General features: G+C 74.1%; 51 protein-coding genes and 2 tRNA genes (2 of these 53 cut by a window edge). 30 read left to right on the forward strand and 23 right to left on the reverse strand.

Going from position 1 to position 55,880, the window contains the following annotated elements; genetic code table 11:
- Positions 1-1,522 carry the final stretch of a S8 family serine peptidase gene (locus ABZ807_RS16315; protein WP_357157693.1) on the forward strand. Its footprint begins 1,850 nt before the window's first position, so the window shows 1,522 of its 3,372 coding nt (coding positions 1,851-3,372); its start codon lies beyond the left edge, outside the window; it ends in the stop codon at positions 1,520-1,522.
- Positions 1,523-1,610: 88 nt separating this feature from the next.
- Here the strand turns inward: ABZ807_RS16315 and dapD are convergent, their stop codons facing one another.
- On the reverse strand, positions 1,611-2,570 hold the full coding sequence (dapD, locus tag ABZ807_RS16320) for a 2,3,4,5-tetrahydropyridine-2,6-dicarboxylate N-succinyltransferase (RefSeq protein ID WP_357157696.1): 960 nt from the start codon (positions 2,568-2,570) through the stop codon (positions 1,611-1,613).
- A gap of 81 nt (positions 2,571-2,651) precedes the next feature.
- On the opposite strand from dapD, the gene dapE reads away from it, so the two are divergent.
- Entirely contained in the window at positions 2,652-3,725 is a 1,074-nt protein-coding gene (gene dapE / locus ABZ807_RS16325; RefSeq protein ID WP_357157699.1) for a succinyl-diaminopimelate desuccinylase, read from the forward strand.
- Between the two features lie 154 nt (positions 3,726-3,879).
- Here dapE and ABZ807_RS16330 read toward each other — a convergent pair whose 3' ends face one another.
- Positions 3,880-4,041 (reverse strand): hypothetical protein, encoded by a 162-nt coding sequence (locus tag ABZ807_RS16330; RefSeq protein WP_357157702.1) that lies wholly within the window; start codon positions 4,039-4,041, stop codon positions 3,880-3,882.
- Between the two features lie 155 nt (positions 4,042-4,196).
- Here ABZ807_RS16330 and ABZ807_RS16335 point away from each other — a divergent pair, with 155 nt between their 5' ends.
- From ABZ807_RS16335 to ABZ807_RS16365, 7 genes are all read left to right on the forward strand, one after another.
- Positions 4,197-5,096, forward strand: coding sequence for a TIGR00730 family Rossman fold protein (locus ABZ807_RS16335; protein WP_357157705.1), 900 nt, complete (start codon positions 4,197-4,199; stop codon positions 5,094-5,096).
- A gap of 3 nt (positions 5,097-5,099) precedes the next feature.
- Positions 5,100-5,645: a TIGR00730 family Rossman fold protein gene (locus tag ABZ807_RS16340; RefSeq protein ID WP_357157708.1), complete on the forward strand. Its 546-nt coding sequence runs from the start codon at positions 5,100-5,102 to the stop codon at positions 5,643-5,645.
- Between the two features lie 184 nt (positions 5,646-5,829).
- The gene (locus ABZ807_RS16345) at positions 5,830-9,165 is read left to right on the forward strand and encodes an ATP-dependent DNA helicase (protein WP_357157889.1); all 3,336 of its coding nucleotides are present in this window, start codon (positions 5,830-5,832) and stop codon (positions 9,163-9,165) included.
- Complete coding sequence (locus tag ABZ807_RS16350; RefSeq protein WP_357157711.1) at positions 9,162-12,626, forward strand: ATP-dependent DNA helicase; 3,465 nt, start codon at positions 9,162-9,164, stop codon at positions 12,624-12,626. The genes ABZ807_RS16345 and ABZ807_RS16350 overlap by 4 nt, the downstream gene beginning before the upstream one ends.
- A gap of 201 nt (positions 12,627-12,827) precedes the next feature.
- Complete coding sequence (locus ABZ807_RS16355; RefSeq protein WP_007464836.1) at positions 12,828-13,031, forward strand: cold-shock protein; 204 nt, start codon at positions 12,828-12,830, stop codon at positions 13,029-13,031.
- 221 nt (positions 13,032-13,252) lie between these two features.
- Positions 13,253-14,557: a DEAD/DEAH box helicase gene (locus tag ABZ807_RS16360; protein WP_357157714.1), complete on the forward strand. Its 1,305-nt coding sequence runs from the start codon at positions 13,253-13,255 to the stop codon at positions 14,555-14,557.
- Between the two features lie 383 nt (positions 14,558-14,940).
- A complete protein-coding gene (locus ABZ807_RS16365) occupies positions 14,941-15,132 on the forward strand; it encodes a hypothetical protein (RefSeq protein ID WP_357157717.1) in 192 nt (63 codons plus the stop codon).
- A gap of 64 nt (positions 15,133-15,196) precedes the next feature.
- On the opposite strand, the gene ABZ807_RS16370 is transcribed toward ABZ807_RS16365, so the two are convergent.
- The 3 genes from ABZ807_RS16370 to ABZ807_RS16380 are packed head-to-tail and all read right to left on the reverse strand — an operon-like array spanning position 15,197 to position 17,905.
- A complete protein-coding gene (locus ABZ807_RS16370; protein ID WP_357157720.1) occupies positions 15,197-16,081 on the reverse strand; it encodes an ABC transporter permease in 885 nt (294 codons plus the stop codon).
- Positions 16,071-16,850, reverse strand: coding sequence for an ABC transporter ATP-binding protein (locus ABZ807_RS16375; protein ID WP_357157723.1), 780 nt, complete (start codon positions 16,848-16,850; stop codon positions 16,071-16,073). The genes ABZ807_RS16370 and ABZ807_RS16375 overlap by 11 nt, the downstream gene beginning before the upstream one ends.
- The gene (locus ABZ807_RS16380) at positions 16,847-17,905 is read right to left on the reverse strand and encodes an ABC transporter substrate-binding protein (RefSeq protein ID WP_357157726.1); all 1,059 of its coding nucleotides are present in this window, start codon (positions 17,903-17,905) and stop codon (positions 16,847-16,849) included. Before ABZ807_RS16380 ends, ABZ807_RS16375 begins: the two co-directional genes overlap by 4 nt.
- Before the next feature lie 287 nt (positions 17,906-18,192).
- Between ABZ807_RS16380 and ABZ807_RS16385 the strand changes: the two genes are divergently transcribed.
- From ABZ807_RS16385 to nudC, 3 genes are read left to right on the forward strand one after another with little or no spacing between them, the layout of a single operon-like run.
- Positions 18,193-19,503 (forward strand): pitrilysin family protein, encoded by a 1,311-nt coding sequence (locus ABZ807_RS16385; protein ID WP_357157729.1) that lies wholly within the window; start codon positions 18,193-18,195, stop codon positions 19,501-19,503.
- Positions 19,504-19,558: 55 nt separating this feature from the next.
- The gene (locus tag ABZ807_RS16390) at positions 19,559-20,896 is read left to right on the forward strand and encodes a pitrilysin family protein (RefSeq protein WP_357157732.1); all 1,338 of its coding nucleotides are present in this window, start codon (positions 19,559-19,561) and stop codon (positions 20,894-20,896) included.
- Positions 20,893-21,840: an NAD(+) diphosphatase gene (gene nudC / locus ABZ807_RS16395; RefSeq protein WP_357157735.1), complete on the forward strand. Its 948-nt coding sequence runs from the start codon at positions 20,893-20,895 to the stop codon at positions 21,838-21,840. The genes ABZ807_RS16390 and nudC overlap by 4 nt, the downstream gene beginning before the upstream one ends.
- 155 nt (positions 21,841-21,995) lie before the next feature.
- Here nudC and ABZ807_RS16400 read toward each other — a convergent pair whose 3' ends face one another.
- The 4 genes from ABZ807_RS16400 to ABZ807_RS16415 all read right to left on the reverse strand — a co-directional run bounded on the left by ABZ807_RS16400 (position 21,996) and on the right by ABZ807_RS16415 (position 24,386).
- A complete protein-coding gene (locus ABZ807_RS16400) occupies positions 21,996-22,271 on the reverse strand; it encodes a hypothetical protein (protein WP_357157738.1) in 276 nt (91 codons plus the stop codon).
- Positions 22,272-22,484: 213 nt separating this feature from the next.
- Positions 22,485-22,718, reverse strand: a complete 234-nt coding sequence (locus ABZ807_RS16405) for a DUF397 domain-containing protein (RefSeq protein WP_357157741.1) — start codon at positions 22,716-22,718, stop codon at positions 22,485-22,487.
- 74 nt (positions 22,719-22,792) lie between these two features.
- Positions 22,793-23,770, reverse strand: coding sequence for a helix-turn-helix transcriptional regulator (locus ABZ807_RS16410; protein ID WP_357157744.1), 978 nt, complete (start codon positions 23,768-23,770; stop codon positions 22,793-22,795).
- Positions 23,771-24,143: 373 nt separating this feature from the next.
- Positions 24,144-24,386, reverse strand: a complete 243-nt coding sequence (locus tag ABZ807_RS16415; RefSeq protein ID WP_357157747.1) for a mycoredoxin — start codon at positions 24,384-24,386, stop codon at positions 24,144-24,146.
- Between the two features lie 93 nt (positions 24,387-24,479).
- Between ABZ807_RS16415 and ABZ807_RS16420 the strand changes: the two genes are divergently transcribed.
- The 3 genes from ABZ807_RS16420 to ABZ807_RS16430 all read left to right on the forward strand — a co-directional run bounded on the left by ABZ807_RS16420 (position 24,480) and on the right by ABZ807_RS16430 (position 27,519).
- Positions 24,480-26,645 (forward strand): ATP-dependent DNA helicase UvrD2, encoded by a 2,166-nt coding sequence (locus tag ABZ807_RS16420; protein ID WP_357157750.1) that lies wholly within the window; start codon positions 24,480-24,482, stop codon positions 26,643-26,645.
- Between the two features lie 123 nt (positions 26,646-26,768).
- Positions 26,769-27,023, forward strand: coding sequence for a hypothetical protein (locus tag ABZ807_RS16425; RefSeq protein ID WP_357157752.1), 255 nt, complete (start codon positions 26,769-26,771; stop codon positions 27,021-27,023).
- 130 nt (positions 27,024-27,153) lie between these two features.
- Positions 27,154-27,519 (forward strand): WhiB family transcriptional regulator, encoded by a 366-nt coding sequence (locus ABZ807_RS16430; RefSeq protein ID WP_357157755.1) that lies wholly within the window; start codon positions 27,154-27,156, stop codon positions 27,517-27,519.
- Between the two features lie 303 nt (positions 27,520-27,822).
- Here ABZ807_RS16430 and ABZ807_RS16435 read toward each other — a convergent pair whose 3' ends face one another.
- From ABZ807_RS16435 to ABZ807_RS16445, 3 genes are all read right to left on the reverse strand, one after another.
- Positions 27,823-29,154, reverse strand: coding sequence for an AarF/ABC1/UbiB kinase family protein (locus tag ABZ807_RS16435; protein ID WP_357157758.1), 1,332 nt, complete (start codon positions 29,152-29,154; stop codon positions 27,823-27,825).
- 150 nt (positions 29,155-29,304) lie between these two features.
- Entirely contained in the window at positions 29,305-30,366 is a 1,062-nt protein-coding gene (locus ABZ807_RS16440) for a hypothetical protein (protein WP_357157761.1), read from the reverse strand.
- Between the two features lie 204 nt (positions 30,367-30,570).
- Positions 30,571-30,738, reverse strand: a complete 168-nt coding sequence (locus tag ABZ807_RS16445; RefSeq protein WP_007464795.1) for a DUF5679 domain-containing protein — start codon at positions 30,736-30,738, stop codon at positions 30,571-30,573.
- A gap of 514 nt (positions 30,739-31,252) precedes the next feature.
- Between ABZ807_RS16445 and ABZ807_RS16450 the strand changes: the two genes are divergently transcribed.
- Both ABZ807_RS16450 and ABZ807_RS16455 read left to right on the forward strand, forming a co-directional pair.
- The gene (locus ABZ807_RS16450; protein WP_357157764.1) at positions 31,253-31,783 is read left to right on the forward strand and encodes a M48 family metallopeptidase; all 531 of its coding nucleotides are present in this window, start codon (positions 31,253-31,255) and stop codon (positions 31,781-31,783) included.
- A gap of 129 nt (positions 31,784-31,912) precedes the next feature.
- Positions 31,913-32,521, forward strand: coding sequence for a hypothetical protein (locus ABZ807_RS16455; protein ID WP_357157766.1), 609 nt, complete (start codon positions 31,913-31,915; stop codon positions 32,519-32,521).
- 199 nt (positions 32,522-32,720) lie between these two features.
- On the opposite strand, the gene ABZ807_RS16460 is transcribed toward ABZ807_RS16455, so the two are convergent.
- Positions 32,721-33,956 carry a zinc-dependent metalloprotease gene (locus tag ABZ807_RS16460; RefSeq protein ID WP_357157892.1) on the reverse strand — a complete coding sequence of 412 codons (1,236 nt, stop codon included), beginning with the start codon at positions 33,954-33,956 and terminating at the stop codon, positions 32,721-32,723.
- A 182-nt stretch (positions 33,957-34,138) separates the two neighbouring features.
- On the opposite strand from ABZ807_RS16460, the gene ABZ807_RS16465 reads away from it, so the two are divergent.
- From ABZ807_RS16465 to ABZ807_RS16495, 7 genes are all read left to right on the forward strand, one after another.
- Positions 34,139-35,152, forward strand: coding sequence for a PDZ domain-containing protein (locus tag ABZ807_RS16465; protein WP_357157769.1), 1,014 nt, complete (start codon positions 34,139-34,141; stop codon positions 35,150-35,152).
- A gap of 116 nt (positions 35,153-35,268) precedes the next feature.
- Entirely contained in the window at positions 35,269-38,250 is a 2,982-nt protein-coding gene (locus ABZ807_RS16470; protein ID WP_357157771.1) for a UPF0182 family protein, read from the forward strand.
- A 156-nt stretch (positions 38,251-38,406) separates the two neighbouring features.
- Positions 38,407-38,916 (forward strand): SigE family RNA polymerase sigma factor, encoded by a 510-nt coding sequence (locus ABZ807_RS16475; protein ID WP_357157774.1) that lies wholly within the window; start codon positions 38,407-38,409, stop codon positions 38,914-38,916.
- On the forward strand, positions 38,906-39,835 hold the full coding sequence (locus ABZ807_RS16480; RefSeq protein WP_357157777.1) for a hypothetical protein: 930 nt from the start codon (positions 38,906-38,908) through the stop codon (positions 39,833-39,835). The genes ABZ807_RS16475 and ABZ807_RS16480 overlap by 11 nt, the downstream gene beginning before the upstream one ends.
- Before the next feature lie 60 nt (positions 39,836-39,895).
- Positions 39,896-39,972, forward strand: a tRNA-Met gene (locus ABZ807_RS16485).
- Between the two features lie 131 nt (positions 39,973-40,103).
- Positions 40,104-40,177: transfer RNA gene (locus ABZ807_RS16490), tRNA-Met, on the forward strand.
- Between the two features lie 125 nt (positions 40,178-40,302).
- A complete protein-coding gene (locus ABZ807_RS16495; protein ID WP_357157779.1) occupies positions 40,303-40,548 on the forward strand; it encodes a hypothetical protein in 246 nt (81 codons plus the stop codon).
- A 42-nt stretch (positions 40,549-40,590) separates the two neighbouring features.
- On the opposite strand, the gene ABZ807_RS16500 is transcribed toward ABZ807_RS16495, so the two are convergent.
- Positions 40,591-41,922, reverse strand: a complete 1,332-nt coding sequence (locus ABZ807_RS16500) for an extracellular solute-binding protein (RefSeq protein WP_357157782.1) — start codon at positions 41,920-41,922, stop codon at positions 40,591-40,593.
- 196 nt (positions 41,923-42,118) lie between these two features.
- Here ABZ807_RS16500 and ABZ807_RS16505 point away from each other — a divergent pair, with 196 nt between their 5' ends.
- A complete protein-coding gene (locus ABZ807_RS16505; protein WP_357157784.1) occupies positions 42,119-42,952 on the forward strand; it encodes a phosphoribosylaminoimidazolesuccinocarboxamide synthase in 834 nt (277 codons plus the stop codon).
- Here ABZ807_RS16505 and glpK read toward each other — a convergent pair whose 3' ends face one another.
- Positions 42,953-44,437: a glycerol kinase GlpK gene (gene glpK, locus ABZ807_RS16510; RefSeq protein ID WP_357157787.1), complete on the reverse strand. Its 1,485-nt coding sequence runs from the start codon at positions 44,435-44,437 to the stop codon at positions 42,953-42,955. It lies immediately after the preceding gene.
- Between the two features lie 78 nt (positions 44,438-44,515).
- Here glpK and ABZ807_RS16515 point away from each other — a divergent pair, with 78 nt between their 5' ends.
- Entirely contained in the window at positions 44,516-45,454 is a 939-nt protein-coding gene (locus ABZ807_RS16515; protein WP_357157790.1) for a ribose-phosphate pyrophosphokinase, read from the forward strand.
- A gap of 11 nt (positions 45,455-45,465) precedes the next feature.
- On the opposite strand, the gene ABZ807_RS16520 is transcribed toward ABZ807_RS16515, so the two are convergent.
- On the reverse strand, positions 45,466-45,933 hold the full coding sequence (locus tag ABZ807_RS16520; protein WP_357157793.1) for an ATP-binding protein: 468 nt from the start codon (positions 45,931-45,933) through the stop codon (positions 45,466-45,468).
- Positions 45,934-46,051: 118 nt separating this feature from the next.
- On the opposite strand from ABZ807_RS16520, the gene ABZ807_RS16525 reads away from it, so the two are divergent.
- Complete coding sequence (locus tag ABZ807_RS16525) at positions 46,052-47,182, forward strand: DUF5931 domain-containing protein (RefSeq protein ID WP_357157795.1); 1,131 nt, start codon at positions 46,052-46,054, stop codon at positions 47,180-47,182.
- Positions 47,183-47,196: 14 nt separating this feature from the next.
- Positions 47,197-47,844 carry a response regulator transcription factor gene (locus ABZ807_RS16530; RefSeq protein ID WP_357157895.1) on the forward strand — a complete coding sequence of 216 codons (648 nt, stop codon included), beginning with the start codon at positions 47,197-47,199 and terminating at the stop codon, positions 47,842-47,844.
- A gap of 1 nt (position 47,845) precedes the next feature.
- Here the strand turns inward: ABZ807_RS16530 and ABZ807_RS16535 are convergent, their stop codons facing one another.
- From ABZ807_RS16535 to ABZ807_RS16545, 3 genes are read right to left on the reverse strand one after another with little or no spacing between them, the layout of a single operon-like run.
- Positions 47,846-48,418 carry a DUF5709 domain-containing protein gene (locus tag ABZ807_RS16535; RefSeq protein WP_357157798.1) on the reverse strand — a complete coding sequence of 191 codons (573 nt, stop codon included), beginning with the start codon at positions 48,416-48,418 and terminating at the stop codon, positions 47,846-47,848.
- A gap of 9 nt (positions 48,419-48,427) precedes the next feature.
- Positions 48,428-48,631, reverse strand: coding sequence for a hypothetical protein (locus tag ABZ807_RS16540; RefSeq protein ID WP_357157801.1), 204 nt, complete (start codon positions 48,629-48,631; stop codon positions 48,428-48,430).
- Positions 48,628-49,623 (reverse strand): SDR family oxidoreductase, encoded by a 996-nt coding sequence (locus ABZ807_RS16545; protein ID WP_357157804.1) that lies wholly within the window; start codon positions 49,621-49,623, stop codon positions 48,628-48,630. Before ABZ807_RS16545 ends, ABZ807_RS16540 begins: the two co-directional genes overlap by 4 nt.
- Positions 49,624-49,813: 190 nt before the next feature.
- Between ABZ807_RS16545 and ABZ807_RS16550 the strand changes: the two genes are divergently transcribed.
- The gene (locus tag ABZ807_RS16550) at positions 49,814-51,013 is read left to right on the forward strand and encodes a glycosyltransferase (RefSeq protein ID WP_357157807.1); all 1,200 of its coding nucleotides are present in this window, start codon (positions 49,814-49,816) and stop codon (positions 51,011-51,013) included.
- A gap of 9 nt (positions 51,014-51,022) precedes the next feature.
- On the opposite strand, the gene ABZ807_RS16555 is transcribed toward ABZ807_RS16550, so the two are convergent.
- The 4 genes from ABZ807_RS16555 to aroA are packed head-to-tail and all read right to left on the reverse strand — an operon-like array spanning position 51,023 to position 55,198.
- Positions 51,023-51,886, reverse strand: a complete 864-nt coding sequence (locus ABZ807_RS16555) for a hypothetical protein (protein ID WP_357157898.1) — start codon at positions 51,884-51,886, stop codon at positions 51,023-51,025.
- Positions 51,887-51,945: 59 nt separating this feature from the next.
- Positions 51,946-52,764: a histidinol-phosphatase gene (hisN, locus tag ABZ807_RS16560; RefSeq protein ID WP_357157810.1), complete on the reverse strand. Its 819-nt coding sequence runs from the start codon at positions 52,762-52,764 to the stop codon at positions 51,946-51,948.
- 25 nt (positions 52,765-52,789) lie between these two features.
- Positions 52,790-53,878 carry a ribosome small subunit-dependent GTPase A gene (rsgA, locus tag ABZ807_RS16565; RefSeq protein ID WP_357157901.1) on the reverse strand — a complete coding sequence of 363 codons (1,089 nt, stop codon included), beginning with the start codon at positions 53,876-53,878 and terminating at the stop codon, positions 52,790-52,792.
- An 18-nt stretch (positions 53,879-53,896) separates the two neighbouring features.
- A complete protein-coding gene (gene aroA, locus ABZ807_RS16570; protein ID WP_357157813.1) occupies positions 53,897-55,198 on the reverse strand; it encodes a 3-phosphoshikimate 1-carboxyvinyltransferase in 1,302 nt (433 codons plus the stop codon).
- A gap of 102 nt (positions 55,199-55,300) precedes the next feature.
- Between aroA and ABZ807_RS16575 the strand changes: the two genes are divergently transcribed.
- Positions 55,301-55,880, forward strand: the 5' portion of a protein-coding gene (locus ABZ807_RS16575; RefSeq protein ID WP_357157816.1) for an SOS response-associated peptidase. It continues 119 nt past the right edge of the window; 580 of the gene's 699 nt are visible here — the first part of the coding sequence; its start codon is at positions 55,301-55,303; the stop codon falls past the right edge of the window.

Genomic DNA, 55,880 nt, shown 5'->3' on the forward strand with positions numbered 1-55,880 from the left:
GGTGGAGAGCTACACGCTGACGCTCACCCACCTGGACCGGGCCGGCGCGAAGACGGGGGACTACTACACCAGCCTGGCCGGGCTGGACCGCTTCGACGTCCGGGACGCCTACGACGCCGACGGGGTGGCCGAGCTGCGGGTGCCCAAGGGGCGGTACGGCCTCAGCACGCTGATCTTCGAACCCGCGCCGGAGGGCGGGCCCGCGGGGCTCACCATGCTGGCCCAGCCCGAGCTGACGGTCGACCGCGACCTCACGCTCACCCTGGACAGCCGCCAGGGCAGGCCGGTGCTGACCACCGTCCCGAAGCGGGGCGCCGCCCCGCTGCTGATCGACATCAGCGCGGTCTTCTTCGCCGACGGGGGCGACATCTACGTCTTCAGTCTCTTGGCCGACAGCTTCGCCGGCCTCACCACCGCCCAGCTCGGCAGCCCGGTCTCCGCGGACCGGTTCGTGTCGACGGTCAGCAGCCAGTGGGCCGACCCGAAGGCCGCCAGCAGCCCCTACCTGTACGCGCTGAGCGAGGCGATCCCCGGCCGGATGCCCACCGGCTTCGTCCGGCACTACCGCGCCGGTGACCTGGCCACGGTGGTGCACCGGTTCCGGGGCGGCTTCCCCGACCTGATCGCCGAACGGTTGGTCGTCCCCGAGCTGGAATACAACACGGGCGCCTCGGCGATCGTCCTCCCCACCGCCGTGCCCGGCGAGCGGGTGGAGCACTACAACACCCGGGGTGTGACGTGGAGCTCCGAGATCGATTTCGGGGTGGTCAGTGAGGAGGGCTGGCTGGAGCCGAAGGCGGCGCTCTTCTCCACGGTGACGGCGTACCGGGCGGGCCGGACCGTCCACGAGACCTGGAACCAGGCCCCGTACGGGCCGTCGTTCCCGGCCCCGCGCTGGCCCGAGGAGAGCGTCAGCCGCACCGGCGACCTCATCTTCGTCGGCCTTCCGGTGCACAGCGACGCCGCCGGGCACCCCGGCGGGTCGGTCACCGACACCGCCCGGACCGCCCTGTGGCGCAACGGGAAGCTGGTCGGCGAGAGCGAGTACGCCGGTTACGGGGAGTTCACCGTGCCGCCCGCGGCAGCGGACTACAAGCTGACGGTGTCGGCGACCCGGAGCTTCACCGACCTGAGCACCGCGGTGGAGTCGACGTGGACCTTCCGGTCCGGTCACGTCGCCGGGGACACCCCGGCCCGGCTGCCGCTGATGGCGGTGCAGTTCGCCCCGCCGCTGCGGGTCGACAACAGCGCGCCGGCCGGCCGCCCCTTCGCGGTGCCGGTGCAGGTGCAGCGGCAGCCCGGGGCGCCGGCCGTCGCGGTGGAGAAGTTGATCGTCGACGTCTCGTACGACGGCGGGAAGACCTGGCGCGAGGCCGGCGTGAAGCGGGTGCCCGGCAAGGGCTGGGTCGCGCTCCTGCGGCACCCGGCCGGCCCCGGCCACGTGTCCCTGCGGGCCACCGCCCGGGACACCGCCGGCAACACGGTGACCGAGCGGATCATCCAGGCGTACCGCCTGCGGTGATCGGCGGCGTCCGGGCCCGCGGTCTTCCCGCCGTGGGCCCGGACGCCGGTCGGGGCCGGGGCGCCCGCGCCCGGGCCCCGACCGGTCGTCAGTCGTTGGCGTGCAGGGCGGCGTTCAGCTCGATGCCCCGACCCGTCCGCGGCTTCGCCTCCAGTGCGCCGGTGACCGAGTTGCGCCAGAAGAGCAACCCGTCCACGCCGGAGAGCTCGCGGGCCTTCACCACCCGCCCGTCCGGCAGTGTGATCTTCGACGCGGCGGTGATGTAGCAGCCCGCCTCGACCACGCAGTCGTCGCCGAGCGAGATGCCGACGCCGGCGTTCGCGCCGATCAGGCTCCGCTCGCCGATGCTGACCCGCTCGGTGCCACCGCCGGAGAGGGTGCCCATGATCGAGGCCCCGCCGCCGATGTCGGAGCCGTCGCCGACCAGCACGCCCTGCACGATCCGCCCCTCGACCATCGAGCTGCCCAGCGTGCCGGCGTTGTAGTTGACGAAGCCCTCGTGCATCACGGTGGTGCCGGCGGCCAGGTGCGCGCCGAGCCGGACCCGGTCCGCGTCGGCGATCCGGACCCCGCCGGGAACCACGTAGTCGGTCATCCGGGGGAACTTGTCCACTCCGTAGACCGCGAGGTGGCGGCCGGCGGCCCGCTCGATCACCCGCAGCTCGTCGACCCGCTCCGGCGGGCACGGCCCGGCGGACGTCCAGGCCACGTTCGCCAGCTTCCCGAAGATGCCGTCGAGGTTGAGCTCGTTGGGCCGCACCAGGCGGTGGGAGAGCAGGTGCAACCGGAGGTACGCGTCGGCGGCGTCCTTGATCGGGTCGTCCAGCGAGCCGATCACGGTGGTCACCTCGACGGTACGCAGACCGGGCAGTGCCCGCTCGCCGATCGCGCCGGGCGGCAGGTCGAGCACGTCGGCCTGGTCCTCGCCGGGGACCAGCGGCAGCTCGCCGAGTCCCAGCTTGCCGGTCGGGTACCAGGTGTCGAGCACCTGATCGTCAGCGGTGACGGTGGCCAGGCCGATGCCCCAGGCGGGTACTGCGGACGTCACTGTTCTACCTTTCGTTGGCGACTGCGCCGGCTCGCAAGCTCACTCCTCGCGCTCACCGAATCTGACGGTACCGTGCCCAGCATGGAGAACCCGCTGACCCCTGAGGTCCTGGCTGATCCGGTGGCGCTGACCCGCGCCCTGGTCGACATAGAGTCCGTCTCCCTCAACGAAAAGGCCATCGCCGACTGCGTCGAGGAGGTGCTGCGGGGCGTGCCTCACCTGGCCACGTCCCGGCACGGCAACACGGTGATGGCCCGTACCGACCTGGGGCGGGCTTCGCGGGTGGTGCTCGCCGGCCACCTGGACACGGTGCCGCTGAACGACAACTTCCCGTCGACCATGCGCGGCGACCTGCTGTACGGCTGCGGCACCTCGGACATGAAGTCGGGCGTGGCGTTCGCGCTGCACCTGGCGGTGACCCTGCCCGACCCGCGCTACGACGTGACGTACTTCTTCTACGAGGCCGAGGAGATCGAGTCGAGGTACAACGGTCTCACCCTGGTGTCCGAGGCGCACCCGGAGTGGCTCCAGGCGGACTTCGCGGTGCTGCTGGAGCCGACGTACGGGATCGTCGAGGCCGGCTGCCAGGGCACCATGCGGGCGATCGTCATCACGCACGGTGAGCGCGCCCACGCCGCCCGGTCCTGGCACGGGGTGAACGCCATCCACGGCGCGGGCGAGGTGCTGCGCCGGCTGGGGGCGTACGAGGCCCGGCGGGTCACCATCGACGGCTGCGACTATCGCGAGGGGCTGAACGCGGTGCGGATCACCGGCGGGGTGGCCGGTAACGTCATCCCGGACCACTGCGAGATCGAGGTCAACTACCGGTACGCCCCGGACCGTGACCCGGCGGCGGCCGAAGCGCACCTGCGGGAGGTCTTCGCCGGCTTCGACCTGGCGGTGACGGATGCGGCGGCGGGCGCGGCCCCCGGGCTGGACTCGCCGGCGGCGCAGGAGTTCCTCGCCGCCGTCGGGGCTGAGCCGATCGGCAAGCTGGGCTGGACGGACGTGGCCCGGTTCGCCGCGATGGGCATCCCGGCGCTGAACTTCGGCCCCGGCGACCCCAACCTGGCCCACCACAAGGACGAGCACGTCGAGATCACCAAGATCCGCGATGGCGCCGCCACCCTGCACCGCTGGCTCGCCTCCGCCTGACCCCATCCCGATCGGGTCAGGGCCCGCTCGCGCCCCGGCCCTCGGCCCGCCCGGCCCCGGCCCCGGCTCCGGCCTCGATCACCACCCACCGGCTGGGCCGGGCCGGCGGGTGACCCCGGGGCGGGGCCCGGGGGTCGCGGGTGCGGGTGATGGGTCAGGCGGTGGTCAGGGCGGGGGTGTCGGTGGTCTCGGTGGTCTCGGCGGTGGGTGCCGCCGGGGACTCCAGTTGCCGGGCGCGGCGGCGCTCGGCCACCACGTCACGGATCCGCCGCTGCATCTGCCGGCGGATCCGCATCCGCTCGTTGTTGCTGATCACGCTTGCTCCTCCCCCGAAAGCCCGCGCCGGGACATACCCGGTATGTGAATAGTAGGACGTACGGGCGACAGAATTAGTTGCCCAAGATCGCGAACTATTTCTCCGGCCCGCCAGGCGCTGCACCCGGCGGGTACCGCTCCACTACGGTTGCTCCCATGAGCCAGAGCAACGGGCGGCAGCCGGGCCGCGATCCGGAGCGGCACCGGGGCGCGGTCACGCTGCGCCGCGGCGCGATCCCGACCAGCACCGCCGACCAGCGGCTGCTGGACTCCCGGGGCAGGGGCGACTGGAAGACCAAGGACGCCTGGCGCGCGCTGCGGATCCTCTCCGAGTTCGTGGAGGGCTTCGACACCCTGGCCGACCTGCCGCCCGCCGTCAGCGTCTTCGGCTCCGCCCGCAGCGCCCCGGACAGCCCCGAGTGCCGGATGGCCGGGGAGCTGGGGGCCGCCCTGGCCCGGGCGGGCTACGCCGTGATCACCGGCGGCGGACCGGGCGTGATGGAGGCGGCCAACCGGGGAGCCAGCGAGGCGGGCGGGCTCTCCGTCGGCCTCGGCATCGAACTCCCCTTCGAGCAGGGGCTCAACGACTGGGTCGACCTGGCCATCGACTTCCGGTACTTCTTCGCCCGCAAGACCATGTTCGTCAAGTACGCCCAGGCGTTCGTCGTCCTGCCCGGCGGCTTCGGCACCATGGACGAACTCTTCGAGGCGCTCACCCTGGTGCAGACCGGCAAGGTCACCCGGTTCCCGGTGGTGCTGATGGGCAGCGCGTACTGGCGGGGGCTGCTCGACTGGCTGCGGGACACCATGGCCGCCGAAGGCAAGATCGGGCCGGTCGACCTGGAGCTGATCTGCCTCACCGACGACGTGGACGCCGCCGTCCGGCACATCGTCGAGGCCGAGGCCGCCCTCTCCGCCGAGCAGGAGTCCGTACGCGAGGAGGCCGTCGCCCGGGCCGCCGCCGACCAGCAGGCCGCCGCGGACAGTGCGGCGACCGGAGCGGGGGGCAGCGGGCCGGCCGGCCCGGCCGGGCCGGGCGCGGGCCGGAAGGGCTGAGCGGTGGCCGCGATCTGCGTCTTCTGCGCCTCTTCCCGTACCCTCGACCGGCGCTGGCTGGAGTTGGCGGCCGAGACGGGCGCGGAGCTCGCCCGGCGCGGACACACCGTGGTCAGCGGCGGTGGCTGCGTCGGGATGATGGGCGCCCTGGCCGACGGCGCGCGGGCGGCCGGCGGGCGCACGGTCGGGGTGATCCCGCAGGCGCTGGTCGACCTGGAGGTCGCCGACCTTGCCTCCGACGAGCTGCTGGTCACCGACGGCATGGCCAGCCGCAAGACGCTGATGGTCGAGAAGTCGGACGCCTTCCTCACCCTGCCTGGCGGGCTGGGCACCCTGGACGAGCTCTTCGAGGTCTGGACCACCGCCACGCTGGCCCTGCACGCCAAGCCGATGGTGCTGGTCGACACCGGCGGCTTCTACCGCCCGCTGCTCGACTGGCTCGCCACCCTCGCCGACCAGACCTTCCTCAAACCCGCCGGCCTCTCCCTGCTCATGGTCGCCGACACCGTCCCCGCCGCCCTGAACGCCCTGGAGTCCCGCCTCGCCTGACCCGCCCCCGCGGGGGGTGGGGGATGGTGTCGCAGGGGCGTGGTGGGATGTGGGAGTGCAGGGGTACCGGCTTGTGCGTCGGCCTGCCGGACCGGGCCCGGGTCAGGGGCGGTCCGCCGCAACGGTTCGGGGGGACCGTCGAGCCGGCGGGCCGATCCAGGGGCACGACCGGGCGGGCGCGGGCATCGAGGGGGAGCCGCGGTCCGGGGGATCGGCGGGCGATGCCGCGCATCCCGGTGCCCGGCTGACCGACCCCCGGCAGGCGGAGATCGTCGGCCACACCGACGGGCCGATGCTGGTCGTCGGCGGCCCGGGCACCGGCAAGACCAGCACCCTGGTCGAGGCGGTCACCGCGCGGGTGGCCGAGGGCGCCGACCCGGAACGGATCCTGGTGCTCACCTTCGGCCGGCGGCAGGCCACCGACCTGCGCCACCGGATCGAGGCGCGGATCGCCGGGGCCGGCCACCGGGTGGTCCGCGAGCCCTTGGTGCGGACCTTCCCCGCGTACGCCTTCGGGCTGCTCCGCCGCGCCGCCGCCGAGCGGGGCGAACCGTCCCCCCGGCTGCTCACCGGTCCCGAACAGGATCTGATCATCCGCGAGCTGCTCGACGTGGTGGGCGAGGAGCCCGGCGACGACCCGGTCGGCTGGCCGGAGGACCTGCGCCCCGCGCTGCGTACCCGGGCCTTCGCCGGGCAGCTGCGCGACCTGCTGATGCGGGCCGCCGAGCGCGGGGTGGGGCCGGTCGAGCTGGCCCAGCTCGGCGAGAAGCTGGGCCGCGCCGACTGGCCGGCCGCCGCCCGCTTCCTCCGCGAGTACGTCGCCGTCCTCGCCCTGCGCGACGTCAGCAACCGCGGCTCGATCGCGTACGACCCGGCGGAGCTGGTCCGGGCTGCCACCGGAATGCTGCTGGACGACCCGGAGCTGCTGGCGGCCGAGCGCCGCCGGCTGGCCCACGTCTACGTCGACGAGCTGGCCGACACCGACCCCGCCCAGCAGGATCTGCTCTCGGTCATCGCCGGCGGTGGCAAGCCCATGGTCGCCTTCGCCGACCCGGACTCCTCCACGTACGCCTTCCGGGGCGCCGACCCGGCCGTGGTGCACACCTTCCCGCACCGGTTCCGAACTGCCTCCGGCGCGCCGGCCGCCCAGGTCGTGCTGACCACGTCGTACCGGTCCGGCGCGGGGCTGCTGGCGGCCACCGGACGGCTGGCCCGGCGGCTGCGCGGCCCGGCCGCACACCGGGCGCTGCACCCGCTGCCCGACGCGCCCCCCGGCACGGTGGAGTTGCGCACGTTCCGCTCCGGCACCAGCGAGGCGGCCTGGCTCGCCCACGCGCTGCGGTCCGCGCACCTGCTCGACTCGGTGCCCTGGTCGCGGATGGCGGTGCTGGTCCGGTCGACCAACCTGCACCTGCCCTCGCTGCGCCGCGCCCTGCACACCGCCGGGGTGCCGACCGTGGTGCACGGCGAGGACCTGCCCCTGCACCTGCAACCCGCGGTGGCGCCGCTGCTGCTCCTGCTGCGCTGCGCGCTGGAGCCGGACCGGCTGGACGAGGAGACCGCCGTCGCCCTGCTCCACTCGCCGTTGGGCGGCGCCGACCCGCTCGCCGAGCGGCGGCTGCGCCAGGGACTGCGCGCGCTCGCGCTGGCCGCCGGCGACCGCCGCCCCTCCGGCGAGCTGATCGTCGAGGCGCTGCGCGACCCGGCGGAGCTGGCCGCGATCGACCGGCGCTGGGTCGAGCCGGCCCGGACGGTGGCCGAGCTGCTCGCCGCCGCGCGGGCGGCGGCGGGCACCTCCGGCGCCACCGCCGAGGACGTGCTCTGGGCGGTGTGGCGGGCCAGCGGGCTCGCCGAACGCTGGGCCGGAGCGATCAACCGGGGCCGGGCCGCCACCGGCGAGCACGAGACCGCGCAGCGCTGGCGGGCCGAGGCCGCCGACCGGGACCTCGATGCGGTGATGGTGCTCTTCGACGCCGCCGCCCGCTTCACCGACCGGCTGCCCGGCGCGCGCACCGAGGTCTTCCTCGACCACGTCCTCGGCCAGGACCTGCCGGCCGACACCCTGGCCGCCGGCGCCGACCGGGGCGAGGCGGTCCGGCTGCTCACCGCGCACGCGGCCAAGGGCCTGGAATGGGACCTGGTCGCCGTCGCCGGAGCCCAGGAGGGCGTCTGGCCCGACCTGCGGCTGCGCGGCAGCCTGCTCGGCTCCGAGCGGCTGGTCGACGTGCTCGCCGGCCGGGCCGACGGCGCCGGCGCCCGGGCCAGCCTGGTCGGCCAGACCTCGGCCCTGCTGGACGAGGAGCGCCGGCTCTTCCACGTCGCGGTGACCCGGGCCCGGCGCCGGCTGCTGGTGACCGCGGTCGCCTCGGCGGCGGTCGGCGGCGACGACCACGAGGAGCAGCCGAGCCGCTTCCTGCACGAGCTGGGCGTCACCGAGCCACCCGCGTCCGGGGCGGGCGTCCCACCCGCCGGGCCGGACGACGGCGAGCCCTACCGGCCGGGAGAGCTGCCGGTCGGGCGCCCGCCCCGGGCGCTCACCCTGTCCGCGCTGGTCGCGGAGCTGCGTACCGCGGTCACCGACCCGGCGGCGCCGCCCGCCCGGCGACGCGCGGCGGCGGCCGAGCTGGCCCGCCTCGCCGCCGCCGGCATCCCCGGCGCTTACCCGGACGACTGGTGGGGCCTGCGCGGCCTCTCCGACGACCGGCCGCTGGTCGACGAGGGCGAGCCGGTCCGGGTGACCCCGTCGGCGATGGAGAGCGCGCTGCGGTGCAGCCTGCGCTGGCTGCTGGAACGGCACGGCGGCAGCGGCCCGGCCAGCGCCGCGCAGGGCGTCGGCAACCTGGTGCACGCCGCCGCGATGCTCGCCGAGGACGCCAGCGCCGACCGCACCGCCCTGCTGGAGTACGTGGCCGCCCGGTTCGACGCGATCGAGCTGGCCGCCCGGTGGATGGTCGGCCCGGAACGGTCCCGCGCCGAGGCCATGGTGGACAAGCTGCTGCGCTGGCTCGCCGGCAACCCGCGCCGGCTGCTCGCCATCGAGCACGAGTTCGCGGTCCGCTTGGACGACCCGACGCACCCGGTCGAGCTGACCGGCCGGGTGGACCGGCTGGAGGTCGACGCCGACGGCCGGCTGGTGGTGATCGACCTGAAGACCGGCAAGTCGACGGCGGTCACCGAGCGGGAGGTGGCCGAGCACCCGCAGCTCGGGGCGTACCAGGCGGCGGTGGAGGCGGGGGCGTTCGCCGAGTTCGGCGAGGAGTCCGGCGGTGCCGCGCTGGTGCAGCTCGGCACCGGGACGCGGGAGGCCAAGGAACAGGCCCAGGCCGCCGCCGGGGAGGGACCGGAGGCCGGCTGGGCCACCGCCCTGGTCCGGCGCACCGCCGATGCGATGGCCGCCGCCACCTTCGCCGCGGTCGCCAACTCGAAGTGCCGGGTCTGCCCGGTGCGTACCAGCTGCCCGGTCTCCGGGCAGGGCCGCCAGGTCGTCGAGCCGCCGGCCACCCGCCCGGAGCAGCCGTGACCCAGCCGACCCTGTTCAGCACCGCCGCCCCGGCGCCCCGGGCCGCCGACGCCGGGCCCCGCTACACCCCGGTCGAGCTGTCGAAGCTGCTGAAGCTGCCGGCCCCGACCCGGGAGCAGGCGGCGATCATCGCCGCGCCGGTGGACCCGGTGCTGGTGGTGGCGGGTGCCGGGTCGGGCAAGACCGAGACGATGGCCGCCCGGGTGGTCTGGCTGGTCGCCAACTCGTACGTGCGACCGGAGCAGATCCTCGGCCTCACCTTCACCCGCAAGGCCGCCGGCGAGCTGGCGCACCGGGTGCGTACCCGGCTCGACCAGCTGGTCCGGCGGCTGGGCCGGCGCGGGCGCGACCCGCTGGACGATCCGCTCGCCGGCGAGCCCACCGTCTCCACCTACCACTCGTACGCCGGCCGGATCGTCACCGAGCACGGGCTGCGCGCCGGGTACGAGCCGACCACCCGGCTGCTCACCGAGGCGTCCCGCTGGCAGCTGGTCGACCTGCTGGTGCGCAACTACGACGGCGACATGTCCGAGGTCGACCGGATGCCCAGCACCATCACCGACGCCGTGCTGGCGCTGGCCGGGGAGCTGGACGAGCACCTGGTCGATCCGGACGAGCTGGCCGCCTGGACCGGTCGGTTCTTCGCCGACGTGCAGTCCCGCCCCGGCCGGGTCTACGCCGACGTGCGGAAGGCGTTGCAGTTCCAGCAGGTCCGGCTGAAGCTGCTCCCGCTGGTGCGGGCGTACGCCCGGCGCAAGGACGACTTCGAGGCGATGGACTTCGCCGACCAGCTCGCCCGGGCCGCCCGGGTGGCCCGCGACCACCCGGCGGTGGGCGTGATCGAGCGGGACCGCTTCCGGGTGGTGCTGCTCGACGAGTACCAGGACACCAGCCACGCCCAGGTGGTGCTGCTCAACGCGCTCTTCGGCGGCGGCCACCCGGTCACCGCGGTCGGCGACCCCTGCCAGTCCATCTACGGCTGGCGCGGGGCCAGCGCCGGCACCCTGGAGCGCTTCCCGACGGAGTTCGCCCGCGCCGACGGCGCCCCGGCCGAGGTGCTGAGCCTGACCACCAGCTGGCGCAACCGACCGGAGATCCTCGGCGTGGCCAACGTGCTCTCCGTGCCGCTGCGCGCCGCCGGCGCCCGGGTGCCGGAGCTGCGCGCGGCGCTGAGCGTCAAGGACCCGATCCCGCACCGCAGCCCCCGCGGCCAGGCCGCCGGCACCGTGCACTGCGCGCTGCTGGAGACGTACGCCGACGAGGCGGACTGGATCGCCGACAGCGTGCTCGCCGCCTGGCGGGGCGCCGCCCGGATGCCCGGGGCGCTGCCCGAGCACATCCCGGTGCCGCAGCGCCCCACCACCGCCGTGCTGGTCCGGCTGCGCAGCCAGATCCCGGCGATCGAGGCGGCGCTGCGCGCCCGCGGCCTGCCGGTCGAGGTGGTCGGGCTGGGCGGCCTGCTGGACACTCCCGAGGTCCGCGACGTGGTCTGCACGCTGCGGGTGCTCGCCGACCCGACCGACGGGGCGGCGCTGCTGCGGCTGCTCACCGGCGCGCGCTGGCGGATCGGGCCGCGCGATCTGGTGGCGCTGCACCGGCGCGCCCGGGCGATCGCGCGGGCCCGCCGCCGGCTCATCGGTGACGACGGGCCGGAGATCGCGGTGGACGTGCTGGACGAGGCGACGCTGGTCGAGGCGCTGGCCGACCTCGGGCCGGCACAGGCGTACTCGGCCGAGGGGTACGCGCGGCTGCGCGCGTACGGGATGGAGCTGGCATTGCTGCGCTACCGGCTGGACCAGACCCTGCCGGAGCTGATCGCGGACATCGAGCGGACCATCGGCCTGGACGTGGAGGTGGCGGTCCGGGCCGGTCGGGACGGCGCCGGCGACGCCGGGCTGGCCCGCGGCCATCTGGACGCCCTGGGCGACGTCGCCGCCCGGTTCAGCGGGGAGACCCCGGGGGCCACCCTCGCCGGGTTCCTGGCCTTCCTCACCGCCGCCGAGGACGAGGAGCGCGGCCTGACCCCCGGTGAGGTGGAGGTGGTGGAGGGCGCCGTGCAGGTGCTCACCGCGCACGCCGCCAAGGGTCTGGAGTGGGACGTGGTGGCGGTCGCCGGGCTGACCCGGGGGGTGTGGCCGGGGCCGGTCCGCAACTCCGACCACTGGCTGGGTGGGCTGGGCGTGCTGCCGTTCCCGCTGCGCGGTGACGCCGACGGGCTGCCCGAGCTGGGCCTGGCCGGGGCGGAGGACCAGCGCGGGGTGGCCCGGGCCCTGGCGGACTTCACCGACGCCTGGCGGGCGCACGACGAGCGGGAGGAGCGCCGGCTGACGTACGTGGCGGTGACCCGGCCGCGCCGGCTGCTGCTCTGCTCCGGCTACTGGTGGGGGGAGGGGACCAAGCGCTTCCGTGGCCCGTCGGTCTTCCTCCGCGAGGTGCACGACGCCTGCCTCGACGGCGTGGCCGGGCACCTGGTCGACGCCTGGGCGCCCGAGCCGCCCGGGGACGCGGTCAACCCGACCACCGAGATGGTGCTGCGGGCCGAGTGGCCGGCGGACCCGCTGGGTGCCCGCCGCCCGGCGCTGGCCGAGGCCGCCGCGCTGGTCCGCCGGTTCCTCGCCGACCCCGACGCGGCCCGCCGCGACCCCGCCGGTGCCGGGGCCGGGCCGACCGGCGGTGGGTCCGGCGGGGACGCCTCGGCGGCCGGAGCGGGGCCGGCCGGCGTGGACGCGGGGGCGGTCGACCCGGAGGTGGCGCGCTGGCGGCGGGAGGCCGACCTGCTCCTGGCCGAGCGGGCCGAGCTGCTCCGGCAGGCCGAGGCGGTGGAGGTGGCCCTGCCCGGGCACCTGTCGGTGACCCAGCTGGTGGCGCTGCGTCGCGACCCGGAGGCGCTGGCCCGGACGCTGCGCCGGCCGATGCCCACCGAGCCCAACCCGTACGCGCGGCGGGGCACTGCCTTCCACACCTGGCTGGAGCAGCGCTTCGGCGCGGACCGGCTGCTCGATGTGGACGAGCTGCCGGGCGCGGCCGACGCGGACGCCGCGCCGGACGAGGCGCTGGCGGAGTTGCAGGAGCGCTTCCTGGCCAGCGAGTGGGCCGAGCGGGTGCCGGTGGAGGTGGAGGTGCCGTTCGCCACAGTGATCGCTCAGGTGGTGGTCCGGGGCCGGATGGACGCCGCCTTCGCCCGCCCCGGCGGCCGGTACGACGTGGTCGACTGGAAGACCGGCCGTCAGCCCACCGGCCGGGAGGCCGAGGTGGCGGCGGTGCAGTTGGCTGTCTACCGGCTGGCCTGGGCGGAGCTGGCCGGGGTGCCGGTCGACCGGGTGGGCGCGGCCTTCCACTACGTCCGGGAGGCCGTGACGGTGCGGCCGGCAGACCTGCTCGACGCCGACGGGCTCACCGCGCTCATCACCGGCGTGCCGGAAATTCCGGAAGGGGATGGCGCGCCGGGCGATCCGTGGTAGATTAGCTCCGTTGCAGTTTTGGTTTCCAGAGACTCTGTGTGCGCCTGGCGGATTGTGGCCCCAGGCGCTCTTTGTTGTGTCCGGAGTTCTCCGGGCGGGGCGACCAGAAGCGACAGGCGATTCGGGCATTCCCGCGCGGATCGCTCCTCTTCGAGTCCGCAACAGGTGCGGGTTCGACGTTCCGTCAAGGAGACAGAACACATGGCTATTGGCACCGTCAAGTGGTTCAACGCTGACAAGGGCTTCGGCTTCATCACCCCGGACGGCGGCGGCGCCGACGTCTTCGCCCACTTCTCGGCGATCCAGTCCTCCGGCTACCGGAGCCTGGACGAGAACCAGCGGGTCGAGTTCGAGGTGACCCAGGGCCAGAAGGGCCCGCAGGCGGAGAACATCCGCCCGCTCTGATCTTCGGATCGACCAGTACCACCCTCCGCGCCCTCCGGGCGTGGTGACGGGACCGGTCCGCCGCGCCGCCCCCCCGCTCCGGCGGGCGCGGCGCGTCGCGGCGGACCGGCCCGTACCCCTTCGGTTCGTGCTTGTGAGTCGCGGCGGTTCTTTCCGCCGGCGACAGCGCCGCTTCCCGGCGCCCTCCCTCGACACGTGCCGCGTCGAGGAAGGCATTCCGTATGACCATGACCATTCCCACCTTCGCCGCGACCGGTTTGGCGCCGGCACTGCTCACCGAGCTGTCGGCGCAGGGCATCACGGAGCCGTTCCCGATCCAGTCGGCCACCCTGCCGGACTCGCTCGCCGGCCGGGACGTGCTCGGCCGGGGCCGTACCGGTTCCGGCAAGACCCTCGCCTTCGGGCTCCCGCTGCTGTCGCGTACCGCCGGCCGCCGGGCCCGCCCCGGCCGCCCGCTGGCGCTGGTGCTGGTGCCGACCCGTGAGCTGGCCCAGCAGGTCACCACCGCGCTCGCTCCGTACGCCGGCGCCGTCGGGCTGCGCTGCGCCACCGTGGTCGGCGGCCTGTCGTTGCAGCGGCAGGCGGACGCGCTGCGCGCCGGCGCCGAGGTGCTGGTGGCCACCCCCGGCCGGCTGCACGACCTGATCAACCGGGGCGACGCCCGCCTCGACCAGGTCGCCATCACCGTGCTGGACGAGGCCGACCAGATGGCCGACATGGGCTTCCTGCCGCAGGTCACCAAGCTGCTGGAGCAGGTCGCCCCTGCCGGCCAGCGGATGCTCTTCTCCGCCACCCTCGACGGCGGCGTGGACAAGCTCGTCCGTCGCTTCCTGAGCAACCCCGTCTCGCACTCGGTGGACCCGGGCACCGCCACGGTGACCGCGATGACCCACCACGTGCTGCACGTCGACGCGGCCGACAAGCCCGCCGCGCTCACCCAGATCGCCGCCCGTGAGGGCCGCACCATCCTGTTCATGGCCACCAAGCACCGCGCCGACCGGGTCGCCCGCCAACTGCTGGCCAAGGGCGTGCGTGCCGCCGCGCTGCACGGCGGCAAGTCCCAGCCGCAGCGCACCCGGATCCTTGAGCAGTTCCGCACCGGGCAGGTGACCGCGCTGGTCGCCACCGACGTGGCGGCCCGGGGCATCCACGTGGACGGGCTCGACCTGGTGGTGAACGCCGACCCGCCGACCGAGGCGAAGGACTACCTGCACCGCGGTGGCCGTACCGCCCGGGCGGGGGAGTCCGGCACGGTGGTCACGCTGGTCCTGCCCGAGCAGCGCCGGGACGTCTCCCGGCTGATGAGCGTCGCCGGCATCAAGCCGCACTCCACCCAGGTGCGCCCCGGCGACGAGGCGCTGGCCCGGGTCACCGGCGCCCGGGAGCCGTCCGGCGTGCCGGTGACCATCGCCGCTGCGCAGCCGACGCCGGCCGCGCGTACCGGCAGCGGCGGTGCGGAGGGCGCGCGGTCCGCGCACCGCACGTCGGGTCGCTCCCGCCGCCCGCGCCGCCCCCGTACCGCCTGACCGTTCCCGTGCCGGCTGACCGTTCCCGTGCCGGCTGACCGTTCCCGTGCCGGCTGACCGTTCCCGGCCCGCAGCGGCCGCGCACCGCCCGACGGCGGTCGCGGGGCCGCTGCGGCGTTCTGCCGCCCGAGTGCGGGCGGGGGCAGCGCGCGCACCGCGCCGGCGGCGGTGTCCGCGTTCGCCCTCGGGCCCGGACCGCCGCCTCGCTGGAGCTGGCTGACGCGGCGGGGCCGGATGGGGACGCTGCGTGAGCGTTTTGTCGGCTGAGTCGGCAAACAGGCGAGATTGGGTCCGATAGGTGACTGTCCCGAGGCCCCTGTCTGGTCAAAGCTTGTCCTGGGGGAAGACCCGGCCGGGGACGGCCGGGCACGGGAGGGGTGACCATGGCGGGCGACGCCGACTCGGGGGCGGTGCGCGAACTGCTGGTGGTGCTGGTGGTCGCGGGCGCGGGGCTGTTGCTCGCCATGGTCGCGGCGTTCGCGCCCTGGCACCCGAGGCCGGGCCGGCCCGCCCCGGCCGGGCTGGTGGAACTGCACAGCCCGGCTGGCTCGGCTGTGGAGTGGACCGCCAGCTAGGCGGTGCGGTCCCGGGACCGCAGCCGGCGAGGGCGCGCAGTCGCTGCGCGCGGAGCCGTACACGTCACTGACCGGCCTGGTCCAGCACGCCCCGGCGGCGGCGGATCGCCTTGTCCGCAGCGCCGAAGGCCGCGTCGACCACCAGGCCGATGACCAGGATCACGATCATGGTGGAGAGCAGCCAGGGCGAGTCCGCCAGCTCCCGGGCGTAGGTGAGCTGCGCGCCGAGCGAGGTCTGCGAGATGCCGACCACGAGCAGCTCACCGGCCATCAGGCTGCGCCAGGAGAAGGCCCAGCCCTGCTTCAGGCCGGCGACGATCGCCGGCAGCGCGGCGGGCGCGATGACGTACCGGTAGAGGCCGAGGCCCCGGGCACCGAGGTTGCGGCCGGCGCGCAGCAGCAGCGGTGGCACGTAGTCGACGCCGGCGATCACCCCGTTGGCGATGGACGGCGCGGCCCCGAGCACCACCACGAAGAAGATCGCCTTCTCGCTCAGCTCGAAGAGCAGGATGGCCAGCGGGAACCAGGCGATGGACGGCATGGTCTGCAGGGCGGTGATCATCGAGCCGATCGCGGCCCGGAGCACCCTGGACCGGGCCACCGCGAGGCCGACCAGCAGGCCCACCGCGACGGAGAAGACGTACCCGACGGCCGCCCGGCGCAGCGTGATCGCGATGCCCTCCCACAGTTGGGCGTCGCTGGCCTGCCGGATCAGCTCCTCGCCCACGACCACCGGCCCGGGCAGGGACCACGGTGGCTTCCAGCCGCTCCAGACCACCACCTGCCAGACGCCGATGGCCAGGGCCAGCGCGGCGAGCTTCGGCCAGGTCGCCGCCCAGAGCCGGGCGCCGGGCGAGATCTCCTGCTCCCGGCCGGCGATCTCCAGCGCGTCCAGCCCGGAGATCTCCGCGCCGGTACGCGGCGCCCCGGTGAGGGTGTCACCGGCCATGGCGGCCCACCTCCGTACGGAGTCGGTCGGTGACCTCGGCGGCGATCGACGCGACCTCGGGGGAGTCGATGCGCCGGGGTCGGGGCACGGCCACCTCGGTCGACCAGATGATCCGGCCGGGTCGGCTGCTGAGCAGGATGATCCGGTCGGCGAGCCGGGCCGCCTCGCGGACGTTGTGGGTCACGAAGAGCACGGAGAGCTTCCGCTCGGACCAGATCCGTTCCAGCTCGTCGTGCAGGATGTCCCGGGTCATCGCGTCGAGGGCGCCGAACGGCTCGTCCATCAGCAGGACCGGGGTGTCCAGGGCGAGCGTGCGGGCCAGCGCGACCCGTTGCCGCATCCCGCCGGAGAGCTCGTGCGGACGCTTGCGGCCGAACTCGGCCAGGTGGACGGTGCGCAGCAGCTCCGCCACCCGCTCCCGCCGCTCGGCCCGGGGCAGCCCGCGCAGCTTCAGCGGCACCTCGACGTTGGCCTCGACGGTCAGCCACGGGAAGAGTGCCGGCTCCTGGAACATCAGCCCCGGGCTGGCGTCGCCGGCCAGCGCGATCCGCCCGCCGCTGGCCCGGTCCAGCCCGGCCACCAGGTTGAGCAGGGTGCTCTTGCCGCAGCCGGAGGCGCCGACCAGGCAGACGAACTCGCCGGGCGCGACGTCGAGGCTCACCCCGTCCAGGGCGAGGACGGCGTTCGCCCCGCGCCCGTACACCTTGGTCACGCCGGAGAGCGCGACCGAGCTGGTCGCGCTCTGCGGCGCCGTCGTGGTCGACGTCATGGCTGGGTGACCTCGGTCTTGCCCTGCGTCTTGAGCACCTCGTTGAGGTACGTGAGGTCGTAGAGCCCGTCGAGGCTGACCGGCTGGGTGAGCTCCACCGCGACCGCGTGGTCGAGCCCGGTCTTCAGCGAGGAGGCGATGGGGTCGTCGGTGAATTCCAGGGTCGGCCAGGCCTGCTTGATCAGCTTGACGTCCAGCGGCTTGCCGGTGATCTTGCCGATGTGGTCGGAGATGGCCTGCTGGGACTCGTCCGGCTTGGTGTTGACGAACTCGTTCGCGGCGACCTGTCCCTCGACCAGCTTCTTCACCACGTCGGGGTGGGCCTTGAGGAACTTCGTGCTGACGATCAGGTTGGTGATGACGAACTTCCGGTCCGGCCAGAGGTCGCGCTCGTCGACGAGCACCGTGCCGCCGGCGTTGACCAGCCGGGAGACGAACGGCTCGGGCACCCAGGCACCGTCGATCGCGCCGCTGCCGAAGGTCTCCACCGTCTGGGCGTTCTCCTGGGGGACGACCGTGACGTCGCCGCCGCCCTCCTTGGTGGTCTTCAGGCCCTTCTCCTGGAGCCAGTAGCGCAGCGCCACGTCCTGGGTGTTGCCCAACTGCGGGGTGGCGATCTTCCTGCCGCGCAGCTGCTCCATCGAGGTGATCTCGGGCTTGACCACCAGGGCCACGCCGCCGGAGGCGGCGCCGGAGATCACCCGGACCGCCTCCCCTTTGGACTTGGAGAAGGCGTTCACGGTCGGGTTCGGACCGATGTACGTCGCGTCGAGCGCGCCGGAGAAGACGGCCTCGATGGCGGCCGGGCCGGCGTTGAAGGTCTTGGTCTCCAGCTTGACGTCGGTGCCGAGCTTCTCGGTGAAGATGCCCTTCTCGACGCCGACGACGGCCGGCGCGTGGGTGATGTTGGGGAAGTAGCCCAGCCGCAGGGTGACCGGGCCGGAGTCGCCGGCCGCACTGTCGTCGCCGCACGCCGTCGTGGTCCCCGCCGTCGCCACGCCGATGACGGCGAGGGTGGCGAGGGTGACCAACCGACGGAAGGGGAGCCGTCTCATCGTCCATCCAATCCGCAGTATTCCTACTTAGTTGGTAGGAAGAGTGGGTCAGTGGTCCACCGGCGTCAAGACCGATCCAGGATCCGGGACGGGCGGCCCAGGAAATCCCGGCAATTCCCACCTGTTCGGTGCGGTTGGCGGAGTTCGGTCAGTCCATCGGCGGGCGACCCGTCCGCCGTGACCACCACCGCGCGCCACGGCCGCCACCGGCCGTCGCTTCGCACCGGCGGTCGCCGCTGCGCGGAGGTCGTCGGTGCCGGGGGTGTCGACACGTTAGGGTCGATCACGTGCTGACGCGCAGAGCCAGAATTCCCGCGACGAAGTATCCGGTCGAGCGGTACACCCTCGACAACGGCCTGCGGGTGGTCCTCACCCCCGATCGCAGCGCCCCGGTGATCGGGGTCGCGGTCGTCTACGACGTCGGCATCCGGTCCGAGCCCGAGGGGCGTACCGGCTTCGCCCACCTCTTCGAGCATCTGATGTTCCAGGGCTCGGAGAACCTGGAGAAGCTCGCCCACTTCCGGCACGTGCAGGGCGCCGGCGGCACCTTCAACGGCTCCACCCACCTGGACTACACCGACTACTTCGAGACGTTGCCGAGCAACGCCCTGGAGCGGGCGCTCTTCCTGGAGGCCGACCGGATGCGCGGCCCCCGGCTGACCGAGGAGAACCTGCGCAACCAGGTCGACGTGGTCAAGGAGGAGATCCGGGTCAACGTGCTGAACCGGCCGTACGGCGGGTTCCCCTGGCTGACCCTGCCGCCGGTCATGTTCGACACGTTCCCCAACGCGCACGACGGCTACGGCTCCTTCGTCGACCTGGAGTCCGCCACCGTCGCCGACGCCGCCGACTTCTTCCGCCGCTACTACGCCAGCGGCAACGCCGTACTGGCGGTCAGCGGGGACATCGACGTCGCCGAGGCGACGGCGCTGATCGAGCGGCACTTCGGGGACGTGCCGGCCCGGCCCGCGCCGCAGCGGCCCGACTTCACCGAGCCGGACCTGACCGCCGAGCGGCGCGCGTCGTACACCGACCAGCTGGCGCCGCTGCCGGCGGTCGCCGGGGCCTGGCGGGTGCCCGACCCGGTCGACGACTTCGCCGGCTACCTGCCGTACGTGGTGCTGGCCGAGGTGCTCACCGACGGCGACGCCTCCCGGCTGGTCGAGCGGCTGGTCCAGCGGGACCGGACGGTCACCGGCCTCGGCGGCTACCTGGGCTTCATGGGCGACCCGTTCGACATGCGCGATCCGACCGCGCTGCTGCTCCAGGCGCACCTGCCGCCCGGCGGGGACGTGGACAAGGTGCTGCGCACCATCGACGAGGAAGTCGACCGGCTGGCCACCGACGGGCTGACCGAGGGCGAGCTGGCGCGTACCCAGGCCCGGATGGCCACCCACCTGCTGCGGGACACCGACGCCGTGCTCGGCCGGGCACTGCGGATGGCGGTGCTGGAACAGCAGCGCGGCGAGCCGGGCCTGCTCAACGAGCTGCCCCGGCTGGTGGGCGAGGTCACCGAGGAGCAGGTCCGCGCCGCCGCCGCCACCCTGCGGCCGGAGCGCCGCGCCGCGATCGAGGTCATCGCCGGAGGTGCCCGGTGAGCGTGAGGAGTGAGCCGGGGTTGCGAGCCCCGCAGTCGCGAACGAAGGTGACCAGGTGACGACGACCACCCCCGCCACGCCCCGCGCGCTCCCGCCGCTCGGCCCCACCCGCAAGCTCAAGGTGCCGAAGCAGGCCGAGCGGCGGCTGGCCAACGGGCTCACCGTGCTCGCGGTACGCCGCCCCGCCGTCCCCCTCGTCGAGCTGCGGCTGTGGATGCCGTTCGGCCGTGCCCACCTGGCCCGCGGCGCGCTGCTCTCGCAGACCATGCTCTCCGGCACGCAGACCCACACCGCGACCCAGATCGCCGCCGAGCTGCAGAAGGTCGGCGGCGGGCTGTCGGCCGGCGTCGACCCGGACCGGCTGATGCTCTCCGGGGCCGGCCTGGTCACCGGCCTCGGCCGGATGCTGGAGATCACGGCCGACGTGCTCACCGGCGCGACGTATCCGGCCGAGTGGGTCGGCACCGAGCGGGACCGGCTGGTCGACCGGATCCAGGTGGCGCAGAGCCAGCCCGCGCACCTGGCCCGTACGGCCCTGCTCAAGCGGATCTACGGCAGGCATCCGTACGCGGTGCAGACCCCGGATCCCGACCAGATCCGCGCGGTGCGCCCACCTGCGCTGCGCAAGTTGCACGCCGAGCGGGTGCACCCGGCCGAGGCGGTGCTGGTGCTGGTCGGCGACATGCAGCCGGAGCGGGCGCTGGACGCCGCCGAGCAGGCGCTGGCGGGGTGGCGCGGCGACAGCCGCAGCGTGGACCTGCCGCCCATCCCGCCGCTGGAGCCCGGCCCGCTGCTGCTGGTCGACCGGCCCGGCTCGGTGCAGTCCTCGCTGCGCATCGCGCTGCCCGCGGTGCCGCGCACCCATCCGGACCATGCCCCGCTGCAACTGGCCAACCTGGTCTTCGGCGGCTACTTCTCCTCCCGCTGGGTGGAGAACATCCGCGAGGACAAGGGCTACACGTACGGGCCGTACTCGGCGGTCGAGCATTCGGTCGCCGGCTCGGTGCTGGTCGCCGCCGCCGAGGTGGCCACCGAGGTGACCGGCCCGGCGCTGCTGGAGACGATGTACGAGCTGGGCCGGATCGCCTCGTTGCCGCCCGAGCCCGACGAGCTGGAGCAGGCCCGCCAGTACGCCCTCGGCACCCTTCAGCTCGGCATGTCCACGCAGGCCGGCCTCGCCTCGCTGGCCAGCGCGTACGCCGGCAGCGGACTGCGGCTGGACTTCCTGGCCGAGTACGCCGCCCGGCTGGCGAAGGTGACCGCGGAGGACGTCGCGGAGGTGGCGGCCCGGCACCTCGCGCCGGCGAAGGCGGTCACCGTGGTGCTGGGCGACGCCGACCGGATCGAGGGGCCGCTGGCCGCGCTGACCCCGGTGCGGCGGGAGTCGGCGTGAGCGGTGAGACCACTCCGCCGCTGGCCCGTGCCACGCTGGGCCGGGCGGCGCACCGGCGTACCGACCCGGACTGGCTGGCGCAGGCCTGGCGGCGGGCCCGGGTGCTGGTGCTCGACTCGTCCCGGGAGGGGATGGCCTTGGTCCGCACCGACGCCAAGCCGCCGGCGCTGGTGCTGCGCGACGCGGCCGAGCTGGGCGCGACCGGGGACGCCGTGCCGCTCTTCCTCGGTGTGGAGCCGGACGGAGTGCCGGTCTTCGCGGTGGACGCGCCGCTGCCCGACCTGCCGGGCACCCGGGCGGTCAGCCTGCGGGAGGTCGGGCACCTGCTCGGCGACCGGGACGCGGGCATCTTCACCACCGCGCTGGCGCTGGTCAACTGGCATTTCGGGCACGGCTGGTCGCCGCGGACGGGGCACCGGACCGAGGTCGACGAGGGCGGCTGGTCCCGGGTGGACGCGCAGGGTCACCGGGTCTGGCCGCGGACCGACCCGGCGATGATCGTGCTGGTGCACGACCGGGTGGACGGTCCGGAAGGGCGCTGCCTGCTCGGCAACAACGCCACCTGGCCGCGCACCCCGGGGGAGCGCCGCTACTCCTGCCTGGCCGGCTATGTCGAGCCGGGGGAGTCAGCCGAGGCGGCCGTGCTGCGCGAGGTGCACGAGGAGGTCGGGGTCGCGGTCGAGCGGATCGCGTACGCGGGCAGCCAGGCCTGGCCGTTCCCCGGCTCGCTGATGCTCGGCTTCCTGGCCGAGGCGGACTCGGGGGAGCCGGTCCGCGTCGACCAGACCGAGATCGCGTACGCCCGCTGGTTCTCCCGTCGAGAGATCGGCGGGGTGCTGGCTGGGCGGGCGGTGGACGCGGGCGACGGCGCCCGGGTGATCCTGCCGCCGCCCTCCTCGATCGCCCTCTTCCTGATCCACCGCTGGCTGGACGGGCACTGCTGACCCGCTGATCGACACCTCGACGGGCCGGACGCGGTCCCGGCCCGGGACCGTCGTTGCCGCGACGGTCCCGGGCCAGGAACACGGACCGTCGTGGCGGATGGGGGCGAGGAACGCGGCGGGGGAGCCGGTCCGACCACGGCGGACGTCGATGGGTGTCAGGTGCCGGTGATCTTCCACCACTCCGGGTGGACGGGGGCGGGCTCGTCGAGCGGGAGCACCTTGACCCGTTGCCTGCCGGACCGGACTGAGCCCACGGTGGAGAGGGCCCGGGCGAGCAGCAGTGCGGCGTCGCGGTCCTCGGCGTGCACGATCTGGCGGCGGGGTTCGGGCGTGGTCGTCTCGTCCCGCAGCAGTCCACCGCCGGCCCAGGCGGCGGCGATGTCGTTGTCGGCGGCGGTGCGGATGTCGGTACGAACGATCAGGAAACGCATGACTGTCTCCGGATGGACCGCGACGGACGAGTACGCTGTGGAAGTTCCACGTCACTCTTTGGTCATGTTACGCCCGGACGCCGTCCCAGCAAGTGAAACGCGGCTATCGGTCGGGTCTCGTCCGATCAGCTGATGCCTGGTCGGGACGTTCGCGGGACGGAGACGACGAGGGGTCGCCGGCGTTGCGCCGACGGCCCCTCGCCCCTCATCGGATCAGTTCAGATCGAACTGTCCGTTCTTCGCGCCGCCGACGAAGCCGAGCCAGCCGGCCCGGTTGAACAGCAGCACCGGCCCGCTCGGGTCCTTGCTGTCGCGCAGCGCGACCGCGATCGGGCCGGTCCCCAGCGGCGCCACCTCCACGCAGTTCGAGGTCTGGCTGCGGGTGCTCTTGCGCCACGGGGCGTCGGCGAGCTGCCGGGCGTGGACGGTCTTGCGGATCTCGTTCATGGTGCTGCTCCTGCTCCTGGGAACTCCGATGGGGACGAGTGGCGCGCCCGGCCCCGACGGAGGTCCGGCGTGGATCACCGTTCCGTCAGGCGCCCGGAGTGTCGCTGGCGCTGGGCCGGCGCCGCTGCCGACCCGTGGGCCGCCGTGGACGGGGCTGCCGAGTCGGTCAGCCGCCCCGTCGCCCCGAAGAGCCAGGAGAGGGTGTCCGATGCGGAGAGCGCCGCCGAGCATAGCCACTCGAAGGCCACTTTATAGCGATTTACCGGGTTTGCCTCGTGTGACATGACGTCGATGAAGCCGCCTTCGATCGCCAGCGTCTCCGGATCCTGCGGATCGGCGAAGCGGTAGAGCGAGAAGGCGGTCGGCGGCAGGTAGAAATCGCCGATCACGGTGTCCCGTTGCAGCAGGTGCAGCGTGACGTTGGGAAGGATGGCCAGCTCACAGAGCTTCACCAGCTGTTCGTGCAGCACCTCGGGCGGTCCGGCCCGCCGGCCGAGCGCGGCCTCCTCCAGCACTGCCGTGTAGCGCGGGCCGTCGGCCCGATCCAGCAGCGACTGGCGGGCGAGCCGGGCGCGTACCTCGGTCTCCGGGTCCTCGCCGGCCTCGGGGTCACCGGTCGCGGTGGCCGCCCGGTCGGCCGAGACGATCCGCAGCCGCGCGTAGCCGGGGGTCTGGAGCAACCCCGGCACCAGCACCGGGTTGTACTCGCGGATCTCCGCGCAGCCGGCCTCGATCTCCGCCCAGCCGAGCTGCTGCTGCGTCATCACCGGGTACGACTTGCGCCAGCCGCGCATGTCGCCGGCCTCGTGGGTGATCCCGATCAGGTCGTCGCGCAGGTCCGGCTCGGCGCCGTAGAGGTCCAGCAGGAGGCGCACGTCATCCGGGTCCGGGCGGCTGCGCCCGTTCTCCAGGCGGGACAGCTTGGACGCCGACGCCCAGCCGATCCGCTCGATGACCTGGTCGCCGGTGAGCCCCGCCGCCTCGCGCAGGCGGCGCAGTTCGGTGCCGAGCCTGCGGCGACGCAGGATCGGGCTCGGTACGGCAGGAGGCACGGGTGTCCTCGTTTCGCCTCGACCGCCGCGGACGCGACGGCAACTGGATGAAAACCGCCCCCAACGGTCAGTATGGACGGCGCGACCGGTGCTGGAGGTTCCGGCGAGGGCGTGTCACGAGGCAAAAAGAGGACTGTGGAAGGTGTCAGCGGCCCGGGTGACGATGACCGGGCCGACCGCACCTCCCCCTGACGCGCCCCGGCCGGGCGCCACCCCCGCAGAGGGAACCCCCATGCGCACCGTCCTGCGCCGCCCCGACTTCCGACTGCGGGGCAGGGGCCTGCCCGGGATGCACGCGCCGCACCCCCCACCACGGCCTCGCCGGGCCGACAGGGCGCCGGCGTCGACGGTGGCCAGGGGGGAGGGGGCGGGGTCAGGCGTTGAGGGTGGTGAGGTGGTGCTTGACCTGGGTGATGGAGGGGTTGGTCAGGGCGCTGCCGTCGGCGAAGCGGAGCGTGGGGACGGTCTGGTTGCCGCCGTTGACGCTCATCACGAACTCGGCCGCCTGCGGGTCCTGCTCGATGTCGACCACCTCGTACCCGATGCCCTCCCGGTCGAGCTGCGACTTGAGCCGGTGGCAGTAGCCGCACCACGGGGTGGAATACATCGTCAACATGGTCACGTCCTCCAAGTGATCGCGTCGCCCGGTCTGGCGTTCAGGTCAGGCTAACCGCTGCAACATCACCGGGAGCTGAGATGATTCCTCGCTGTGGTGGTTCACTCAGCGGCGGAGCTCGTGCTCGCCGGGCTCGATCCGGAGCAGCGGTCGGCGGTGACCGCCCCGGCCGGCCCGGTCTGCATCCTGGCCGGCGCCGGCACCGGCAAGACCCGCGCGGTGACCTCCCGGATCGCCCACCGCGCGCTCTCCGGGGAGATCTCCCCCCGGCACGTGCTGGCGGTCACCTTCACCGCCCGGGCGGCCGCCGAGATGCGGGCCCGGCTCACCGCGCTCGGGGTGGCGGGCGTGCAGGCGCGGACCTTCCACGCGGCGGCCCTGCGCCAGGTGCGCTACTTCGCGCCCCGGCTGCTGGAGGGGCGCGCCATGCCGGAGCTGCTGGACAGCAAGGTCCGGGTGGTCACCCTGGCCGCCGCCAAGGTCGGCCTGCGCGCCGACCGGGCCGCCGCGCGGGACCTCGCCGGTGAGATCGAGTGGGCCAAGTCGTCGCTGGTCGAGCCGGGGGAGTACGTGATCGCCGCGGCCAAGGCGCTGCGCGAGACGCCGTACGAGCCGGCGAAGGTGGCCGACGTCTTCGCCGCGTACGAGCGGCTCAAGCGCGGCAACGGCGTGATCGACTTCGAGGACATGCTGCGCGCCGCGGTCTGGGGGATCGAGGAGCACCGGGACGTCGCCGAGCAGGTGCGCGGCCAGTACCGGCACTTCGTCGTCGACGAGTACCAGGACGTCAACCCGTTGCAGCAGCGGCTGCTGGCGGCCTGGCTCGGCGGTCGGGACGACCTGACCGTGGTGGGCGACGCCAGCCAGACGATCTACTCGTTCACCGGGGCCACCTCGTCGTACCTGGTCGACTTCCCGCGGCGGCACCGCGGGGCGACCGTGATCCGGCTGGTTCGCGACTACCGCTCCACCCCCCAGGTGGTCGGGCTGGCCAACGCGGTGATCTCGCAGGCCCGGGGCGCCGAGGCCCGGCTCCGCCTGGAGCTGCACGGGCAGCGCCCGCCCGGTCCGGAGCCGGAGCTGCGGATCTTCACCGACGAGCCGGCCGAGGCTGCCGCCGTCGCGGCCCGCTGCCGGACCCTGGTCGACGGGGGCACCCCGGCGAAGGAGATCGCCGTGCTGTTCCGGACCAACGCGCAGTCCGAGGCGTACGAGAAGGCGTTGACCGAGGCCGGCGTGCCGTACGTGGTGCAGGGGGCGGAGCGGTTCTTCGAACGGGTCGAGGTGCGCCAGGCGATGGTCGCCCTGCGGGCCGCCACCCGCTCGATCCCGGGGGAGACCCCGCTGCCGGCCGCCGTGGTCGAGGCGCTCGCCGCGGTGGGCTGGGCCCCCGACGCGCCCCCGGCCGGCGGCGCCGCGCGGGAACGCTGGGAGGCGCTCGCCGCGCTGGTCCAGCTCGCCGAGGAGTACGCGGCGACGCCGGAGGTGCTGCCGATCGGCGCGGCCGCCGCGGTGGAGCGCCCGGTGACCCTGACCGACTTCAACGAGGAGCTGGCCCGCCGGGCCGCCCAGCAGCACGTGCCCACGGTCGACGGGGTGACGCTGGCATCCCTGCACTCGGCCAAGGGGCTGGAGTGGGACGCCGTCTTCCTGGTCGGGCTCTCCGAGGGCACCCTGCCCACCACGTACGCCCGTACCCCGGAGCAGGTCGAGGAGGAGCGCCGGCTGCTCTACGTCGGGATCACCCGGGCCCGGCAGTGGCTCTGGCTGTCGTACGCCTCGGCCCGCTCGCCCGGTGGGCGGGCCCGGCGGCCGTCCCGGTTCCTGCCGCAGCTGGACCGCTCCGGCGGCGGCGAGCGGGCGGGCAGCAGCGCGGCGAAGCGGACCGCCGCCCGGCGGCCCGCCACCCAGGTGGTCTCCTGCCGGATCTGCGGCGCGACCCTGCTCGCCGGCCCGGACCGCAAGCTGGGCCGCTGCCCGACCTGCCCGTCCGACATCGACGAGGACCTGTACGAGCGGCTATGTGACTGGCGGGCCCGGGTGGCCGGCGCGCAGAAGGTCCCCGCGTACGTGGTCTTCACCGACGCCACCCTGACCGCGCTGGCCGAGCGGCGTCCCGGGCGGGCCGAGGAGCTGATCGCCATCGCCGGCATCGGCCCCCGCAAGCTGGGCCTCTACGGCGAGGCGGTGCTGGCGCTGGTGGACGGGGCGGCGGTGGACGACATCGCGCCGGAGAAAACTTTCGAAATCTCGTCCTAAATTCGTTTGCCCTCGCCCCCGGGCGAGGAATAGCCTCATGGCACACCTCTGGAGCGGCGCCATTCCGGCTGCTCACGGGGTGGAGACCCAGTCGGCACGAGGAGCGTGAGGGAGGTGGCACCCGTGGAGATCTTCACCTATGAGCGTCCGGCGGCGATGCCAGCTGCCTGCGCTCCGCTGTCGGCTGTCCAGGTGGCCCTTGCCGCCACGCGACCGTCGGTTCCGCAGGTGCACCAGGTCCAGGCTCAGGCCGAGCTGACCCTGGCCGTCGCGCCGATCGGAGTCGAGGGGACCAGTGGCTTCGTGGGCATGGGCATCGGTGTCGCCAAGAAGCGCACGGATGTCCGCGGCGTTCCACCTCGAGGTAGACCGGTCTGAACCCCAGACCACCGGCTCACCTCGAGGCCGCGGAACCCGCTTACCGGGATCCGCGGCCTTAGTTTTTTTGCCCCGCCGTACGTCGGAAATGCGATCCACGAGATCGAAGTGAGAGAGAGGTGACCGGGCGATGAGTCTGGCGTTGGCCCCACTCGACGTGAGTGTCGAGATGGAGGCGAACCTGCCCTGCCGGAAGTTCGACCCCGACCTGTGGTTCTCCGACTCGCCCGCCGAGCTCGAGCTGGCCAAGTCGCTCTGCGGGGACTGCCCGCTGCGCGTCGAGTGCCTGGCCGGTGCGGTGGAGCGGGCCGAACCGTGGGGCGTCTGGGGCGGCGAGATCTTCGAGCGTGGCGCGGTCGTCCCGCGCAAGCGGCCCCGTGGCCGCCCGCGCAAGGAGGACGTCGCCCGCGACGCGGCGCTCCGGGTCGAGGCCGAGGCGCGACTGGCTGCCAGTGGTGTGGCCCCGTCGCGCAGTGCGGTCCGGCTGGCGGCCTGACAACTTCCCGATCCGATCCCCGCCGGTGTCACACCGGCCGCGAGAAAGCCGAAACCGATGCTGCTGAACTTCCCGAATGGAACCGAGATGCAACTACTCCACGAAGCGTTGTCCCGGGCCCGAATGCGACGGCCTCAGGCCGGTCGTACCACCACGAGCACTGAGGCAACCCGTTCCGCCCGTACCGTCGCGATGAAGAGCCGGAGCCAGTCGGCCCGCGACCTGGGCGTTCTCTAGATCCCTACCGATGCGGGGGCGGTGACCGGAGTCCGGTCACCGCCCCCGCGGCGTTTCGTGGCCTCGTCAGGCCACCGGCGCGAAGCCGGGCAGCCAGCGTTCCAGGATCCCCCGGTACGGCGCCTTCGCCTCCAACTGGCACAGCACCCCGATCGACCCCAGCGTCACCCGGTGGATGAGCAGGTACGACGGCGGCAGGTTGAGCTGCCGGCTCAACTGGAAGGCCGGTGACCGGGGGCTGGCCAGCCGGGTCGCCTCGGACCGCAGCCAGGCCCGGGTGAAGCGGAACTCCTCCTCGGCGACCGGGGTCAGCATCGGCTGGAGGTAGTCCAGCAGTGCCTGCGCGTCGACCGGCTCGGTCTGGCTGATGAAACCCTCCTCGCGCAGCCCGGCGACCACCGCGTCGGCGTCGCCGCGCAGCGCCAGCCCGGCCAGCCGGCCGATCGGCTCTGGGGTGCCCTCGGGCATCCGGGCCACCGCGCCGAAGTCGATCACGCCGAGCCGGCCGTCGGGCAGCAGCCGGAAGTTGCCGGGGTGCGGGTCGGCGTGCAGCAGGCCGGCCCGGGGCGGCGCGGACAGGTGCAGGGTGGCCATCAGCCGGCCCGCCTCGTCGCGCTGCTCCTCGGTGCCCTCCCGGATGATGTTCGCCAGCGGCGTTCCCTCGATCCAGCCGGTGACCAGCACCCGGGGCGAGGCGGAGAGCACCGCCGGGATGAAGATCTCCGGATCGTCGGCGTACGCGGCGGCGAAGGCGCGCTGCGACTCGGCCTCCAGCTCGTAGTCCAACTCCTCGGTGATCCGTTCCCGGAGCTCGACCAGCAGGGGCTTGACGTCGAGACCCGGCTGGATGGCCCGGAACATTCCGCCCAGCCGGGAGAGCTGCTTGAGGTCGGCGAGCAGCGCGTCACCGGCGCCCGGGTACTGGATCTTGACGGCCGCCGTCCGTGCCGCGCCGGTCTCCGGGTCACGCCAGACCGCCTTGTGCACCTGACCGATGCTCGCTGCGGCGGCCGGGGTGTCGTCGAAGGAGACGAACCGGTCCCGCCAGTCCGGCCCAAGCTGCTCGGCGAGCACCTTGTGCACGGTCGCCGCGGGCAGCGGCGGCGCCGCCTCCTGGAGCTTGGTCAACGCCTGCCGGTAGGGGGCGGCGATCTCCTCCGGCAGGGCCGCCTCGAAGACCGACAGCGCCTGACCGAACTTCATGGCGCCACCCTTGAGCTGCCCGAGGACGCTGAAGAGCTGCTCGGCGGTGCGCTGCTGGATCTCGGCGGAGATGACGTCGGAGGCGAGCCCGGTGACGCGCTTACCCATGCCGAGGACGGTCCGCCCGGCGAAGCCGAGCGGCAGAGCGGCGAGCTTGGCGGTCCGGGACACGGCCCGGCGCGGGATGTCGGTCACCCGGTCATTGTTACCGACCGAGTGGGCCGGCTGCTGCTCCGAAGCCGGGCTCGACCCCGGCTTCCCCCCTCCGCGCCGCCTTCGTACCCGCGCGTCCCGTCGCCGTGGCCGGCCGGGCACCGGCTCGGCCGCCGTCACGCCCTGCCGCCGTCATTCTCGGTGGCCGGCACACCCGCAGGAGGGGTGCGGAGGCCAGACCCGGCGCCGGAACCGGCCGGCCGCGCCGATCTCCACGGCGCAGCCGAGCGTCTCCGGTGCGCCGCCGTCGAGGTGAGCCAGCGCCTCGGCGACCGCGTACCCGACGGCGGCCAGCAGGGTGGCGGCGGCGCACGCCTGGTCGGCCGGGTCCGCCGCGAGCTGGGCGGCGAGCCCGGGCCAGCCCGGGTCCCGGTCGGCCCGGTGCAGGTCCAGGCAGTGCAGGCAGGGCCCGACCGGCGGCCGGACCAGCGGCCCGACCACGGGTACGCCCTCGCGCAGGCCGAGCAGCAGGTGCGGCTGGCGGCGTTGGGCGTACCCGGCGGCGAGCAGGGCGGCCGGCCGGTCCGCGCCGAGGTGGACCACCAGCTCCACCCGGCCGCGGCGCAGCGGGCGGGTCTGCGTACCGGGGGCGGTCCGGCCGATCGCCGAGCGGAGCGCGGCGGCCAGCGGACGCCCGACGTCGGACCCGGCCAGGCCGGTGCCGACCAGGTCGGCGGGGCCGACCGGGCCGGTGAGTTCGGGCGCCACGTGGCCCACCCCGGCCTGCGCCAACGCGACGGCGACCGGGCCGCCGAGCCGGCCGGCGCCGGTGACCACCACCCGGGCGGCCCGCCGGCGGCGAAGGACCTGCGCCGGGGTGCCGGGCAGCGTGGGACCGGCCAGCGCGAGCGCCCCGGCCTCCGCGGCGAGGCGGCTGCGCGCCGCCCCGGCCAGGTCCCGGGGAAGCAGCGTGTGCGCGGGTACGACCAGACCGGCGGCGCGCAGCGCGTCGAGCAGCTCGCGGGCCTCGTCAGGGCCGACCCGGGCGGCCTCGGCGTGGGCCAGGATGCCGCGCTCGCTGCGGCTGCCGTCGAGCAGGTCGAGCAGCCGCGCGGCGCGCGGGTTGGCGACTTCGAGCAGGACGGCGCGACCCGGGTCGAGGCCGAGTTGCAGGGTGTGCCGGTCGCGCCAGAGCCGGGTCAGGCCGGGCAGCAGCGTCGGGCGGGGCAGGGCCGGGCGGGTTGACGGGCTCATGACGACGGATCGTGATCGATTCCCCGTTGCTCGTCGATCGTTGTCCACAGGTACGCGGGCCTCTGCCCAGCGCTGTCCACAGGAAATGGCGGGATATCCACAACCGGCGGGTAACTCTGTCACCCACCCGACAGCTTCGCCGAGGCTCGGACGACGCGGGGGAGGGGCGACCGCCGGCCGCCCCTCCCCCGGAACCCGTACGGGTCAGACCTTGGCCTTGCCCAGGATGCGGTTCACTGTTGTGCCGCACACCGGACACTTGCCCTTGGCCATGTTCATCCCGGTCTTCGAGACCTCGACGTGCCCCTCGAAGTCCCGCTTCTCCTTGCACTTGACGCAGTAACCGTTGTAGGTCTGGGCCTGGTCGGCCACGGTAGCCCCTCCTCGTCTCGTCCGCCGGGCGAGCCGGCCCGGCGGGTCTCCCGGCGGCGGGCCACGCGGGGCGCCGGCGCTGGGTCTTCTCCGCGGGCACCCACGTGACCGCTGGATGGCGGACCCTACCCAGGTCTGGGCGAATCCATGTCAGCTGTGCATCGACACTGTGAGGAAGTCGACGTCGAGAGTGTGCATGCCGAAATAGGCCGGATTAGTGAGTTTGCCGGGGACACGCCGGGTGAAGCCGCGCAAGTTCGCCCTGGCGGGGCCCGAGCATCGCTCCGGACGGTGATCACCTACGGTGGAGGGCGAAGGCGAGCGGAGTGCCTCCGCGGCTGCCACGAAGGGCGATCAGGGCACCCCGACATGGTCATCCACAGATTTTTTCGGGACACCCCGCGACCAACCGCCATTTTCCGGGCGCGTGTCGGGGTGTTGACCCTTGCGGACCCCTGGTCAGTACGCATTAGCTTGCCTTCGTGGCAGGAAACCACGGCTGCGCGGCCCACTGATGGCTGGGGCGCGGAAGCCGGTCATCGAGGTACGGCGCAGTCAGCGCCGGCGACGTACGGTGTCCGCCTACCGCGACGGGGAGCGGGTCGTGGTGCTGATCCCCGACCAGTTCTCCCGCGCCGAGGAGAGCGAGTGGGTCGACCGGATGCTCGCCCGGCTCGCCGCCCGTGAGGGCCGGCTGGCCCGCTCCGACACCGAACTGCTCGACCGGGCGCTGCGCCTGATCAACCTCTACCTCCCCGAGCACGGCAGCGACGCCCTGCCGGCCAGCGTCCGCTGGGTCACCAACCAGAACGGCCGGTGGGGCTCCTGCACCCCGGCCGACCGGACCATCCGGATCTCCCACCGCCTCCAGGACATGCCGGACTGGGTGCTCGACTACGTGCTGCTCCACGAGCTGGCGCACCTGATCGTGCCCAGCCACAACGCCCGGTTCTGGGAACTCGTCGCCAGGTACCCCAGGACCGAGCGGGCTCGCGGCTACCTGGAGGGCGTGGCCGCAGCCTCCGGCGTACCCGTCCCCGGCTGACCCCCCGCCCGCCTGTCCCGGCGCCTCCCCGCCCTGGCCCCGCCGTCCCGCCGTCCCGCCGTCCCGCCGTCCCGCTGGCACCGGCCGGGCGGCCACGGGCCCGGGCGGGTGCGGGGCTAGGGTCGGGGCGTGGTCCGACGTGTGGTGGTGGCGTTGCTCGCTCCGGTGGCCTGGTCGCCGCCGGGGATCGACCCGGTGGACTGGCGGACCGCGCTGGCCGAGGACGTGGTGGACCTCCTCGCCACGCTGACCGAGGTCGAGACGGCGGTGGCGGTGACGCCCGCGGACCGCTGGCTGGCCGAGGCGGTCGTCTGGCCGGGGACCACGATCCACGAGGTGGCCACGCCCACCGTCGACGCCGCGCTGGCCGCCCCGACCGGGTACGACCAGACGGCCGTGGTCGCCGCCGACGCCCCCGACCTGCCCGGCCTGACGCTGGGCAAGCTGCTCCGGCCGCTCACCAGCCGGCCCGTCGCGGTCGCCCCGGTCGAGGGGGACCGTCCCGGGCTGCTCGGGGTGGCGACCCGGCTGCCCGTACCCGGATGGTTGCCGGCGCTGGACCTCGACGCGGCCGTGCCGGCGGACGTGCGCCGGGCGGCGCCGACCCCGGGCGACGTCGCGGTCACCCCCGCCTGGCGGCGGCTGCGTGGCCCGGTCGACCTGGCCGCCCTGGACCCGGCGGTCGAGGGCTGGGAGGCCACCCGGGCTCTCCTTTCCGGCCCCGCCCGCCGCTCCTGACCCGCCCGAAAGGGCCCACCGGCCACTCCGCCCCAGCCCCTCCCGGCCACCCGACGGGCCGAGCGGTCGATCATGAGGTTGACGGCACCGGAGGAGATCGACATCGCCGTCAACCTCATGATCGACGCATGCGGCGGGGGTGGAGACGCCGCCGGCCGGGCGCGCGTGGGGGCGGCCCGGCCGGTGGGGTGAGGGTGGGTCAGGACTTGTCGGTGTCGTCCCCGGAGTCGTCGGGGCGGGGCGGGGTGCCCCCGCCGGGCGCCTGCTCCTCCGGGCCGCCGGGCGCGCTGAAGTCGAAGTTCGCCAGCTCGTCGTCCAGGTCGAGCCGGGTGGTGGCGTAGGCCACCGGGTCGGCGAAGTCGTCGTCCGAGGGGAGCAGGTCGGGGTGGCCCCAGACCGCGTCCCGGCCGGAGATGCCCCGGTGCGTGGTGAGCGCGGCCCAGAGCGCGGACGCCTCCCGCAGCCGGCGCGGTCGCAGCTCCAGCCCGACCAGCGCGGCGAAGGTCTGCTCGGCCGGACCGCCGGCGGCCCGGCGGCGGCGGAACGCCTCGCCGAGGCGTACCACGTTGGGCAGGCGCTCACCGGCGGCGTTGTCCACCACGTGGCAGACCCAGCCCTCGACCAGCGCGAGCACGGTCTCCAGCCGGGCCAGCGACGCCTTCTGCGCTGGAGTGTCCTCCGGGGTGAAGATGCCCTCCAGGGCGATGGCCTGCATCGACTCCGGGTCGGTCGGGTCGACCCGGCCCATCGCCTCCTCGATCGCCTCCCGGTTGACCCGGATGCCCGAGGCGTAGTTCTCCACCGCGGTCAGCACGTGCCCGCGCAGCCACGGGACGTGCTCGAAGAGCCGCTGGTGGGCGGCCTCGCGCAGGGCGACGTAGAGGCGTACCTCGTCCTCGGGCAGCTCCAGGCCCTCGCCGTACGCCCGGATGTTGGCCGGGACGAGCGCGGCGGTGCCGGCCGGGCCCAGCGGTAGGCCGATGTCGCCGGCGGAGAGCACCTCGGCGGCGAGCGAGCCGAGCGCCTGGCCGAGCTGCCCGCCGAAGAGCGCCCCGCCCAGGGTCGCCACCATCGACTGCATCGGGCCGAGCTGGGCCCGGGCCTCCGGCGGCACCAGGTCGCCCATCGCGCCGACCATCCGGCTGGCCACCGGGTCGCAGAGCTTGCGCCAGACGTCCAGGGTCTTGTAGATCCACTCGTTGCGGTTCCACGCCACGGAGGTGCGGATGCCGGACGGCAGGGCGGACGCCGGCTCCAGCCAGAGGTCGGCGATGCGCAGCGCCTCCTCCACCGCGTGACGCTCGTACGGCGACACCGCCGGGTCGCCCGCGGCGGCGAGCTGGCTGGCGGCCACCTGCCGGGCCAGGTCCCAGTTGACCGGACCGCTGCCCGACGCGGAGAGCAGGTGCTGCAACTGCGACATGAACTGCTGCATCTGCGCGGGATCGTTGGGGTCTGGTGGTTGCCCACCCGGGAGCGCGAAACCGAACGGAATATCAGGCACGACGTCTACGGTACGCGCGCCGCGCCCCAGGTCGCCGCCGCTGGCGTTGCGCTGAGGGCGAAGTCGTCCTCGGTCGACCGGCCGGCGCCGCCCCGGTCGGTACGCTCTGCCGCATGAGACGTCGCGGCGTGACCGTCCTCCTCGGTGCTCTGCTCACCACTCTGCTCAGCATCGGCGTGCTCGGCGCGCCCATCCCGTACGTGGTGCTCGGCCCGGGGCCGACCGTGAACACCCTCGGCACCTCCGACGGCAAGGAGGTCATCCAGGTCACCGGCCGGTCGACGTCGACCTCCGCCGGGCAGCTGCGGATGACCACGGTGGGGGTGCAGCCCACTGTCAAGCTGCGCGGGGCGATCGCCGGCTGGCTCTCCCCCGACGACGCGGTGGTGCCGCGCGAGCTGGTCTACCCGCCGGGCGAGAGCCAGGAGGAGGTGGAGAAGCGCAACGCCGAGGACTTCCAGAACTCGCAGACCAGTGCCGAGACCGCCGCGCTGGTGGAACTCGGCTACCCGGTGCAGGTGGTGGCCAAGGAGGTCGCCGGGGACGGCCCGTCGGCGGGCGTGCTGCAGGCCGGCGACGTCATCACCACGGTCGACGGCGTCCCGGTGACCACGGCGACGAAGCTGGTGGAGCTGGTCCGGGCGAAGCCCGCCGGCACCGCCCTGCGCATCGGCTACACCCGGGACGGCGTGGCCGGCACGGCCACCGTGACCAGCCGGGAGCAGGACGGCCGGCCGCGCATCGGGCTGGTGCCGGAGCAGCGGCAGCCGCACCCGTTCACCCTGAAGATCGACCTGGGCAACATCGGCGGGCCGAGCGCCGGGCTGATGTTCGCCCTCGGCATCGTGGACAAGATTGAACCGGCCGACCTGACCGGCGGGAAGATCATCGCCGGCACCGGGACCATCGACGACGAGGGCCGGGTCGGTCCGATCGGCGGGATCGCGCAGAAGCTCGTCGGGGCGAAGAAGGCCGGGGCGAAGGTCTTCCTGGTGCCGGCGGGCAACTGCGCCGAGGCGGTCCGCAATCCGCAGCCCGACCTGCCCCTGATCAAGGTCGGCTCGCTTGACGAGGCATTGACGGCGTTGGAGACGTTGCGGGCGGGCGGGCAGCCGACGCGCTGTTGACGGTCGGGCGCTCCGGCAGCGCGGCGTGACCGTGCCCCGAGACGTTCAGGGACACCCCGTACTCTGGGTGCCTGTCCGGAGCCGATCACATCGAGCGTGCGGAGCCAACAGTGGTCATGCGTAGCACCCCCCTGCCGAGGATGAGCCGCCGTGGACGCGTCACCGTCGGTGTCCTGGCCGGGGTCTTCGTGCTCTTCACCCTGCTCGGCTGGGGTGTCCAGGCGTGGACGGACTGGCTCTGGTTCGAGGAGGTCCGCTACACCCAGGTCTTCACCGGGGTGCTGGTCACCCGGCTGCTGCTCTTCCTCGCCATCGGGGCGGGGCTGGCCCTCTTCGTCGGCGGCAACCTCTGGCTGGCGTACCGGCTACGGCCGGCGCTGCGGCCGCACTCGCTGGAGCAGGCCACCCTGGAGCGCTACCGGATGCTGCTCACGCCCCGGATCGGCACCTGGTTCAGCCTGACCGCGGCCGTGTTCGGGCTCTTCGCCGGCCTCTCCGCGCAGAGCCGGTGGAACCAGTGGCTGCTCTTCCGCAACGGCGGCGACTTCGGGGTCAAGGACCCGGAGTTCGGCGTCGACGTCGGCTTCTACGTCTTCCAGCTGCCCTTCTGGCGGTACCTGCTCGGCGTCGGCTTCACCGCGGTGGTGCTGGCGCTGCTCGGCGCGCTGGCCGTGCACTACATCTTCGGCGGGGTGCGGCTGCAGGGCGTCGGCGACCGGATGACCAACGCCGCCCGGGCCCACCTCACCACGCTGGTCGCGGTCTTCGTCCTGCTCAAGGCCGTCGCGTACGTGCTGGACCGGCGGGCGATGCTGCTGGAGTACAACGAGGGCGCCAAGCTCTACGGCGCCGGCTACGCCGATGTCAACGCGCTGCTGCCGGCCAAGGAGATCCTGGCGTACATCTCGGTGGTGGTGGCGATCGCCATCATCGTGTTCTCCAACGCGGTGATGCGGAACCTGGTCTGGCCGGGCATCGCGCTGGCGCTGCTCGGCGTCTCCGCCGTCGCGATCGGCGGCATCTACCCGTGGGCGGTGCAGACCTTCGAGGTCAAGCCGAGCGCCCGGGACAAGGAGGCGCCGTACATCGAACGCAGCATCGGGGCCACCCGGGCCGCGTTCGGCCTGATCGACACGAAGACCACCGGGTACGCGGCGAACAACCTCACCCCGCCGGCGAGCCTGGCCACCGACACCTCGGTGGTGCCGAACGTCCGGCTGCTCGACCCGCAGCTGGTCTCCGAGACGTACACCCAGCTCCAGCAGGTCCGCGGCTTCTACGACTTCGGTCCGAAGCTGGACATCGACCGGTACTCGGTGGCGAACAAGACCGCCGACTACGTGGTCGGCGTCCGCGAGATCAACTACGGCGAGCTGACCCAGAACAACTGGATCAACCGGCACACCGTCTTCACCCACGGGTACGGGCTCGTCGCGGCCCCGGCCAACCAGGTGGTCTGCGGCGGCCAGCCGTACTTCGTCTCCGGCTTCCTCGGCGAGAAGGCACAGGAGGCATGCTCCTCGCAGGCCGAGCAGATTCCGGCCAGCCAGCCGCGGATCTACTACGGCGAGCGGATGGGGGCGAACGACTATGCGATCGTCGGGCAGTCCGACAAGAGCCGCAACGCCGAGTTCGACCGGCCCACCCCGACCACCGGCGGCGAGCAGTACTACACCTACACCGGTGAGGGCGGCGTCGAGATCGGCTCGTTCACCCGCCGGCTGCTCTACGCGATCAAGGAGCAGGAGTCGAACTTCCTGCTCTCCGGGGCGGTCAACGACAACTCCCGGCTGCTGTACGTGCGCAACCCGCGGGACCGGGTGGAGAAGGTCGCGCCCTTCCTCACCCTCGACGGCGACCCGTACCCGGCGGTGGTGGACGGGCGGATCCAGTGGATCGTCGACGGCTACACCACGGCGGCGACCTACCCGTACGCCGAGCGGGTCAACCTGCAGACGGAGACCGCCGACGAGCTGACCAACCGGGGCACGTTCCAGCTGGCCCGGGAGAACGTCAACTACATGCGCAACTCGGTGAAGGCCACCGTCGACGCGTACGACGGCACGGTGCGGCTCTACGAGTTCGACGAGAGCGACCCGGTGCTCAAGGCCTGGAACAAGGCGTTCGGCGGCGACCTGGTGCTGCCGAAGAACGCCATCCCGGCGGAGCTGGCCGAGCACTTCCGCTACCCGGCCGACATGTTCAAGGTGCAGCGGAACATGCTCACCAAGTTCCACGTGACCGACCCCGGCGACTTCTACTCCGGCCAGGACTTCTGGCAGGTGCCGAACGTGCCGGACGCGCCGGACAGCGGGCAGAAGCAGCCGCCGTACTACCTGTTCACCCAGTTCCCCGGGCAGGAGGCGGCGCGCTTCCAGCTCACCGCGGCGGTCACCCCGAACGGCCGGCAGAACCTCGCCGCGCTGATCTCCGGGTCGTACGTCGACGGTCAGCCCAAGCTGGAGGTGCTGGAGCTGCCGGACCAGACCCGGGTCTCCGGGCCGGTCCAGGTGCACCAGCAGATGACCAACAACGCCAACATCCGGCAGCAGCTCAACCTGCTCTCCTCCAACCAGGCGCAGGTCCAGTACGGCAACCTGCTGTCCCTGCCGTTCGGCGACGGGATGCTCTACGTCGAGCCGGTCTACGTGAAGAGCAACCAGCAGGACGCGTACCCGCTGTTGCAGAAGGTGCTGCTGTCCTACGGCGACGGCGGCTCGTACGTGGTGCTGGCCGACAACCTCACCGACGGCATCAAGCAGCTCGTCGACCAGGGCAAGCGGGCCGGGCAGGGCACGCCGCCGCCGTCCACGGGCGGCACCAACCCGCCGCCAACGGGCGGCCCCAGCCCGCCGCCCACGGGCGGCCCCAACCCGCCGCTCACCGATGAGCTGGCCGCCGCGGCGGATCGGGTGCAGACGGCGATCGCCGAGGTCAAGGCCGCGCAGACGTCCGGCGACTTCGAGCGGTACGGCCGGGCGCTGAAGGCGCTGGACGAGGCGATGACCGCGTTCCAGCAGGCGCAGCAGGCCGCTCCGCCAGCCCCGGCGCCGAGCGGCAGCCCGCCCGCATCCCCGGGGCCCACGGCCAGCAACTGAGCCGTACCGCCGGGATCCACGACGGAGCCCGCAACCCGACGACCGCACCGGTCCGGGTTGCGGGCTCCGTCGTATTTCCGACCTGATGCCCGCAACCGCCCGACCCTGTCCGCCGTCTCCTCAGCAGATGGGGAAACGGGGAGGCGTGATGTGGGCATGAGGGACGCGCAGAGCTTCGACGAGTTCTACCGGAGCACGTCCGCCCGGACGCTCCGGTACGGCCACGCGGTCGCGGGTGACCACGGCGAGGCCCAGGACCTCGTGCAGGAGGCGTACGCCCGGGCGTGGCGGCAGTGGGGCAAGTTGGCCACCCACCCGGCGCCGGAGGCGTGGCTCCGGCTGGTGGTCAGCCGTCTGGCCACGGACCGTTTCCGCCGGCTGAGCGGCTGGCGTACGGCGGTGAGCCGCACCGGCCCACCCGAGAACGTACGGCCACCGGGCGAGGACACCGTTCTCCTGGTCGGCGCCCTGCGGCAGCTGCCGGCGAACCAACGGCAGGCGCTGGCCCTGCATTACCTGTTCGACATGTCGGTGGAGGAGATCGCCCGCGAGACGCGGGTCCCCACCGGCACCGTGAAGTCCTGGCTGTCCCGGGGCAGGGCGAGGCTGGCCGAGCTGCTGCCCGGGGTCCGGTCCGAGGAGCTGGAGGTCAACGATGTCGCGTGAACTGACCGGTTTCTACCGCTCGCTCGCCGAGGACACCGACCCGCGCGGCCTGGCCGCGCCCGACCTGGTGCGGAGGCACGCCGACCGCCGGGCGCGGACCCGGGCCGCGCTGGGGGTGCTGGCCGCGGCGGCGCTGGTCGGCGGGACGGCCGTCGGCGCCCAGTTCGTCCTCGCCGCCGCTCCGGACGGCCAGGTCGGGCCGCCCGCCGACACCCCGGCCCCGCCGTCGCCCGCGCCGTCGAGCCGGACGCCCACCCCGTCGGCAACCTCGCCCGGCCCGAGCGGGTCGGCGTCGCGGCAGCCGTCGTCGACACCGCCGTCGCGCGATGGCTCCCCGCCAACCGCCCGGACGCCGACCTCCATTCCCGACTCGGCCTTCTTCGCGCTGGCGGCGGCGAACGACACCGGCGCGGGGGTCAGGTTCGAGGCCGGCCCCGTCCTGCCGGCATTGTGCGGCGCGGAGCCGGGCGGGTCCGGGACGGTGCGGCAGCGGGCCCGGTCGATGCCGTTCAAGCTGGGCGGCACGCCGGAGGGGTACGTCCCGGACGGCCTCTACCGGCACAGCATCACCATCTACCGGGACGGTCGGGCCGGCGATGCGCTCGACGAGCTGCGCACCGCGGTGCGGAACTGCCCTGAGCAGCAGGTCGGTCGGGTGACCTCCCGGCAGAAGCTGCTGGCCGGCGCCGGCTACGGCGACGAGTCGGTGCTGTTCGAGATGCGCAGACCGGCTGTCGACCTGAACGGCGACCCGGCCGGTGGCGGTGGCGAGGAGGTACGGCTGATCCGGGCCATCCGGGTCGGGAACGTGGTGACGGTGCTCTGGGAGCAGGGCTGGGAGGGCGGTTCCAGCCCGAAGCCGCAGGTCGACGCGGACAGCCGTCGGGCGGTCGAGGCGATCCGGGACTGGTTGCGCTGAGTACGGGGCCCGGGCCCGTTTTGCGGGCCCGGGCCCCGTACGCTACGGTTAACCAGTCGACGCGGGGTGGAGCAGCTCGGTAGCTCGCTGGGCTCATAACCCAGAGGTCGCAGGTTCAAATCCTGTCCCCGCTACCACGACGAACGGCCCGAGGATTCTGATCCTCGGGCCGTTCGCTTTGTCTTCGAGTGCCGGCCGGACCCCGGGCGCACGATCCGGGGACCCCGCTGATCTCCGTCCCGGGGATGCGCTAAGCTTATGAAGCCGACGCGGGGTGGAGCAGCTCGGTAGCTCGCTGGGCTCATAACCCAGAGGTCGCAGGTTCAAATCCTGTCCCCGCTACTCGTGAGAAAAGGCCCCGGAGTTTACCTCCGGGGCCTTTTGCCTTTTTGCCCGCGGGTCGACTGGTCCGGGGTTTCTGCGTGCGTCCGCGTGCCCCGGTTGCCCGGCTCGGTCACGATGGGGTCATGTCATCTTGGAACAGGTGGTGGGGCCGGCTGAGCGCGGTCCTCGGTGCGGTCGTGCTCGCGGTCTTCGTACCGGTCGCGGCCTGGGCGTCCACGGGTCAGGGCGAGCTGGTGATGGAGGCCGCGCGACGCAGGTCCCGGGGCGGAGGCTTCGCGGGCCTGCTCTGCTGCCTCGTCGTGGTGGTGGGGATCGTGCTGCTGGTGCTGTGGCTGGTGCGCACCCTCCGCAGGCGTCCGCCGCGCTGATCCAGCTGACCCCGGCCGGCGCCGCTCCAGCGCCGGCCGGGCTCACTCGGCCAGCGCCCCCTGCGCCTGCGCCATGAACCTCGACGTCGTGGCCCGCGCCCCCGCCCGGCCCGACCGGACGTCCTGCGCGGCGGCGGCGAGCAACGTACGCACCCGTCCATGCCCGCGCGGCGGTGGGGCGGGCGCGGGCCCGACCAGGTCGTTCAGGGTGGTGCCGAGGGCGGCGATGCGTTTGACGGCCGGGTCGTTGAGCCCCCGGGCCACGGCCTGCCGCACGGCGCGGTCGGCCGGCAGGCCCCGCTCGGTGCCGAGGACCCGGCCCACCTCCACGTTGGTGGTCAGGAAGTTGATGACGTCGGCCACCACACCCGGGCGCCGGGTGCCGTGGAAGCCGGCCCAGTACATCGAGGCCCGGTCCCACTGCGCTGCCGGCGGCCCGGGGAAGGCGGCCAGCGCCAACTCGTCACTGGTGTAGCGCTGGAGTTCGGGAAGCTGGTGCGACCAGGCGAACGAGGCGGCGGTGTGGCCGGTCACCACCAGCTGTCGCGCCGGTTCGCCGCCGTCGGCCCCGTCGACCAGGGCGGCGGCCGGGGTCGCCCGCTCGGTGCGGGCCCGCTGCCAGAGTTCGAACCAGTCGACCAGCGCCGCCGAGCTGAAGCCGAGCTGCCGCCCCTGATAGAACTTGCCGCCCTGGCCGCGCAGCCAGAGCCAGAGCGCGCGGTGGTCACCGGACGGGTCCATGGTGCCGGCGACCCGGCCGCCGCTGGCCCGGGTCACCCGCGCGGCCCAGGCGAGGTAGTCGGCCCACGGCATGATCGTCGGGGCGGGCACCCCGAGCCGGCGCAGCAGGTCCCTGTTGTAGACCACGGCGGCGTGGGTCTGCGCGGCGGCGACGCCGTGGACCTGCCCGTCCACCCTGCCGTAGTCGGCCAGCCCGGGCGGCAGGCCGCCGAGGTCGAGCCGGCCGTCCGCGGCGTACGGGCTGAGGTCCAGCGCGATGCCCCGCTGCGCGTACTCGGTCAGCACGGCGTCGTCGACCTGGAACAGGTCCGGCACGTTGCCGCCGGTGGCCTGGGTGGCGAGCCGGTCGTAGTAGCCGTTGGCGGCCTGCGAGGTCACCCGGAAGGTGACCCGGGGGTTGCGTGAGGAGTAGAGCCGCAGCGCCCGCTCGGTGGACTGCGCGCGCCGGGTGTTGCCCCACCAGAAGACCGACAGCTCGATTGGCCCGTCGTCGTCGACCCGGGTGGTCGTGTCGACGCTGCACCCGGCGAGCCCGCCGGTGGCGAGCGCCGGTGCCGCCAGCAGCGCGCCGAGCAGCCGCCGCCGGGCCGGGTCGGCGCCGGACCGGGGGCGCGGGGGGCGGGCAGCGGGCACGGGGCGCTCCTGGTGCACGGCGGTGGGGGCCGGACCATTCACGCAGGCACCGCGCCCAGGTGTCAACGCCCGGCGGGCTCCGGTGGCCGGGACTGGTCGCCACGGCGGCGGATGGCATCGAGACGGGCCGATCACCTGGTGAAGGCCCGGGTGGCCGCACCGGGCGTCGGCGAGACCGCGTGGTGTACTAGGCCGCGTGGAACTTCTGCACTCCGGCAAGGTCAGGGACGTCTACGCCGACGGCGAAGACCTGATCCTGGTCGCCTCCGACCGCATCTCGATCTACGACGTGGTGCTGCCGACGCCGATCCCGGACAAGGGCCGCCTGCTCACCGCCCTCTCCCTCTGGTGGTTCGAGCAGCTCGCCGACCTGGTGCCGAACCACGTTGTCTCCACCACTGACGTGCCCGCCGAGTTCGCCGGCCGGGCGATCCGCTGCCGGCGGCTGGACATGGTCCCGGTCGAGTGCGTCGCCCGCGGCTACCTGACCGGCGGCGGCCTGAAGGATTACCAACGCACCGGTGCCGTCTCCGGCGTGGCGCTGCCGCGCGGCCTGGTCGAGGCGTCGATCCTGCCCGAGCCGATCTTCACCCCGTCGACCAAGGCGCCGGTGGGGGAGCACGACGAGCCGATCACCTTCGCCGAGGTGGTGGACAAGGTCGGCGCGGAGACCGCCGAGCGGCTGCGCCGGATCACCATCGACGTCTACCGGCGCGGTGCCGAACTCGCCGCCGACCGGGGCATCCTGGTCGCCGACACCAAGATCGAGCTGGGCTGGACGCCGGACGGCACCCTGATGCTCGGCGACGAGCTGCTCACCTCCGACTCGTCCCGGTTCTGGCCGGCCGAGTCGTACCAGCCGGGCCGCGTGCAGTTCTCCTACGACAAGCAGTACGTCCGGGACTGGGCGACCAGCAGCGGCTGGGACAAGCAGGGCCCGGCCCCCGAGGTGCCGGCCGAGGTGGTCGAGGCGACCCGGGCCCGCTACGTCGACGTCTACGAGAAGCTCACCGGCGACCGCTGGGAGTAGTCAGTCCACCCAGTCCAGGGTGCGCGCCACCGCCTTGCGCCACTGCCGCAGCTCGCGCTCCCGGTGCTCGGGCGTCATCTCCGACTCCCACTGCGCGTCCGAGCGCCACTGGGCGCGCAGGGTCGCCAGGTCCGGCCAGAAGCCGACCGCCAGGCCGGCCGCGTACGCCGCGCCGAGGCAGGTGGTCTCGGTGATCCGGGAGCGGACCACCGGTACGTCCAGCACGTCGGCGAGGAACTGCATCAGCAGGCCGTTGGCCGTCATCCCGCCGTCCACCCGCAGCCGGCGCAGCGCCACGTCGGAGTCGGCGTCCATCGCGTCGACCACCTCGCGGGTCTGCCAGGCCGACGCCTCCAGCACCGCCCGGGCCAGGTGGCCCTTGGTGATGTACCCGGTCAGCCCGGCGATCACGCCCCGGGCGTCGCTGCGCCAGTGCGGCGCGAAGAGCCCCGAGAAGGCCGGCACCACGTAGCAGCCGCCGTTGTCGTCGACCGTGCGGGCCAGCTCCTCCACCTCGGGCGCGGTGGAGATCAGCCCGAGGTTGTCCCGCAGCCACTGCACCAGCGAGCCGGTGACCGCGATCGCGCCCTCCAGCGCGTACACGGCCGGGTGCCCGTCGATTCGGTAGGCCACCGTGGTCAGCAGGCCGTGCTGGGAGACGACCGGACTGGCCCCGGTGTTGAGCAGCAGGAAGCTGCCGGTGCCGTAGGTGCACTTCGCCTCGCCCGGCTGGAAGCAGGTCTGCCCGAACAGGGCCGCCTGCTGGTCGCCGAGGGCGCTGGCCACCGGCACCCCGGCCAGCAGCCCCTCGGCGGTGCCGTACACCTCCGCCGAACAGCGGATCTCCGGCAGCATCGTTGCCGGCACCCGCATCGCGTCGAGCAGCTCCGGATCCCAGTCCAGGGTCTCCAGGTCCATCAGCATCGTCCGGCTGGCGTTGGTCACGTCGGTGACGTGCCGGCCGGTCAGCTTCCAGATCAGCCAGCTGTCGACGGTGCCGAAGAGCACCTCGCCCCGCTCGGCCCGCTCCCGCAGGCCCGCCACGTTGTCCAGCAGCCAGCGCAGCTTCGGGCCCGCGAAGTAGGTGGCCAGGGGCAGCCCGGTGCGCTCCCGCAGCCGCTGCTCGCCGTACGCCTCGTCCAGCTCGCGCAGCAGCGGCCCGGTCCGGGTGTCCTGCCAGACGATGGCGTTGGCCACCGGGCGGCCGGTGGCCCGGTCCCAGACGACGGTGGTCTCCCGCTGGTTGGTGATGCCGACCGCGGCCAGCCCGTCCGGTCCGGTGCCGGCGGCGTCGAGGGCCTCCTGGACGACCCGCTGCACGTTGTCCCAGATCTCCTCGGGGTCGTGCTCCACCCAGCCGGGCTGCGGGAACAGCTGCCGGTGCTCCCGCTGCGCCACGGAGACGATCTCCCCCGCGCGGTCGAAGACGATGCACCGTGATGACGTGGTGCCCTGGTCGATGGCGACGACGTACTCTCCGGTCATGGCGGCACGGTACCCGGAAGGGCAACACGCCGTGACCCACGCGTCGCCCGCCCGGCGACGTCCGTACGATCCCAGATCGTGCGTGACATCGCCGTGTTCAGCGGAACCGCCCATCCCCAGCTCGCCGCCGAGATCTGTGCCCACCTCGACGTCCCGTTGCATCCCGTGCGGGTCTCCCGGTTCGCCAACGACTGCCTGGAGGTGCAGTTGCAGGCGAACTGCCGGGAGCGCGACGTCTTCCTCATCCAGCCGCTGGTGCCGCCGGTCCAGGAGCACCTGGTCGAGCTGCTGCTCATGATCGACGCCGCCCGGGGCGCGTCCGCCGGCCGGATCACCGTGGTGCTGCCGCACTACGCGTACGCCCGGTCGGACAAGAAGGATGCCCCGCGGATCTCCATCGGCGGGCGACTCGTCGCCGACCTGCTCACCTCGGCCGGGGCGCACCGGGTGCTGGCGATGACCCTGCACTCGCCGCAGGTGCACGGCTTCTTCAGCGTCCCCGTCGACCACCTGCACGCGCTGCGCGAGCTGGCCGCCCACTTCCGGCGCTACGACCTGACCGACACGGTGGTGGTCTCGCCGGACCTGGGCAACGCCAAGGAGGCCGCCGCCTTCGCCCGGATGCTCGGCACCCCGGTGGCGGCCGGGGCGAAGCAGCGGTTCAGCGACGACCGGGTCAAGATCAGTACGGTGATCGGCGACGTCGCCGACCGGGACGTGATCGTCCTGGACGACGAGATCGCCAAGGGCAGCACGGTGATCGAGCTGATGGCGCACCTGCGCGAGCGGAAGGTGCGCTCGATCCGGCTCGCCTGCACGCACGGGCTCTTCTCCAGCGGTGCGCTGGAGCGGCTCAGCGGCCAGGACGGGGTACTGGAGATCGTCTGCACCAACACGGTGCCGATCCCGGCCGAGAAGCGGGTGCCGAAGCTGGAGATTCTCTCGGTGGCGCCCGCGCTGGCCGAGGCGATGCGGCGGATCCACAACGGCGAGTCGGTCAGCGCGCTCTTCGGCTGAGCCGGGCCGGGTCAGTCGACGGCCGGGCCCCCGGCGCGGCGCAGCGTACGGATCAGCGCGCTGATCCGTACCGTGGTGCCGGCCGGGCTGGTCTCGACTTCCATGGCGTCGCTCAGCTCCCGGGCCAGCCAGAGCCCCCACCCGCCCGCGGTGTCCGGCGCCGGGCGGCTGCGGTTGCCGAGCCGCTGCGCGCTGATGCCCCGGCCGTGGTCGGAGACCTCGCAGACCAGCTCGTCGGCCCGCCGCCACAGCCGCAGCCAGCCCTGGCCCCCGCCGTGCCGCACCGCGTTGGTGATCAGCTCGTTGACGGCCAGCACGAAGTCGTCCAGCCGCTGGCCGTCCAGCCCCGCGGCGTGCGCGCAGGAGGTGACCGAGTGTCGCAGCTGGGTCACCCGTGCCTGGTCGAAGGCCTCGGCGATGAGGAGGGAAGATTCGATGGGCATAACCGTACGCGGTGTGGGCGGTTCTGCATGCGTCATGGCCCTGTCCCGACAGCGGGTCTCGGAGTTTTCGCCGTATTTCACCGTACGTCAGGGTTGACCGCCCCGCGACCGGCGGCCCCGCCAGCCGGACGGCGGCTGTGGCATCGTGACGGCCATGCCGTCGCCGCCGGGTGGTCTCGAGATGCCGCTCTGGCGTTCCATCGCCGTCTTCCGCTTCGCCGCCCTGGGGTACGTCTGCCTGCTGGTGCTCCGCGACGCCGACCGGTACGCCCACCCGCTGGCAGCCGGCGCCGTCCTGGTGGCGATGCTGGCCTGGTCCGGGGTGACCGCCGTCGGCTACGCCCGGCCGGCGAACCGGGACTGGCCGCTGCTCCTGGCCGACCTGGGTGTCGTGCTCGCCATTCTCGCCGCCTCCCCGTGGGTGGTCGGCCGTCCGGCGCTCGCCGCCGGCGTGCCGAGCCTGGCCGTGGTCTGGCTGGCCGGGCCGGTGCTGGCCTGGGCGGTGTCCGGCGGGCGGCGGCGCGGCGCGGTGGCGGCGCTGGCCCTCGGCGCGGCGGACCTGGCCAGCCGGGGGCGGTTCGGCCCGTCCTCGCTCACCGGGCTGATCCTGCTGCTGCTCGCCGGGGTGATCGTCGGGCACGTCGCGCGACTGGCGGTGACCGCCGAGGAGCGGTTGCAGCGGGCGGTGCAGCTGGAGGCGGCCACCCGCGAGCGGGAGCGGCTGGCCCGGGGCATCCACGACTCGGTGCTCCAGGTGCTGGCGCTGGTGCAGCGGCGCGGCGCCCACCTCGACGGCGAGGCCGGTGAGCTGGCCCGGCTCGCCGGCGAGCAGGAGGCGGCGCTGCGCGCGCTGATCGCCGGGGTCGACCCGGCACCCGCCGCCGACCCGGCGGGCGGCACCCTGGACCTGCGCGCCCTGCTCGGCCGGTACGCCTCGCCGACGGTCTCCGTCTCCGCTCCGGCGACCCCGGTCCCGCTGCCCGCCCCCGTCGCCGTGGAGTTGGCCGCGGCCACGGCCGCGGCGCTGGACAACGTGCGGCGGCACGCCGGCGGGCGCGCCTGGGTGCTGGTCGAGGACGAGGGGGAGACGGTGACCGTGTCGGTGCGCGACGCCGGCCCGGGCATCCCGCAGGGTCGGCTGCTCGAGGCCGCCCGGCAGGGGCGGCTGGGCATGAGCCAGTCCATCCGGGGCCGGATCGCCGACCTCGGCGGCGAGGTGCGGATCGTCTCCGCGCCGGGGGAGGGCACCGAGGTGGAGCTGGTGGTACCGAGGGGGGACGGGTGACCGGGGTGCGGGTGATGGTGGTCGACGACCACCCGATGTGGCGGGAGGGGGTGGCCCGCGACCTCACCGAGGCCGGCCACCAGGTGGTGGCGACCAGCGGCGAGGGGCGGCAGGCGGTCCGGGTGGCCGCCGCGGCCCGGCCCGACGTCGTGGTGCTCGACCTCCAACTGCCCGACATCTCCGGGGTGGAGGTCATCTGGGGCCTGCGGGCCGTGCTGCCCGAGGTGCGGGTGCTGATGCTCTCGGCCAGCGGCGAGCAGCAGAGCGTCCTGGACGCGGTGAAGGCCGGGGCCACCGGCTACCTGGTGAAGTCGGCCGCCCCGGCCGAGTTCCTGGACGCGGTCCGCCGCACCGCCGCCGGGGAGCCGGTCTTCACGCCCGGGCTGGCGGGACTGGTCCTCGGCGAGTACCGCCGGCTGGCCGTCGCCGGGGAGGGCGGGGCGCGGCCGGGCCGGGACGACGCGGCACCCCGGCTCACCGAGCGGGAGACCGAGGTGCTGCGTCTGGTGGCCAAGGGGCTGTCGTACAAGCAGATCGCCGAGCGGCTGGGGCTCTCGCACCGCACCGTGCAGAACCACGTCCAGAACACCCTGGGCAAGCTCCAACTGCACAACCGGGTCGAACTGACCCGCTACGCGATCGAGCGCGGGCTCGACGAGTGAGTCACCGCGACTCCGGCGGCCGGGTCTCGTGGATCGCCAGCTCCTCGGCGGTGGCCCCGCCGCCGGCCGCGCCCGCGTCGTACGCGATCGAGTCGGTCTCCTGGTCGGTGTGCGCCCCCTCGTCCGGTTCGACCAGCCGGCCCACCTGAGTGTCGGCGACGGTGCCCAGCTGGCCGTGGTCGTAGATGGAGACCGGCGAGTGCGGGTCCGAGGTGGGGCCGGGGTCGATCACGTCGGCGTCGAGCTGTGCCTCGGCGGCGGCCTCGTCGCTGTCCGCCTCGGCGGCGATGTCCGGATCGACCGGCCCGGCCAGCGGATCGTCGGCGGGGCGCTCGTACTGCTCCCGTTCGAGCTTGTAGTCCAGCGACTCCCCGTCGAGCTGTTCCTCGGCGGTGGTGCCGAAGTGGTCCACCGCGACGGGCGTCCGGTCGCCGGGCAGCTGGGCCGGCTCCGGGCCGTCCGCCTCGCGGCCGGTGAGGACGTCGTCGTTGGCGCTGGAGTCGTCGTCGGCGGTGTCGGGCAGGCCCTCCGCCTCGGGGTCGGAAACGGGGGTCGGGTACTCGTCGTCGCGCATGGCTGAGCACTACCCGCTGCCGTGCCCGGGGTAACCGGGGACGGGCTCCGCGATCGGGATGAATCGGGAGAAGTCAGCGACGTGCAGCGAGCTCAGCCGCACGGTCGCGGACGATTCGTCCGCCGCCACCAGGCATCGCGCGTCCGTCGGCATGATCGTCCCGTGGTGCATGCCGGGGGCCGCGCGCGCACCCGGCCGCTCCATGCTGCTCATCGCCGTTGCACCCGCGAACGTCGGGTCATCGCGGCCATCGTGCCGACCGCGGTGCCGGCGGCGGCCAGCCCGAACGCGGCCGTCACCCGCACCAGTCGCCGGCGCCGGCCGTGCCAGCCGCCGTCGCGCCGCGCCTGGGCGCGGAGGACATTCCCGGTGCTGTCCGCCGCGCCGGACGGCCCGAACCGCGTCCGGTGGGCGTACCAGCCCAGGACCCGTTCGGCCAGCGCCGGCGCGAGCCGCCACGGCAGCCCGATCAGCCGGGCCGCGCCCCCGGCGTACGCCTCCCGGCGGGGCCGGCGCAGCAGCCGGACGATCGTCTCGGCCACCATCTCGGGCGGGTACACCGGCGGCGGCGGGACCAGCTCGCGGCCGGTGTGGTTGCCGGCGTGCCGGAAGAACGGGGTGTCGATGGTGGCTGGCAGCACCGTGCAGATCGAGATGTTGCCCCGGCCGGTGACCCGCAGCTCCTGCCGGACCGTGTCGGCCAGCCCGCGGATGCCGTGCCTGGTGGCGTTGTACGCCGACTGGTAGGGCATCGCCACCTCGGCCAGCACCGAGGCGTTGTTGACCAGGACCCCGCCGCCGGACATGCTCAACCAGGGCAGCGCGGCCCGAATGCCGTACGCGGCCCCGAGCAGGTTGATCTCCAGCACCCGGCGGAACTCCGCCACCGGGATCTCGTCGAAGAGCCCGACCGCGCTGACCGCCGCGTTGTTCACCCAGCCGTCGATCCGGCCGAACTCGTCGGCCGCGCGGGCGGCCAGTTCCTCCACCGCCACCGGGTCGGTGACGTCCGTGGGCACCACCAGCGCCCGCGCGCCCAGGTCCCGGCAGCGCCGGGCGACCGCTGCCAGGGCGGGCTCGCTGCGGGCGGCGAGGACGACGTCGGCACCCCGGCGGGCCAGCGCGTACGCGGTCGCGGTACCGATGCCGCTGGAGGCGCCGGTGATCACCACGACGGCGTCCGAGAGGCTGCGGGTGAGCGGCATTCTTCGTCGGTACCCCCGGCCGGGGTGGGTCATGCGGGCGGGGCGGCCCCGATCGCCGCCGCTGTCCGGAGCCGCGCTCGCCGGCACCTCTCCGACTGCTCCCGATCTGCCAGGTTTCGGCTCGCCGGGGCCGGGTTAATGGGACCCTCTGACCGGAGGACCATCCCTCACGAATCGCATGGAGGTGACCATGCGCGTCGGCCTCGTCTGCGCGCACGCCGGCTCGTCCCGGCGTACGGATACCCCCGCCGTCGGCACCCACGAGCACATCGCCCGGGTCGCCGCCGAGCTGGCCGGGCGCGGCCACGACGTACGGGTCTACGAACGCCGGGACGACCTCGCCCTGCCCGAGGTCGTCGAGGCGGACGGCTATCGCCTCGAACGGGTGCCCGTCGGTCCGGCCACGGTCACCCCCACCGCCGAGCTGGTGCCGCACGTGGCGGAGTTCGGCCGCTGGCTGGCCGACCGCTGGTCCGGAGACTGGACCCCCGAGGTGGTGCACGGGCACTACTGGATCGGCGGCCTGGCCGCCGCCCGCGCGGTACGCGAGACGGACATCCCGGTCGTGCAGACCTTCCACTCCCTCGGCGTCGAGCAGCTGCGCCACCTCGGCCGGCAGTACGACGGCCCGGGGGAGCGGATCCCGCTGGAGCGGGCGCTGACCCGGGCGGTGGACATCGCGGTCGCCCAGTGCAACGACGAGGTGGACGAGCTGACCCGGATGGGCCTGCAACGCACCGCGGTGGCGATGGTCCCGGCCGGCGTGGACACCGAGCGGTTCCACCCCGACGGAGAGGCGGCCCCGCGCGACCAGCGGGCCCGCATCCTGTCGGTCGGCGGGCTCTCCCCCGGCCACGGCCAGGAGGACCTGATCCGGGCGATGCGCCTGGTCGGCGACGCCGAGCTGGTCATCGCCGGCGGCCCGCCGCCCGAGCAGCTGGCCACCCACGCCGAGGCCCGCCGGCTGCGTGAGCTGGCCGAGCGGACCGGCGTCGCCGACCTGGTGAACCTGGTCGGGGCCGTGCCGCACGACCAGATGGCCACCTGGTACCGCTCGGCCGACGTGGTGGCCTGCACCCCGCACTACTCCTCCGCCGGGCGGGTGTCGCTGGAGGCGATGGCCTGCGGCGTACCGGTTGTCGGGTACGCGATGGGCGGCATCGCCGACGCCGTGGTCGACGAGGTCACCGGGCGGCTGGTGCCCCCGGGCGACGTCCGCGCGCTGGGCGTGACGCTGCGCCGGCTGCTGGCCGACAACGCCGGGCGGTTCGCGTACGGGCACGCGGCGGTGGACCGGGTCCGGTGCAGCTACACGTGGGAGCGCACCGCCAGCGCCCTGGAACGGCTCTACGAGCGGGTGGTGCTCCGGCGCAAGCCGGTCGAGGCCTGACCCCGCCCGTCAGGACGGTGGCCGGCCGGAGCCGGCGCCGACCGCGATCCGTTCCCGCCGCCGGGCGACCGCGTGGTGGTGCTGTGGTTCGGCGTACCGGGTGAGCCCGATGACCGCGGCGAGGGTGACCAGGAAGCCGACCGCGGCCAGCCACTCCCGGCCCGGCCAGATCCGGTCGTTGAGCAGCAGCAGCCCGATGATCGCCGCGGGCACCGCCCCGGCGGCGTCCATCGCGGCGACGGCGGCCGTGGTGGAGCCGCGCTGCATCGCCAGCCCGAGCAGCAGCTGCCCGACCAGCGAGTGCGCGATCAGCAGGTAGAGCAGCGGGTCCCGGATGAAGACCTCGGCCGACGACGCGGACGCCAGCGGCCGGGCGGCCACCGCGGCGGCGGAGAACGCCAGCCCGGCCAGCGAGCCGAGCGCCACCGACCCGGGCGGCCCGTGCAGGCGTACGGCGAAGAAACCGAGCACCCCGATGCCGCCCAGCGCCACCGCCAGCGCGACCAGGCCGGCGGTGCCGAGGGACTTCGAGGGGGCCGGCTGGGCGGAGAGCACCAGCGCGGTGATCCCGCCGAAGAGCAGCGCCAGCAGGCCCACCTCCGCCCTCGGCAGCCGCCACTTGAGCACCACCACGCCGAGCACGGCGGTGACCCCCAGCCCGGCGGCCACGCTGGCCTGCACCAGGAACAGCGGCAGGTCCCGGCGGGCCAGGAAGGCCAGCACGAACCCGGTCACCTGAAAGAGCAGACCGACCAGGTAGGTGCGGTGACCGGCCAGCCGCAGCAGCAGCCCCGGGTCGAAGGTGTGGTGCACGGTCGTCCGGGCGGCGGCGACCGACTGCAACATGTTGGCGAAGCCGTACGCGACGATCATGGCCGCGAGAAAGCACCAACCGGAGGACACCACCTGGCGAGGATAGAGGGTGCCCGGGGTCAGCGCGCGGTTGGCCGATCCAGCCGGGCGAGGATGTCGGTGTGCAGCAGGCCGTTGCTGGCCACCGCGCTGTTGTCCCCGGAACCGTCCCCGGCAGGAGCGGGACGCCCCGACAGGTCGGTGAAGGCACCCCCGGCCTCGGTCACGACCGGCACCAGCGCGGCGATGTCCCAGAGGGACAACTCGGGCTCCACCATGACGTCCAGTGCGCCCTCGGCCAGCAGCATGTAACCGTAGAAGTCGCCGTACGCGCGGCTGCGCCAGCTGTCCCGCATGAGCTGGAGCATCGCGTCCAGCCGGCCCGCCTCCTCCCAGCCGCTGAGCGAGGAGTAGCAGACGCTCGCGTCGGCCAGGTCGCCCACGGCGGAGACCCGGATCGGCGTGCCGGAGGCGGCGTCCGGCCCGGCGTACGCGCCCTCGCCGCGCGCGCCCCACCAGCGGCGGCCCAGCGCCGGGGCGGAGACCAGCCCGACCACCGGGCGGTCGGACTCCAGCAGCGCGATCAGGGTGGCCCAGACCGGCACCCCCCGGACGAAGTTCTTGGTGCCGTCGATCGGGTCGACCACCCAGCGCCGGCTACCCGGGCCGGCGGCGGGCTGCTCGCCGTACTCCTCACCGAGCAGTCCGTCGCCGGGCCGCCGGTCTGCCAGCAGCGCGCGGATCTCCCGCTCCACGGCAGTGTCCGCGTCGGAGACGGGGGTGAGGTCCGGCTTGGCCTCCACCCGCAGGTCCAGCGCCCGGAAGCGGGCCGTCGAGATGGCGTCGGCGGCGTCGGCGAGCTGATGGGCGAGGGCGATGTCGTCGGCGTACCCGGTCATGGGAGGAACGGTAGCCACGGCCGGGTCAGGACCCGGCGAGCGGGTCGCCCGGGTTGCGCTGGTCGGCCTCGCCGCGCGGGTCACCCTCGCCGGAGCGGGAGGCCAGCAAGCGACGGTACGACGCCAGCCGGCGCGGGTCGGCCCTACCGGCGGCCACCCACGCGTCCAGCGCGCAGTCCGGCGCGTCGGCGGTGTGCGGGCAGTTCGGCGGGCAGTCCACCGTCCCCTCGACCAGGTCGGGGAAGCCGTGCAGCAGGCTCTCCGCCGACACGTGGGCGAGCCCGAAGCTGCGTACCCCGGGGGTGTCGACGATCCAGCCCGGGTCCCCGCAGGCGCCCGGCGCGGGCGGCAGCCGCAGCGCCACGGCGCTGGTCGAGGTGTGCCGGCCCCGGCCGATCGCGCTGACCACGCCGACCGCCCGGGCGGCGTCCGGGACCAGGCGGTTGACCAGCGTCGACTTGCCCACCCCGGAGTGCCCGACCAGGACCGAGACCCGGCCGGCGAGCAGCGCCCGCAGCGCGTCGAGGTCGGAGTCCGGGCGGACCAGCACGTACGGCAGTTCCAGTTCGGCGTAGTAGCCGAGCACCTGCTCGGGCCCGGCCAGGTCGGCCTTGGTCAGGCAGAGCAGTGGCGCGATGCCGGCGTCGTATGCGGCCACCAGGCAGCGGTCGATGAAGCCGGTGCGCGGCGGCGGGTCGGCCAGCGCGCTGACGATCACCAACTGGTCGGCGTTGGCGACCACGACCCGTTCCAGCCGCCCCTCGGCGGTGGTCTCGTCGTCGTCGGCGGTGCGCCGCAGCACCGAGCTGCGCTCGGCGATCCGGACGATCCGGGCCAGCGCGCCGGCCGCCCCGGAGGTGTCCCCGACCAGCCCCACCCGGTCGCCGACCACCACCGACTTGCGCCCCAGCTCCCGGGCGCGCATGGCGGTCACGGTGGGGTCCTCCGGGTCGGCGCCGGCCAGGACGCAGGTGTAACGGCCCCGGTCGACGGCGATCACGAAGCCGTCGACCGCGTCGGCGTGCCGGGGGCGGGTACGGGTGCGTGGACGCGAGGACTTCCCGGGCCGGACCCGTACGTCGTCCTCGTCGTATTCCCGTCGTCTGGTCGCCAGAACCGCCCCCTCCACGCCTCAGCTCTTACCGGTCACCATCGCCGACCATAGTGCCGGAAATTCGGGCATGGTCTTCGAGGTGCACGCCACGTCGTCCACCTCGATGCCGGGGACGGCCAGCCCGGCCACCGCGGCGGCGTGCGCCATCCGGTGGTCGGCGTACGTGCGGAAAATGCCGCCGCGCAGCGGGCGGGGCCGGATCTCCAGCCCGTCGGCGGACTCGGTGAGGTCCGCGCCGAGCGCGGTGAACTCGCGGGCCAGGGCGGCGATCCGGTCGGTCTCGTGACCGCGGATGTGCCCGATGCCGGTGAACCGGGACGGGGAGTCGGCCAGCATGGCCAGCGCGGTCAGCGCCGGGGTCAGCTCGCTGACGTCGGACAGGTCGGCCGCCAGGCCGTGCACCGTGCCGGTGCCGCGCACGGTCAGCCCGGCGGTGCCGAGCGTCACATCGCCGCCCATCCGGTGCAGCAGCGAGCGGAGCTGCTCGACCGGCTGCGCGCTGCTGCGCGGCCAGCCCTGCAACGTCACCTCACCGCCGGTGACCAGGGCGGCGGCGAAGAACGGGACGGCGCCGGAGAGGTCCGGCTCGATCTCCCAGCCGCGCCCGGCCAGCGGGCCGGGCTCGACCACCCAGACGTCGGGGACGCTGTCGTCGACCGCCGCACCGGCCGCCCGGAGCATCTGCACGGTCATCCGCAGGTGCGGGGCGGAGGGGACCGGCGGGCCCTCGTGGCGGACCACCACGCCCCGGTCGAAGCGCGCTCCGGCGAGCAGCAGCCCGGAGACCAGCTGGCTGGAGGCGGAGGCGTCGATCACCACCTCGCCACCGGTGACCCGGCCGGTGCCCTGCACGGCCAACGGCAGGCTGCCGGCGGCCGGGGCCTCGACGCGTACCCCGAGGGAACGCAGCGCGCCGATCAGCGGGCCGAGCGGGCGGACCCGGGCCTGTGGGTCGCCGTCGAAGGTGACCCGCCCGTCGGCCAGGCCGGCGACCGGCGGCGCGAAGCGCATCACCGTGCCGGCCAGCCCGACGTCGACGTGGGCCGGGCCGACCAGCCGGTGCGGCCGGACCAGCCAGCGCTCGTCGTCGGAGATCGACATGTGCGCGCCCAGCGCCCGCAGCCCGCCGGCCATCAGCTCGGTGTCCCGGGCGCGCAGCGGCCCGTGCAGGGTCGACGGACCGCTGGCCAGGGCGCTGAGCACCAGGGCCCGGGCGGTCATCGACTTGGAGCCGGGCAGGCGCAGCGTCGCGGCAACCGGATCGCTGGCGGTCGGTGCGGTCCACGGCTGTGGCGGCCGGGCCGCGGTCGGATTCCCCACGGTTACATTCTGCCAAGGTCGCCGGCCGGTGGAGCTCGCCGCCGGCCCGACTCCCGGTTGGCGGGACAGCCGGGAGGCCGGCGGGGCGTTAGCGTGTTTGCCATGTGCGGGAGGTACGCCACGACCCGGAGCGCCGGTGACCTGAGCGCGCTGTTCGAGTCGTACGACGACACGGGCGGCCGGCTCGCGCCGGACCACAACGTCGCGCCGACCGATCCGGTGCCGCTGGTCCGGGTGGAAGCCGAGGGCGGGCGCGTGCTGTCGGCCGGGCGCTGGGGGCTGGTACCGCACTGGTCCCGCTCGGCGGCCGGCGCCGCCCGCATGATCAACGCGCGGGCCGAGACGGTCGCCACCAGTCGGGCGTACGCCGACCCGTTCGCCCGCCGGCGCTGCCTGGTCCCCGCCGACGGCTGGTACGAGTGGGTCCGCCGCCCCGCCGGCGGCAAGCAGCCCTACTACATGACCCCCCGCGACGGCTCGGTGCTGGCGTTCGCCGGCATCTGGTCGCGCTGGGAGTCGCTGCTCACCTTCAGCGTGCTCACCACCGCGGCGGTGGGGGAGTTGGCCGAGGTGCACGACCGGATGCCGCTGCTGCTGCCCCGGGACCGCTGGGCGGCCTGGCTCGGGCCGGTCGACGAGCCCGCCACGCTGCTCGCCCCGCCGTCGGCGGACTGGCTCGCCG

It is taken from the genome of Micromonospora sp. NPDC047548 (assembly GCF_040642975.1).
Lineage (GTDB): Bacteria > Actinomycetota > Actinomycetes > Mycobacteriales > Micromonosporaceae > Micromonospora.

What these genes read in the sequence shown, in the direction of transcription:
- dapE (WP_357157699.1), top strand. Translation starts at nt 2,652, where the DNA reads ATGGAGAACCCGCTGACCCCTGAGGTCCTGGCTGATCCGGTGGCGCTG.
- ABZ807_RS16335 (WP_357157705.1), top strand. Translation starts at nt 4,197, where the DNA reads ATGAGCCAGAGCAACGGGCGGCAGCCGGGCCGCGATCCGGAGCGGCAC.
- ABZ807_RS16355 (WP_007464836.1), top strand. Translation starts at nt 12,828, where the DNA reads ATGGCTATTGGCACCGTCAAGTGGTTCAACGCTGACAAGGGCTTCGGC.
- ABZ807_RS16360 (WP_357157714.1), top strand. Translation starts at nt 13,253, where the DNA reads ATGACCATGACCATTCCCACCTTCGCCGCGACCGGTTTGGCGCCGGCA.
- ABZ807_RS16365 (WP_357157717.1), top strand. Translation starts at nt 14,941, where the DNA reads ATGGCGGGCGACGCCGACTCGGGGGCGGTGCGCGAACTGCTGGTGGTG.
- ABZ807_RS16370 (WP_357157720.1), bottom strand. Translation starts at nt 16,081, where the DNA reads ATGGCCGGTGACACCCTCACCGGGGCGCCGCGTACCGGCGCGGAGATC.
- ABZ807_RS16375 (WP_357157723.1), bottom strand. Translation starts at nt 16,850, where the DNA reads ATGACGTCGACCACGACGGCGCCGCAGAGCGCGACCAGCTCGGTCGCG.
- ABZ807_RS16380 (WP_357157726.1), bottom strand. Translation starts at nt 17,905, where the DNA reads ATGAGACGGCTCCCCTTCCGTCGGTTGGTCACCCTCGCCACCCTCGCC.
- ABZ807_RS16400 (WP_357157738.1), bottom strand. Translation starts at nt 22,271, where the DNA reads ATGCGTTTCCTGATCGTTCGTACCGACATCCGCACCGCCGCCGACAAC.
- ABZ807_RS16405 (WP_357157741.1), bottom strand. Translation starts at nt 22,718, where the DNA reads ATGAACGAGATCCGCAAGACCGTCCACGCCCGGCAGCTCGCCGACGCC.
- ABZ807_RS16415 (WP_357157747.1), bottom strand. Translation starts at nt 24,386, where the DNA reads ATGTTGACGATGTATTCCACCCCGTGGTGCGGCTACTGCCACCGGCTC.
- ABZ807_RS16430 (WP_357157755.1), top strand. Translation starts at nt 27,154, where the DNA reads ATGAGTCTGGCGTTGGCCCCACTCGACGTGAGTGTCGAGATGGAGGCG.
- ABZ807_RS16440 (WP_357157761.1), bottom strand. Translation starts at nt 30,366, where the DNA reads ATGAGCCCGTCAACCCGCCCGGCCCTGCCCCGCCCGACGCTGCTGCCC.
- ABZ807_RS16450 (WP_357157764.1), top strand. Translation starts at nt 31,253, where the DNA reads ATGGCTGGGGCGCGGAAGCCGGTCATCGAGGTACGGCGCAGTCAGCGC.
- ABZ807_RS16460 (WP_357157892.1), bottom strand. Translation starts at nt 33,956, where the DNA reads ATGCAGCAGTTCATGTCGCAGTTGCAGCACCTGCTCTCCGCGTCGGGC.
- ABZ807_RS16465 (WP_357157769.1), top strand. Translation starts at nt 34,139, where the DNA reads ATGAGACGTCGCGGCGTGACCGTCCTCCTCGGTGCTCTGCTCACCACT.
- ABZ807_RS16470 (WP_357157771.1), top strand. Translation starts at nt 35,269, where the DNA reads ATGCGTAGCACCCCCCTGCCGAGGATGAGCCGCCGTGGACGCGTCACC.
- ABZ807_RS16475 (WP_357157774.1), top strand. Translation starts at nt 38,407, where the DNA reads ATGAGGGACGCGCAGAGCTTCGACGAGTTCTACCGGAGCACGTCCGCC.
- ABZ807_RS16480 (WP_357157777.1), top strand. Translation starts at nt 38,906, where the DNA reads ATGTCGCGTGAACTGACCGGTTTCTACCGCTCGCTCGCCGAGGACACC.
- ABZ807_RS16495 (WP_357157779.1), top strand. Translation starts at nt 40,303, where the DNA reads ATGTCATCTTGGAACAGGTGGTGGGGCCGGCTGAGCGCGGTCCTCGGT.
- glpK (WP_357157787.1), bottom strand. Translation starts at nt 44,437, where the DNA reads ATGACCGGAGAGTACGTCGTCGCCATCGACCAGGGCACCACGTCATCA.
- ABZ807_RS16520 (WP_357157793.1), bottom strand. Translation starts at nt 45,933, where the DNA reads ATGACGCATGCAGAACCGCCCACACCGCGTACGGTTATGCCCATCGAA.
- ABZ807_RS16525 (WP_357157795.1), top strand. Translation starts at nt 46,052, where the DNA reads ATGCCGTCGCCGCCGGGTGGTCTCGAGATGCCGCTCTGGCGTTCCATC.
- ABZ807_RS16530 (WP_357157895.1), top strand. Translation starts at nt 47,197, where the DNA reads ATGGTGGTCGACGACCACCCGATGTGGCGGGAGGGGGTGGCCCGCGAC.
- ABZ807_RS16535 (WP_357157798.1), bottom strand. Translation starts at nt 48,418, where the DNA reads ATGCGCGACGACGAGTACCCGACCCCCGTTTCCGACCCCGAGGCGGAG.
- ABZ807_RS16540 (WP_357157801.1), bottom strand. Translation starts at nt 48,631, where the DNA reads ATGAGCAGCATGGAGCGGCCGGGTGCGCGCGCGGCCCCCGGCATGCAC.
- ABZ807_RS16545 (WP_357157804.1), bottom strand. Translation starts at nt 49,623, where the DNA reads ATGCCGCTCACCCGCAGCCTCTCGGACGCCGTCGTGGTGATCACCGGC.
- ABZ807_RS16550 (WP_357157807.1), top strand. Translation starts at nt 49,814, where the DNA reads ATGCGCGTCGGCCTCGTCTGCGCGCACGCCGGCTCGTCCCGGCGTACG.
- ABZ807_RS16555 (WP_357157898.1), bottom strand. Translation starts at nt 51,886, where the DNA reads ATGATCGTCGCGTACGGCTTCGCCAACATGTTGCAGTCGGTCGCCGCC.
- hisN (WP_357157810.1), bottom strand. Translation starts at nt 52,764, where the DNA reads ATGACCGGGTACGCCGACGACATCGCCCTCGCCCATCAGCTCGCCGAC.